Genomic DNA, 56699 nt, shown 5'->3' on the forward strand with positions numbered 1-56699 from the left:
GGGCGTTCCAATGGCGGACAGCCGCTGCCGGCCTGCCGCCCACACGGCGAGATGACCACCAGCCGAGTGACCGAGTGCCACCACTTTGCCGAGTTGGAGGTCATGGTCGCCGGCGATATGGGACAAATGGTCGATGCCGGCCAGGATGTCCTCGAACGTATGGGGCCAACCACCGCCATTGCCGGCGCGCCGGTATTCAAGGTTCCAGGCGGTTATGCCGTGCGCCGCGAGGTCGCGCGCCAAGGGCTCACCGAGCTCAGCGCCGTACTGTGAGCGCCAATATCCGCCATGAATCACAACGGCGATTCCACCGGCCACAGCTGATGCGCCGCGATGGTTTCCGTTGGACGGTTCAGGTATGAAGAGTTCGCCCCATTGACTGGGGTGTTCGCCGTAGCTGTACTTGTGCCGCAACATTGCGCCCTCCTTTGTACTGAGCCTATCGTGACGTTTCGGAAGTTTGGCTAGAGGCACCCCGACGGCGGGTGGGTCAGTTGGGTGTCGGACCCGCCCCGTAAGCTGGGGGCATGGCAAGCAATTGGGACAGCCTTGACCAGGCTCAGCGCGACGCAGTGGATGCGAACGTAGCGCTCTACGAGCGTGTTCGCCCCGCCCTGAAGCGGGTCACGCGCGATGTGCTGCTCACTTTGCGCGACATGTTGAACGACGCCGAGGTCACTCCGCTGTTTGTCACTGGACGGACCAAAACGGTTGAGTCGTTCCGCGAAAAGATTTCCCGCACGGATGATCCTTTGGAGCCGGGCGGGCCGCGCGTGCTCAAGTTCCCGGATCCGTTCCGCACCTTGAACGACATGGTAGGCATCCGCGTCATCACCAAACTACCCGCGGAAAACGCAGCGGTGGCCAACATCATCAAGCGCCAGCGGCAGCTCTTCGATTGCCGTGGCGACCGTGAGAAGGACATCGGCTCCATTGAGTCAGGAACCTATGGCTATTCCAGCCGCCACCTCATTCTGCGCACCATCCAGAACGAGGCCGTGAAGGAATACCAGCACGTCTTCAACCCGGAGATGCCTGCCAATGGCAGCTATTTCTTCGAGTGCCAGATCCGTACCGTCTTTGCGCACGCCTGGAGCGAGATCGAGCATGACATCCGGTTCAAGGCCGAAGACCCGCGCGCTTGGACGCCGCATTTCGACCGCCAGTTCACGGCCACGGCTGCCATGTTGGAAACCGTGGAGAGCGCCTTCGCTGACCTTCACGAGCGCTACGAGGAAGTCCGCGGCTATTGGGATCTCGAGGGCGATGGCGGCATGCCCCTTACCCCCAACAGGGTCCGGGACGTCTGGCGTACGCTTCTCCCGCACGTCGACCGTAAAGTTGATGACGACTGGGGATGGGCTGCCGAACTGCTCGCCGCCCACGGACTCACCAAGACCGTGGAGCTTGCGGGTCTGTTGAGCGCCAACCGGATCACCGAGGTCCGCAAGGCCTTGGACCACCGCTACTCCCCCGGTCCGGACCGCCTCCTGGATGATCTCCTGCTGTGGCAGTACGGAACCGAGCACATTGATCTCACCGCTGAGGCGCCCGACGTCGTCCCGCACCCGCGGCGCGACAGCCTCCAGCGGCGCCTGAAGCAGATTGAGCGCTACCGCCAGACTGCGCTCTAGGACATCGTCTGCCGCGGCTGACTAATTAGCCCTCCGTAGTGCCGCGGCGGTGCAGCTTCCATGGTGAGGCAACCCGGATGCCCTCGGCCGGGGTGATTCCCCCCAACCTGTCCAGCAGCATCCGGACAACTTGCTCGAAGATCGGATCCGGCCCAACAGTCGTCAGAGCCGGATCGTAGTCCTGGCCCTCGGTGGAATTCCCGACGCCGACGATCTGGACGTCCTCGGGGACGCGGAGGCCAAGGCGGTAGGCGGCGCGGATCGTTTGCAGCGCTTCCATGTCATCGGTGCACAGGACGGCCGTGGGTCGGTCCGGAAGCTGGAGCAGCTCGAGGGCGGACTGATACGCAGCGGCCGGGCGGTGATGTGAGGTCCTAACCAAGGACGCGTCCAAGGGAATGCCCGCCTTCTCCAGCCCGGCTGCGTAGGCGGCAAAGCGGCTCTTGGGTCGCCCAGCCGGGTCAGCTCTCCGGATGCAGCCAACTCTGCGGTGCGAGGCCGTGAGGAACTCCATGCACTCCGCGAGGCCGGCGTCGGTTTCAGGGGCCAGGACGTCGAACCCAGCAGGCTTCATGGTGCCCGAGATGACTACTTGGGCAACGCCGCGGCGAGCGAGTTCCGTGACGGTTTCATCCTCGGACTTTGCTTCGGGGAAGTAGCCAATGATGACGCCGTCGGCGCCCCCGGACATGGTGAACTTCCGCCAGTCGTCGCCCAGTAGGATCACCGGTTGGTAGCCGTGCTGCGGCAGAATGTTTGCAGCAGCGGTGGCGAGTGCGCGATCCCAAGGCCAATCAAGGTTTCCAATGGCCACGGCAACCACGTCGGTTTTGCCTCGACGCATCCCGCGGGCGGCTTGATTGGGCACATAGCCCAGTTTTTTGACCGCTGCCAGAACCCGATCCTGCGTGGGCTGGCTGATCCTCGTCGTCCCACCGTGACGACCGGAAAGCACATAAGAGACGGTGGTCAGTGATACGTCCGCGGCCATCGCAACGTCCCGGATGGTGGGCTTGGATCCCTTACTCACGTTGCGGCTCCTGGTTGACAGCGGATTTCTTGAACTTTATCCGCAACCGTGGTGGACTCCCCTTGACGCAATTAGTTATGAACGTTAACAATTGCGGGAGTCTACAAGTACAAGCGGGAGATCATTCGATGAAGAATTGGGCAGGAAATCTTGAGTATTCGTCTGCGGACGTCCAGCGGCCCACCACTGTGGAGCAGCTGCGCGAGCTTGTAGCCCAGGCGACGCGGATCAAGGCCCTGGGTTCCCGGCACTCCTTCAACACGGTGGCCGACACCGACGGCACCCACCTCCTGCTCGATGCCCTCCCCCAGGAAGTTGTGTTGGACGCCGCGAAGGGCACCGTCAAAGTTAGCGGTGGCATCAGCTACGGAGCCCTCGGCCGCGCGCTTGAGGAACAGGGCTACGCCATCCACAACCTCGCTTCCCTCCCACACATCTCAGTCGCGGGTGCCATCCAAACCGGCACGCACGGCAGTGGAGTCAACAACCCCTCCCTGGCTGCCGCCGTCGTTAGCGTTGACCTGGTGCGCGCCTCCGGCGAGCTCGTCACCCTCACGGCGGACGACGACGAATTTCTCGCCAGCGTGGTGGGAATGGGCGCACTTGGCATTGTCACAGGGCTGGAGCTAGCGGTCCGGCCAAGCTACGAGGTCCGGCAGCGAGTGCTCAACAATTTGTCCTGGGAGCGTGCATTGGCGAACTTCCAGGACATCGCTTCGAGTGCTTACAGCGTCAGCTTCTTCACCGATTACACTGGCGACACCATCTCCCAAGTTTGGCTGAAGGCACTGGACACTGAAGCTCCGCTGCCTGAGCTGTTTGGGGCAACCGCTGCAACGACTGCCATGCATCCCTTGCCGGACATGTCCGCGGAGAACTGCACCGAGCAGCTGGATGTGGCTGGCAAGTGGCTTGACCGTTTGCCGCACTTCCGCCACGAATTCACGCCCAGCAACGGCGAGGAGCTGCAAAGCGAGTTCCTCGTGCCCCTGAATCAGGCGACTGCCGCGCTACAGGCTATCCGGGGACTGGCCGACAAGCTCGCACCGCTCCTGTTCGTCTCAGAAATCCGCACCGTGGCCGCTGATGAGTTCTGGCTTAGCCCCTTCTACCAGCAGCAAAGCGTGGCACTCCACTTCACGTGGAAGCCGCTGCAGGCCGAGGTAGAAGCGGTGCTCCCGGAGCTCGAGGAGGCCCTCCGTCCGTTCGGTGCGCGCCCGCACTGGGGCAAACTGTTCACGCCCAGCCAGTACGATTTCGCTTCTCTCTATCCGCGGTTCGGGGATTTCCGAGCTTTGTTTCAGGCCAATGACCCAACAGGGAAGTTCCGCAATGAGCTGCTGGACAGCGTGCTGAGAATCTCCGCGGCGACGCACGCTTAGAGCCGTTGTTGCCCCGCTATCTCGTTGCTGCCCGGCAGCGAAATAGCGGGTTGGCGACGGGCACTGCTAGCTACTCGATGTGAGCCAGCACGGCGCCGGCAGTGACCACACCGCCAGGCTCTGACAACACCTCGGAGAGAGTGCCTGCACGGTGTGCCGAGAGCTGGGTTTCCATCTTCATGGCTTCAAGGACCACCAAAGGATCCCCGGCTGCAACGTCAGCCCCGGGTTCCACCAGCCACTTCACTATGGTCCCGGCCATGCTGGAGACCAAGGCGGATTCTGCTGGCGAATTGCCGGAACCGATCACAGAACCCGGCGTTTCGGTTGGCGTAGTAAAAGCGGGAATACCCTGCCCCGAACGAGCCCAGCCATCCAGAAGGTCCGCGGGAAGTCCTACTGCGAGCCGCTTACCGTCCACATCAACGGTGATGGTTCGTCGCTTCCCCTCCGGGGCAACCACGTTGTACTCGGGATCCACAGGGATCTGGTCTGCGAAGTCTGTCTCGATCCAACGAGTGTGAACCCGCATTCCGGCAACGGACGTGAAATCCTCGGACTCGAGGACCGCGCGGTGGAACGGCAGGACTGTCGCGATGCCGGTGATGTTGATTTCAGCCAAGGCACGCCGCGCGCGACGAAGGGCCTGCTGCCGGTCGGCGCCGGTGACGATCAGCTTGGCCAACAAAGAATCGAATTGCGGCGCGACGAAAGATCCCGAACGTACGCCAGTGTCTACGCGGATTCCCGGCCCTGTGGGTACCTCAAAGAGTTCCACTGTCCCCGGCGAGGGCAGGAAGCCGCGGCCCACATCCTCAGCATTGATGCGGAACTCGAAGGAGTGTCCACGAGCCACGGGATCTTCAGTGATGCTCAACGGAAGGCCGGCAGCAATCCGGAACTGCTCTTGGACCAGGTCAATCCCGGAAGTCTCCTCAGTGATGGGGTGCTCAACCTGAAGGCGGGTGTTGACCTCAAGGAAGGCCACGGCTCCGTCAGCGGAAACCAGGAACTCCACGGTTCCGGCGCCGTAGTAGCCGGCTTCACGCACAATGGCTTTCGCACCGTCGTAAATTTGCTGGCGTTGTGTGTCACTGAGGAAGGGTGCGGGAGCCTCTTCCACGAGCTTCTGGTGGCGACGTTGGAGGGAGCAGTCGCGGGTGCCCACCACAACAACGTTTCCGAGCTTATCCGCGATGATCTGAGCTTCCACATGCCGAGGACGGTCAAGATACTGCTCCACGAAGCACTCGCCACGACCAAAGGCAGCCACAGCTTCCCGGACTGCAGAATCGAAAGCCTCTTCCACTTCTGCGAGTTCTCGAACCACCTTCAGACCCCGGCCGCCGCCGCCGAAAGCAGCCTTGATGGCAAGTGGAAGTCCATGTTCCTCCGCGAAGGCCCGGGCTTGCGCAGCAGAGGAGACGGGACCGTCGCTGCCAGCGACCAACGGTGCTCCGGCGCGGACTGCGATTTCGCGGGCCGTAATCTTGTTTCCCAACTGGCGGATCGATTCCGGTGAGGGACCGATCCACTCAAGTCCGGCGTCGAGCACTGCTTGTGCAAAGTCGGCGTTCTCGGAAAGGAAACCATACCCGGGGTGGACGGCGTCTGCGCCGGACTCCGCCGCAACGGCAAGCAGCTTCCCTATGTTCAAGTAGGTGTCGGCCGGCGAGTTTCCGCCCAGGCTGAAGGCTTCATCAGCAGCACCAACGTGCATTGCGTCGGCATCGATGTCTGCGTAAACGGCGACGGACAGTATGCCGGCATCGTCGCAGGCTCGGGCGACGCGGACAGCAATTTCGCCACGGTTCGCGATCAGGACCTTGCGCATCAAATACTCACTTCTCTGGGGTCTTCGTAAAAGTCGTGGTGAACTCTGGGGAATCCGGGACGAGCCGGAAGCGGATCTTTCCGCCGATGGGGATCTGTGCGGCGAGATCAAGGTGTTCGTCGCGCACCACGCCGATCACCGGATAACCACCTGTGATGGGGTGATCCGCCAAGAAGAGAACGGGCAGTCCCGCAGGTGGGATCTGGAGCGCTCCCGCCATGGTGCCCTCGCTGGGAAGTTCGCCTTCCCGCGTGCGCTTCAGCGGGGTGCCGTCCAGCCGCATGCCTACACGGTTGGATTGGGGAGTGACCAGCCATTCCTGGTAGCAGAGGGAATCGAGCGCTTCCCGATCAAACCAGTCAGCACGGGGTCCGGGAATGACCTCGAGCACCGTTACCCCTACGCCCGGGAAGTCGGGCTGCAATTCGGGACTGCCAACAGCTGTGGACACAGTGGAGTTACCCACCGCGAGGACCTGCCTGGTTACCAAGGGGGCCGGCCCGATCCCGGACATCGTGTCCGCCGAGCGACTGCCCAGAACCTCAGGAACGTCCACTCCGCCGCGGATCGCGACATAGTTCCGGAACCCCGACTCCGGAGCACCCAAGGTGAGTACTTCGCCGTCGAGCAATGCGAAGGGTGCAGCCATGGGGGCCGTTCGCTTCGCACTCGGGTGGATGTCGCCGCCGTCGGACCCGCCGTCGGACCCAAACCACGACGGCGACTCGATAGTCAGCGTCGTCGGCGCCCCCGTCACAGCAATTACTTGGTCGCCCTCGGCCTCCACCGTGAGCCCACCATTGACGGACTCGACGGCCGCGGCCGAAGAAGTATTGCCCACGAGCCGATTGGCCCGCCGCAGCGATGCCCTGTCCAGCGCGCCGGCAGCAGAGACACCCAGTGGACCGAAGCCTCGGCGGCCGAGATCTTGGATCAGGCTCTGCGCGCCCGGATTGAGAATCCTAAGCCCGGACTCGACATGATGGTCCTTTTCGGGTTCACGCGCCGGGGAGTCACCGCTGGATGAAGCTCCAGCAGTCAAGACTTCGCGGACAGCACGGTACTTCACTCGATCTCCTGGACGTACCAAGGCAGGCTGGGATCGATCCAGGTCCCACATGCGAGCCCCGGTCCGGCCGATCAGCTGCCAACCGCCCGGGGAACGCCGAGGGTAGACGGCGGAGTACTGTCCACCGAGAGCTACGGAGCCCGCGGGAACCGCCGTTCGTGGCGATGAGCGGCGTGGCACCGTAAGGGCCTCATTCTCTCCCACCATGTAGCCAAAACCGGGTGCGAAGCCGGCGAAGGCCACTGTCCAGATTTGTCCCGTGTGTGCAGCTACGACGCCGTCTACGCTCAGGCCGGTCAGCTCAGCAACATCGGCGAGGTCGTCGCCGTCGTACACGGTATCGATGACCACCAGCCCGGAGTCGCTGGCGATCAACGGAGCAAGCTCCAGCTCCAAAAGCCGCGAGCCGATGGCTCGTGTCGCTGCGGCTGACTCGCCTACCACCATCACAGTTTCCGCGGCAGCGAGAACATCCACTTGGCCGGGGAGCGGGGACTTGTAGAGCATGTCCTGAAGGGCGAGGACATCCTGCAGGCTGTCCAGTTCGGCCAGGACGGCACGGGTGCCGACGGGCCTGACAGAGCGAACCCTTTGCGCGGTGGTGGTTTGCATCACGGTTTCCATCTTTCGCTACGCCGCCGGCTGAGCGTGCGTTCCCTGCATCAACCGGACATCTTCTTCCGGCTTCGGGTCGCGGCCGAGGAGCATGCCCACGATCGTGACAACAGCTGCGACAAGGATGTAAACGGCGATCAGGTACCAGCCGCCGCCGGCGGCGCCGTAGAGCGCTGTGAAGATGATGGGGGCAACGGCTCCACCAATTACGCCGGCCAAAGTGTAGGCAAGCGAGCTGCCGGCATAACGAAGGCGGGCCGGGAACTGCTCGGTGATGAAGGCGGCCTGCGGGCCATACATAAAGGCGTGGAGCGCCAAGCCGATTACGGTGCCGATAGTCAGCATGGCTACGGACTTGCCTTGGATCATCAGGAAGAACAGCGGGATATAGGCAGCGGTAGCAGCTGCCGCGATGCCATAGACCCAGCGACGGTTGAAGCGGTCCGTTAGCGCACCGGCCGCGGGGATCAGGAACAGCTGGAAAGCCGAACCGATCAGGATGGCCGACAGGACGTTGCCTGTGGTCATACCCAGCTCCTTGGTGGCATACACAGCTACGAACACCGTGAAGAGAGCGTAAAGAATATCCGGGCACACACGTGAGAGCGCTGCGGACACCAATGCCTTGGGCTGGGTGGTGAAGACTTCCTTGATGGGAGCCTCGGGGCGGTCGCCGTGGGCCTGGATTGCCTTGAATACAGGGGTTTCTTCGAGCTTGAGCCGGATGATCAGGCCGAAGACCACCAAGAGGGCGGAGGCCAGGAAGGCTACGCGCCAGCCCCAAGAGAGGAAGGCCTCTTCGCTGAGTGATGCGGCAAGAACAGCCAGAACACCGTTGGCCATGAGGTTTCCGGCGGGCGGACCGATCTGGGCCGCAGAGGACCAGAAGCCGCGCTTGTTGGGGTCGCCGAATTCGCTGGAAAGCAGCACTGCGCCGCCCCATTCGCCGCCAACGCCAATGCCCTGCGCCAATCGCAGCAGCACAAGAATGGTGGGTGCTGCGACTCCAATCACTGAGTAGTCAGGCAGTGCACCGATGAGGACCGTAGCCACGCCGATCAGGACGAGGGTGAAGACCAGAACGTACTTACGGCCGATCTTGTCGCCCAGGCGGCCGAAAATGACGCCACCAATCGGTCGGGCCAGGTAACCAACCGCGAAAGCTGAGAAGGACAGCAGCAAGGCGACGAATTCGTCATTGCCGGGGAAGAAGATCTTTGGGAACACGAGGGCCGAAGCCACCGAATATATAGCGAAGTCATAGTACTCAAGCGACGTACCGGTGAGGCTGGCGATGTACGCCTTGATGGCACCGGGCGGCGGCTTCCTTGTCGCTGCCTTGGGTGCATTGTTGGTGCTGGTCATGATGTCCTCCGGGGGGATGAGGGATGGTGCGGGGAGCCCAGGCGGGCTAGAGGAACGAGCCGACTCCGACGCCGGCGTCGCTCAGTGCAGACTTCACAGCGGTGGCCATCGCGACGGCCCCGGGTGAGTCACCATGCACGCAGATACTCTCTGCACGGATTTTTAGGATGGAACCGTCAATGGTTCTGACGGATTGGTCAGTGGCCATTCGCAGGACGTGCTCTACTACTTCGGCTGGATCGTTCAACACGGCCCCCGCCTGGGAGCGCGAGACGAGCGTTCCGTCCGGGTTGTAAGCACGGTCCGCGAATGCTTCAGAAACGCCCCGAAGGCCGGCTTCCTCAGCGAGGCGCAGGACTTCGGAGCCAGGCAGACCAAGAATCGGAAGGTTGGGGTCCACCGATTTCACAGCCTCCACCACAGCACGGGCCTGGGCTGTGTGCTTGACGATCGCGTTATAGAGACCACCGTGGGGTTTTACGTACTGGACTCTGGCTCCCGTAGTGCCGGCCAATGCCTGCAGCGCTCCGATCTGATAAACCACGTCGTCAGCCAGTTCCATGGGGTCAATGTCCATGAAGCGGCGTCCGAATCCGGCGAGGTCGCGGTAGCCAACATGGGCGCCTATAACGACGCCGACCTTGGTCGCCTTTACGCAGGTGCTGCGGATGACGCTGGGGTCGCCGGCATGGAAGCCGCAAGCAACGTTTGCACTGGAGACTGACTCGAACATGGCTGTGTCATCGCCCAGCGTCCAGCGTCCGAAGGACTCGCCGACGTCGCTGTTCAAATCGATGATTGTCATGATGTGATTCCTGCCTCGTGATGCGCGTTACATCCAGCATGCACCATTTCGCTGGATTGTTCAACGATCCAGCGATCCGGATTTCCGGCAATCGTGTACTTTTGGTGTCATGGCCAATGCAGATCAGGGAAAGAACGAACAAGTTGGCCTTGATAGCGCGCGGGCCCGGGTACGGATGAAAGTTCCGTCGGTAGCCGAGAGGGTCGCCGAAGAACTGCGCTACCAACTGGCCGAAGGTTTCCTTGTCCCGGGCGCCAAGCTGACCGAAGCCACCATTGCCGAGGACCTGGGCGTCTCCCGGAACACGGTCCGCGAAGCATTCGCCGAGCTGGCCGGGGAGCGGCTGCTCCTCCGCCAGCCCAATAAAGGTGTTTTTGTAGCCACCCTTGAAGCAGGCGACATCCACGATGTCTACACGGTTCGTCGGGCAATCGAAGTCAGCTCTATTCGGGCGGGTGGTTCTCCGGACCGTATCGCCGCCGTCAGGGCCGCCGTCGAAGAGGGCAAGCGGGCGGCTGTGGCAAACGACAATGAAGGCCTGGGCAGCGCCAACCAACATTTCCACGGTGCCATCGTCGGCCTCGCCGAGAGCAACCGGCTTAACACGATCATGGCGCAGATCCTGGCCGAGATGCGGCTCTACTTCCACAAAGCCACCATGAACGCCCACTTCTACAGCGACTGGCTTAAGGAGAACGAGCACATCTGCTCAGCTTTGGAAGCGGGCGAGCTGGAGCGTGCCGGGGACTTGCTCCTTGCCTACCTCAACCGTTCCGAGCAGCAGCAAACCGCCATCCACGGCGAATAAGTCAGCGTTTGCCCTTCTTGCGAGAACCCTTGCCGCGGCCCTTGTCCGGATTCGGGGCGTAGCGCTGAGCCACCGCGGGCTTCTTTGGGCCGCCGCCACGACGATCAGGCTTCGGCGCCTTCTTGGGCTTTTCCTGCTGCGCTGAAGGCTGGCGGGAGCTTTGAGCTGTCCGCCCACGCACGATCCCAATGAACTCTTCGATCACCGGGCTGTCGGTACCAACCAGCCAGGCCAAGCCGATCTGCGTCCCGGGAGCACCGGTCAGGCGACGCATGACCGTGTCCTTCACATTCAAGTGCCGCGCAACGGACATTGGCAGGATCGCAAGTCCGGCACCGGATGCCACCACTTGGAGGGCCATATCCGGGCCGCCCATCTCGTCAATATCCAGGAAGTTTTCCTCGGCGAGGTCGTCCAGGGCAACTTCCTCAAACACCGAAATCTCGTGTCCCTTCGGAGCGACCACAACAGGCTGCTCTTCATACAAAGGGATAACGTTCAGTCCTTCGCGGTCCACGGGCAACCGAACGAAGCTAAGGTCAGCGGAACCGTCACGCAGCACTGAGACCTGAGCGTCGTCATCGGACATGAACGAGTGCAAGGGGAAGTTGGGCATCCGTTCTTCCCACCGCCGGATCCATTTCCCAGGAGTCACACCGGCAACATAGGCGAAGCGGAGGCCGGCTAGGGGTTCGGTTGTTTCGGCGGAATCTTCAGCGTCTGGCACACACTCACAGTACCGGCCAGATACCCTTGAAGCATGACGTCCTCGAACTCCCAGTCCATGAAGCCGGCAACAGTTGCCAAGAAACTCGGCATCTACCTGCCCGCAACACCTCAGGAGTTCCAGGATTCGTCCATCTCCCGTGAGGAATTCGCGGAGCTTCAGGCCAACCCGCCGGAATGGCTTGCCGAACTGCGCCGCAACGGCCCGCACCCGCGCCCGGTAGTCGCGCAGAAGCTCAACATCTCAATCAGCGGCCTCGCCCGCGGTGGCGTCGAGGATGCGCTTACGACGGCGGAAATCACCGAACTGCTGCAGGCTCCGCCGCAGTGGCTGGTCACCGAGCGCGCCACGCATGCTGCTGTCCGCTCCGAGGCGCAGCGCGTCAAGGACGAAGCTGCCAAGAAGGCCGCCACCAAGGAAGCAAGGGACAACGCCGCCGCAAAGCGTGATGCTCCGAAGACCTCCAAGCGCGATCACGCGTAGTTTTCACAAACTGTGGCCGGGACCTGCGTCCCGGCCACAGCTATTTAGGCCCGGCTAATCCTGGTGGAGCTGAATGAAGTTGCCACAACCGTCGTCGAAAACTGCACTGACGCCGGAGGGATCCTCTGAGGGCTCACCTTGGAACTTCACGCCGGCGGCAAGCAAACGCTCATACTCAGCCTGGACATCGGGCACGCCGAAGGTGATCGCGGCCAGGCCGGACTCGTGCAGGGCGTTCATGTAGTTCGAGGCGATGGGGTTGTCGCTGGGCTCCAGCAGCAGCCCTGGCGAATTGCTGTTGTCCGCGCCGGGATCCTTGATGATGAAGAGGTTGTACTCGGGCATGGCCATCAAGGTCTCGAAACCCAGTGTTTCTGTATAGAAGACGTGGGCTGCTGCGGGGTCCTTGACGTGGATGCTGCACATTTTCAGTCTCATGCTGCCAAGGCTACGCCCGGGGTCCGACAGTGTCCCGGCAGAGTACACCCGCATCCGGACAATTCACCTGTGCCTGCGGTGATGAATTGTCCCGTGGAAGGTGTCGCCCAAGCAGACACTGGCGCATACTGAATTCATAGCAGCGAATTCGCCTGGAGGTGGTCCGATGCCCGCCATGATGCTCCTGTGGGGTGTAGCTCTGGTTCTCGCAACCGCAGCAACCACCTATGTCCTCCACAGAAAACTGACCTACGGCCGCGGTCCGGAACCGGACGGGCTCTTCTGGGACATGTTCGGAGGGCTCGTAGTCATAGCGCCCGCCATCCTCGTCCCTGCCGTGCAATGGGCTCCGGCCGGACTCATCATGGTTTTCGTCGGCGTCGCCACCGCGGCAGGAACGCTGGTTAGCATCCGCAAAGTGGAGCGGATCCATGCAGCTGAGCCCCGCCGTCGTGCTGGTTTCCCGGACGACGCTGCCCGCCACGAAAGCATCCTGGAGAAGTGGCGCCAATACGAGCTCGATCCGGCACAGACCATTGACTTTCCGGCCATGACAGACGTCAGGACAGCCGAAACAGCGGCGCTGACCCGAGCCATGCGGGAGGCGGAGTACTGCAGGGTGACAGCAGGAACTGACTACCGTGCCGCCGTCGAACGTCTCGCTGAAGCCCTCACAGCAGCCGAACGGGCAGCGGGCGTCCCAACGGGCGCCGTCCCCTCGCCGAGATGATAGTTACTGACAATCCCACCGAGCAACATTGGCATTAGATGCCACCTCGGCGAAAGAGGGAGAGAACTACAAAACCTTGCCCTTGAAGAACTCGGGACGCAGCCGGTACATCACCAACATGACCGCCACGCCGAGCAGGATCACGCCCATTCCCAACACGAACACCATGCCCACGCCACCTACGGATGAACCCGAGCCGTACTCCGGATCCATGGAGTCCATGGCGGTCTTCACGAACATCACCAGCAGGATCACGCCGCCAAGCAACGGAGCCAGGAACTTGAAGAAGAAGCTCCGCGCATTGCTGAACGCCTCAGCACGGAAGAACCACACACAGGCCAGAGCGGTGATGCCGTAGTAGAAGCAGATCATCATGCCCAGGGCGGTGATGGTGTCCCACAGAGCGTTTTCGGACACCGTCCGGGTGATCACGTAGAAGCCAGCGGCCGCGATGGCTGCTGCGACGGTGGCGACGCTCGGTGACTTGTACGTGGGGCTGATCTTGCCGAACCTGGGTGAAAGCGCACGGTAGTGACCCATGGCCAGCATGGTTCGGGCCGGGGAAACGAACGTCGACTGCAGGGACGCCGCCGAACTGCTCAGGATGGCCAGCGACATGAGGATCGCGAACGGCCCCATCACCGGGCCAGCCAACACGGCGAAGATGCTGGACTGGTTCTCCGGATTTCCCACACCCAGCCCGGTCTCGCCGACACCCGCGAAGGACAGGGTTGCCAGTGCGATGGTCATGTAGATGATCACAATGACCAGCACGGTCACGGTAGCTGCCCGGCCAGGAGTCTTCTCGGGATTCTTGGTCTCCTCGTTCATGGTGAGCGTGACGTCCCAGCCCCAGTAAATGAAGATCGAGAGGGAAACACCTGCCGCGAATGATGAGAAGGAATCCACCGCGAACGGGTTGAACCAGTCGGGCGAAATGGTGGTGGCATCGAACGCCGTGCCGTTTGCCACGTGAATGAATGCGGACACCGCGAACCAGCCAAGCACCAACAACTGGAAGGCCACCAGGACATACTGCACGCCTTTGGTGGTTTCCATGCCGCGGTACGAAATCCAGCAGGCCAGGGCAATGAACACCAGCGTGGTGGCGATGTTCAGGGGCAGGATCTTGCTGAGGTCCGCAAGTTCAGGGTTGCTGAAGATCTGGCCGAGCATCAGGTAGAAGAAGTCCACCGCCACGGCCGCCAGGTTGGACAACACAATGATGGTTGCTGCGATCAGGCCCCACCCACCCATCCAACCGATCCACGGGCCAAAGGCGCGCGTCGCCCACGTGAAGGAGGTACCGGCGTCGGGCATTGCGTTGTTCAACTCGCGGTAGCCAAGCGCTACCAGCAGCATCGGAATGAAGCCCACCAGGAAGATGGCGGGCAGTTGCACGCCTACCTCGGACACGGTGGGGCCAAGCGCCGCTGTAAGGGTGTAGGCGGGTGCGATGCAGGAAACACCAATCACGACGGCGCCGATCAGGCCCACCGATCCGGCTTTCAATCCCTTTTCACTCAGCGATGATGTTTCTTTCGACTGGACCGTCTTTGGTGCAGTTGACATGGGTTTTGCCTCTCAGGCGATTGCTAGGAGCTTTGTCGCGAGTAGTCGCGGGGGACCACGATCATTGGGACGGGGAGGGCACGCAGGATCCGGTTGGCGGTGCTGCCCAGGAAGGTGACCCGATGCTGGGCCAGGCGGCTGGAGCCGATCAGGAGAATTTCGCCGTCTTCCCAGTCGAGTCGGTCAACGGCTTCTTCGATGGTGCGCCCCTGAGCGACCACGATCTCAGGTTCCGGCGTGGCCGCAGCAGAACCTCCGACGGCGGCAAGCTGGTCTGCGGCAAGCCTGTCGGCCGCGTGCACCCAGGCGGCGTCGGCCAACCCGGGCGAGTTACCGCCGTCGAGCGCCAACAGCGAGACGAGCCGCAACGGAAGGCCCCGGTCGCGCGCGGACTCGACCGCGACGTCGAGCAGTTCATCAGCGCCCGGGCGCGTCCCGAAACCGCAGCTCAAGCGTGTGATCGGCTCCGTGCGCTGGTAACCATGTGGCGCCAGAGCTACCGGAACCGGCGACGAATGGAGCAGCGCACTCGCCACGGAGCCGATGGTGAACCGCTTTAGCAGGCCGCCGGTGGTGGCACCAATCACCAAGGCCGCCGCGCCCATCTCCACGGCAACCTCGATCAGTGTCTGAGCTTCGGAGTCACCGCGCCGGATGTGGGCGCGGGCGGTGACATCCGCTGGCACCTGTGCGAGGCCTTCATCCAGCCAACGCTGCGCCTGCTCGTTGAGGATGTCGTTGTAGCCGGTCTCAGGCGGGTAGACGGCGTTGAACGGCGAATCTTCCGGGATCACCAGGACCAGGTCCAGACTGGCATCGTGGTTCCTGGCCAGCGCGACCGCAAGGTGAACGGCGTCGTGCCCCCTCGCGTTGGCGGTGTAGCCCACTACGTAGCGCATGGTGGTCCCTTTCTTGTCTTAAACAGTGGAGCCGGCAGGCCGGGAAATGGTGCTCCCCCAGCCTGCCGGTGCGGTGCTGACTGCCTTAGGCGACCGGTACCGCGGCCAACTTGTTGGCCTCGACGATGCGGGCTGCAGTTGACTGGCCCATGCGGACGGCGCCATCCACGTGCTGGTAGCCCTCGGCCGCGAGGTCGGACGAGGACCAGTAGATCGGTCCCACGTTCGCGTGCTGGTCCTTGCCGTAGCGGTGCAAGCCACCGAGGTCGTAGCTGGATGCGTACGCGCCGCGGGTCCATTCTTCGGAGCCCCAGTCGGACTCGTAGTAGACCTCCGGGGTGAGTGCCTTGTCGCCAAGGAAGCCGGCGATGGACTCGAGGATGGCTTTCTTGCGGTCTTCAGCGCTGAGCTCGAATACGGCGTCGGCCTTTTCGTCGGATACGAAACCCACCAAGGTGCCGCGGGTGTCGCCGTGGTTGGTGTTGTCGTAGACCTCCTGGACCAGCGCGCCTGCGCTGAAGCCCGTGCCGGAGAGTCCTTCTTCGCGCCAGAACGGCGTGTCGTAGACGGCGTGGACCTTGATGACCAGGCCCAGCGACTGGTGCTGGTGCATCTGGTGCTGGCGGCGCGGCAGCGGAGGTTCGAACGAGACGCGGGAGTAGAGGTTCGGCGGCACGGCCATGATGACGTAGCGCGCATTGACGGTTACCTTCTCCGACACGACGGTTACGTTATTGTCGTCCCATTTGATGGTGCGCACCGGGCTGTTAAGTACGACGTCGTCGCCCAACTCTGCTGCCTGCAGCAGCGAAACCTGCTGCATACCGCCGATGACGCGCTTGTCCAGGATGAAGTCTTCGTCCGTCAGGTGAGTGAAGGAGCCAGCCGATGCGGCCATGAGCACTGCCTGCAGTGCCGAGAAGGCGTGGGCGGGCTTGGTCAACATGCCACCGGCGATGAAGAGGCCGATGTTATTGCAGGCTTCCTCATCGTTGGAGTTCTGGCGGAGCCAGTGGTGGAAGGAGATGGTGTCCAGCTCGCGCGCCTTGGGGTGAGCCCAGGGCTCCGTGGGGCCGATCTCGGCAGCAAGTCCGTCCAGGATTGCTACGAGCTTGTCCATCTCGGCCTTGGTGGTTTCGTTCACGGGGAACGTGTCACCTGTGTACTGGGTGCGCTTGCCGTCTTCGCCGATGTACACGGATTCGCCATCGCGGTAGCGCGAGTACATTTTCAGTCCGAGCTCGTCCAGCAACTCCATAAGCACTGTCTGGTCCGGGGATACCCACTGGCCGCCGATCTCCAGCATGGCGCCGTCGATGGTGTCGGTCCAGGTGCGGCCACCCACGCGGTCGCGTGCTTCGAGCACAGCGACGCTGAGTCCGGCCTTCTTCAGTTCGCGTGCCGCCGTCAGCCCTGACGGTCCGGCGCCGACGATCACAACGTCGCGATCAAGATTTTGCATGATGTCCTCTCCGTGGCCGTCCGTGGTGGCTGACCAATAAATGAATGCCATTCATTTATCTCCATAGTAGCGTCGGAGACGCCCCGTGTGAAGGCCCGATGGAATAATGCTGGGGACACAGGCAGCAGAAAGGCCTCCGATGCCCGCACCAACGCCCACCCCTTCCGCCCTCCCGGCTGGCTCCGTGCGCCGCCGCGCCGGTCGACCGACAGCGGCGATCCTCGACCAGGACGGCATCACGACGGCGGCGCTTGAGCTGATCAGCAACAAGGGTTACAACGGACTCACAATGGCGGCCCTGGCACGATCCCTTGGCGTCGCGCCGTCTGCCCTGTACAACCACGTAGCCTCCAAGGATGACGTGTTGCTACTGGTGGAAGACCACCTCGCGGCGATGGTGGACGTCTCCGCCTTCGGCGTAGAGCCATGGGATGTAGCAGTGCGTCGCTGGGCGTGGTCCTACCGCGACGTATTCTCGGAGCATACGCCGCTGATCCCCGTCATTGCAGTACTTCCGGTGGCAAATGCACCCAAAACATTGGCGATGTACGAGGCCGTGACGGCAGGCTTCCGCGATGCAGGGTTCCCCGAAGAGAAGATCATCTCGGCAATCGTCGCTTTGGAGGCGTTCGTCTTCGGGGCTGCTTACGACGTCACCGCGCCGGAGGACATTTTCGACGCCGGCAGCCTCGCCGGGCAGGTCCCCAACTTCACGGCCGCCGTGGACCGGTTGGCACTGGAGAGGCACGCGCGGCCGACAGATGTTGCATTTGAATTGGGGCTTGAGGCGTTGATTACTGGTTTTGGGGCGTTGCGGGGGTAGTTGGGTTCGTCCGCAGGTAAGACTGAGTCACGAACATCTTCTGCTCTTCACAGTGGCCCGGCTATTTCCGTCGCCAAATTTTTCGGCCGGAGCTTTCATCCTTTTCGCCCGACAGCCGGAGACTCCTTACGGGAGTCCTGGCGGCGAGGACTCCGCTGCCCACACCACACAGCGCCACAACAACCGCGATTCCGATCATGTTGGGTGTAAATTCCAACGAAATGGCTCCGTTCTCCGTACCTGGGATGGCCGAGAAAACACCAAGCAAGACGACGCTGTTGTCAGTGAAGATGGCAATGATTGCTGTGGCCGCGCAGATGAGGAATGCCAGCGCAACGCCGCCCGCCGTTCCACCTAGGGCCGCGCCTACAATTTTTGTCGTCTTGTTCACGAATCGGATTCTCTCTCATACCGGGCGGATCTTCGGCGCGTGCCACTAGTACCCCTCTTGTAGCACAAGTCCTAAACTTGTATCCTAAGTGACAGGCAAGGAAGCCGTCCCACTAGGAGAACCATGAGCACCGTAGATCTCATTCGCCACGTCAAACTGTCCACGGCACGTTTGCCCCTCACCGTACCGATCAGCGATGCCAAGGTCTTCACCGGCCGCCAGAAGCCTATGACCGAGGTGGTGTTCCTCTTCGCCGAGATCACCACGGAACAGGGCCACAGCGGCATCGGATTCAGTTACTCCAAGCGCGCCGGCGGGCCTGCGCAGTACGCCCACGCCAAGGAAGTCGCAGAGGGCATCATCGGCGAGGACCCCAACGATATTGGCAAGATCTACACCAAACTCCTCTGGGCCGGTGCCTCGGTGGGCCGGTCCGGCGTGGCAACTCAGGCACTGGCCGCCATCGACATCGCACTCTACGACCTCAAAGCCAAGCGTGCCGGACTCCCCCTGGCCAAACTGCTGGGCTCCTACCGCGACTCAGTGCAGACCTACAACACCTCCGGCGGCTTCCTCAACGCCACACTGGACGAGGTTAAGGAACGCGCCACACAATCCATCAACGATGGCATCGGCGGCATCAAAATCAAGGTGGGCCTGCCGGATTCCAGGGAAGACCTCCGCCGCGTGGCCGGAGTCCGCGAGCACATCGGCTGGGACGTCCCGCTCATGGTGGATGCCAACCAGCAGTGGGACCGGGCAACTGCGCTGCGCATGGGCCGCCAGCTCGAGGAATTCAACCTGATCTGGATCGAAGAACCCCTGGATGCCTACGACTTCGAAGGCCACGCGCACTTGGCCCAGGTCCTGGATACGCCCATCGCGACGGGTGAGATGCTCGCCTCCGTCGCCGAACACAAAGGACTCATCAACGCCAACAGCTGCGACATCATCCAGCCGGACGCACCTCGCGTTGGTGGCATCACCCAGTTCCTGCGGCTTGCGGCGTTGGCGGATGAAAGAGGCTTGGGCCTGGCCCCGCACTTCGCCATGGAAATCCACCTCCACCTGGCCGCCGCCTACCCGCGCGAGCCTTGGGTGGAGCACTTTGACTGGCTGGACCCGCTGTTCGAGGAGCGTCTGGAAACCAAGAATGGCCGCATGATCGTTCCCGACCGCCCCGGACTCGGCGTTACGCTGAGCGAGCAGGCCCGCGCCTGGACCACCGAGTCCGTGGAATTCGGCGCGTAATCTTGAACCCATGAGCCGAAACCTGACCGCGGATCTCGCCGCCGACCTTCGCAACCGCATCGTCGACGGCGTCATCCAGCCAGGCGAGAAGCTCCCCAGCGAAAACACCCTCATCAGTGAGTTCGGTGTGAGCCGGACCGTCGTCCGTTCCGCCCTCACCCGCTTGCAAGCCGAGGGACTCGTGGAGACCGAACGAGGGCGGGGCAGCTTCGCGCTGACCCCGCCCGCGGACGGCCCCACTCCTGCACCAGGAACGCGGGCCGTTGGCAGCATGGAAGAGCGGCTGCAAATGCTCGACTTCCGGATCGGCGTCGAGACCGAAGCCGCAGCACTTGCCGCCCGGAACCACACAGAACACCAGCTGAAGGCTACGCACGGCGCCTTGGAGCAGTTCATTGCGAGCTCAGGCCACCCGGCTCATTCAATGAAGGCCGATTTCGAGTTCCACCGGGCAGTCGCGGCGGCCAGCGGCAACCCCTTCTATACGGACTGCATCTCCGCCCTGGGCCAAACCATGATCACCATGCCCCGACCCCGCCTCGTTTCAGCCGACGAGCAAGATTCCCGTGCACGCTTCGAGCAAGTGGTCCACGAACACTCCTCTATATACGCAGCAATCGCAGAGGGCGACCCAGTGGCCGCCGCGGCCGCCATGCGCCTGCACCTGAGCAACTCACGACGCCGGTTCACGGGTTCCACGGGCAACTGACCTTCCGCCCGTCCCAAGTAGGTCGCATTTGAGGTCGTTCCCAGTGCTGGGAACGACCTCAACTGCGACCTACTTGGGTGCAGGGACAGCAAAAGAGCCCCGGTCCTAAGACCGGGGCTCTTCATATTGCGTGCGCGAGGGGGGATTTGAACCCCCACACCCTTTCGGATACTGGCACCTGAAGCCAGCGCGTCTGCCGTTCCGCCACTCGCGCGCAACTTCTTTTTCCGGACTTTGGCTGGTCTCCCAGCTTCGTTTCCTTCAAAAGCAGCGAGATCAAGCATAACGGACATCCGGAGCAAAACACCAATCGGCCGGTGGCTAGAGCCCCCGAGCAGCCCGAGAGGACCCCAGCAACAGCTGAACCGAAGGAAAATTTCAATCCCCGCCTCCCGCGCCAGCAAGGGCCGGGAATGAACTTTTCCGGGTCGTAAGGCGTTGTGGATTAAGGCCATTCCCAGTCAGTCCCAGTAGTATCGGGGAGTGGAAGGGCCGTCAGGCGCGTACTTCGCCGTGTGCGCAGACGGCGCAATAGGCGGACTATCGACCAGGCACCGCGGGTGCCGCGGCAAGGAAAGGAGAAGGACCATGGGTTTGCTGGACAAAGTCGAGCGCGGCATTGAAAAGGCCGTCCGCAACGTCTTCTCCACGGGGTCGCGGGCACGTGTTGAGCCAGTGGAGATCGCAAGCAAGCTGAGGCGCGAGTTGGACAACAAGTCCATCACCATCGCGGCCGGGCGGACGCTCGCTCCCAATGTTTTCGATGTCCTCCTCAGCGATGAAGACTTCGCCCGGGCTCAGGAATGGGGAACACCGCTCGCCGAGGAACTGTGCGACGTCGTTATCCAGCATGTCCGCAGCCAGGGCTACACACTCCAAGGCGCGGTCCGCATCTCGTTCCGGCGCAATGACGAAGAACGCGCAGGACATTTCGAAATCAATTCCCGGACCGAGAAATCATCCGATAACGCGGCTCCTGCTCCACAAGCTCCCCGCGCCCATGTTCCTGCTGCTCCGGCACGGCAACCCACTCGCCTCCAGCCCGTGCTTGACATTGGTGGCCAGCGGTATTCCCTCAACGCCCACTCCGTGGTGCTGGGCCGCTCATCCGAAGCCGACATCCTTGTCGATGACACGGGTGTCTCACGGAAACACCTTGAGGTCCGCACGGAGAATGGCGGCACCTGGGCCGTTGACCTCGGCTCCACTAATGGCAGTTACGTCAACGGGCATAAAGTGAACGGCAGCGTGGAGCTTACAGACGGCTCAACCATCACGATGGGACGTACCAAGATCATTTTCCGCCTCCTCCCCCAAACCACGGGTGGCCACGCGTGAACGACATCAGCGAACTGACCATCACAGCGCTTCGCTTCGGGTTCCTCCTTTTGTTGTGGGTCCTGATTTTCAGCATTGTGACCACCATGCGCCGCGACTTCCAGATTGGCCGCAAGGCCGTCACTGGCGTTCCCACCGCACGCGAAGTCCGCAAACATCCTGAGCTCGCAGCTTCTCCGCCGCCGGCAATCCAGCATGCGCGCACACTAGTAGTCACGGAGGGCCCCCTCAAGGGCACCACGGTTCCCCTGGCCGCCAGCCCAATCCTGCTCGGCCGCGCACAGGAGGCCACGCTTGTCCTGGAAGATGATTACGCTTCCGGGCGGCACGCACGCCTGTTTCCGCAGGGCAGTCGCTGGTTTATCGAAGACCTCGGCTCCACGAACGGCACCTATCTGGCCGATCAACAGCTCACCCGCGCTTTACCGGTTGAGCTTGGCGTCCCCGTGAGAATCGGCAAGACGGTCATTGAATTGAGGCCGTAGTCCATGGCCTCTCCCGAGACCCCCAAGGGCCAGGAAAAGGCTGCGGAGCGCCCGCTCATCATGCGCTACGCCGCGCGTTCCGACGTCGGACGGATCCGCTCCAAGAATGACGACTCCGCTTATGTGGGCCGCCATCTTGCAGTCGTGGCCGATGGCATGGGCGGTCACGCTGGCGGTGATGTTGCTTCCGCTTCAACGGTCCTGGACATGATCCACCTTGATCAAGACGATTATCCGGAGGGTGCGGACACCGTCCTGGCCGACGAGATCCAAACCGCAAATTCCCTGCTCTCCGAACTTGTCCACCAGAACCCCAAGCTTTCCGGTATGGGCACCACGGTCACTGCACTGCTCTTGGAGGGCCGCAAGCTTCACTTCGCCCACATTGGCGATTCCCGCGCCTATCGGCTGCGTAATAAGAAGTTTGAGCAGGTCAGCATTGACCACACGTTCGTGCAGCGCCTCATCGACGAAGGCCGGCTACGCCCGGAGGAAGCGGAGACGCATCCGCACAAAAACGTCCTCATGCGCGTCCTTGGCGACGTCGATGCCAGCCCTGAGCTGGACTTGGACGTCCTGGACGTCGAACCTGGCGAACGCTGGCTGCTGTGCTCCGACGGACTCAATTATGTGGCTGGCCACGTGGTCGAGCGCATGGTCCGCGAGACCAAGGACTTACGCGAATGCGCTGAGATCCTGGTAGATCTGACGCTGGAAGCCGGCGCCCCGGACAACGTCACCGTGGTGATGCTGGAGATAGCGGAAGAGACCGACGACGACGTCAACACGGCCGCCGTCGACGTCGTTCCGGCAGCGGCACTTGCCGCGGTTGACGAGCCCGAGGCAGTCACGGCCACCAAGTCCGCCGATGACCTGGCTGCGGACAAAGCGGCAGGTGCCAAAGCCGAGTCCCAGGCTAAAGCCGCGCGGGATGCCGATGCTGGCTCATCGTTCAGCGCGGGAAATCCGGGTGACGAAGAGGACGAGCCCGAGACTGCGTTGTCGGACGAGTCCACAGAACCTCCCACCACTACCGACCCCCATCTGGGTGAACATCTGTCGGCTGAAGTACTACGCGAGGAATTGGCCAGTCGCCCCCACGAACTTGTTGGCGCGGCAGCCACGGCTGCTGAAACGGGCTCCATTCCCACCGTCGCCGGCCGCACCGTCGCACGCAGGGCAGCAACGGTCCTCACGCATAAAGCTGAGCAAGACCGAGTTGAGATCGAAGAACCGGCACGTCGCCGTGTGCGTTGGCTGATGCCTGCTGTCGCGGCCGTCGTTGTGCTGGGCGTGGTAGTTGGCCTGTGGCTTGGCTATGCCTGGACTCAGACGCGCTATTACGTAGGCGAATACGATCAGCGGGTCGCCATCTTCAACGGGATCTCTCAGAGGCTCGGACCCATTCAGCTTTCCCGGCTTGAGGCCGTTACCGATATCAGGGTGGATTCATTGCCGGAATACGGCCAGCAGAGCGTACGCCAGACAGTTCCGGCGGGTGACCTCGACAGTGCACAGGGCATTGTGGAGAACCTGAGGAACACTGGCAGCGCTTCAGCCAACTGCCCGAGCACCCCGCCCACGGGTTCGGCAACGACGACGCCGACCCCGTCAGCCACTGTGCCCATACCCAGCACGGCTGCTGTTGCCAGCCCCACTCCTTCACCCGTCCCGACTCCCTGTGAGGCGGCCAAATGATCCAGACTGAGATAGCACCAAAGCCCCGCCGGAATATTGAGCTGGTTCTCATCGTCCTGGCCCTTGCCGTCGGCATCGGCGCAAGTGCGTTGGTGAGCATCAACTCGGAATCCGGGCTGGATAGCGACTTTTGGTTCCAGTCGAGCCTCCTTGCGGTTGCAGCCTTTGCTTTCCACGTGGTGCTCAGGCTCCGGGCAAAATATGCCGATCCAGTAATACTTCCGATCGTTGTAGCTCTCAATGGCCTCGGGCTTGCGTTGATTCACCGCATGGACGGCCCTGCGGACGATACGGGCAACAATCAGCTTCGCTGGACACTCATTGCCATGGCGGTCTCGATTGCTGTGATCTGGTTCCTCAAGGATCACCGCATCCTTCGCCGCTTTACGTATATTTCCTTGGCGGCGAGTGCTTTCCTCCTAGTCCTTCCCCTGATTCCGGGAATCTCCGCTGGCGAAATCCTGGGTGCACGCGTGTGGATTCGAGTTGGTCCCATGACGTTCCAGCCGGGTGAAATCGCCAAGATCACCCTCGCTATATTCTTTGCCGGGTATCTATCCTCCAACCGGGACCTGATTCTGTTGGCCGGCCGGAAGATTGGCCCCATGCAGTTCCCGCGGTTCAAGGACCTTGGCCCCATGATTACAGCCTGGCTTGTGAGCATTGGTGTTCTCGTCTTCCAGCGCGACCTTGGATCCTCCATCCTCTTCTTCGGCCTCTTCATCGTGATGATCTACGTGGCCACAAGCCGGATCTCGTGGGTGGTCATCGGACTGCTGCTGATTCTGGGCGGCGGCTTCATTGCCTCCCAGATCTTCTCCCACGTTGCATTCCGCATCGACAGCTGGATCAATGCCTTCACGCCTGAGGTGTTCGGCAGGTCCCCCGGAGGTAGCGGTCAGATCGTAGAAGGTTTGTTCGGGATGGCCGATGGCGGACTGGTTGGCACAGGCCTTGGCCAGGGCAGGCCGGATCTGGTGCCCTTCGCCAACAGCGACATGATCGTTGCCCTCATCGGTGAGGAGCTGGGCCTGATTGGCCTCTTCGCCGTGGTGATGCTTTATCTGTTGCTCTTCACCCGCGGCTTTCGTGCAGCCTTGGGAACCCGCGACGCGTTCGGAAAACTGCTCGCCTGCGGATTGTCCTTTGCGATTGCCCTGCAGTGCTTCGTTGTCATCGGCGGAGTTACCCGGCTCATCCCATTGACGGGCCTCACCACTCCGTTCCTTGCCGCTGGTGGTTCCTCACTGCTGGCCAACTGGATAATCGTTGGCCTGCTGCTCATGATTTCCAATACAGCCCGCGGCCCGGTGGACACCACACCCATGGTCAACAAGCCCCCTGCAAGCAGTAGCACCCCGGGAACACGTAAACCGGCCACAGGCCAGACACCAAGCGCACCAACAGAGGCGGTGAAGCAACAATGAACCAGGCTATTCGCAGTAGCTGGATGGCTGCCGTCGCCATGTTCGCGTTGATCTTCGGCGCCATCAGTTACGTTCAGGTCATTGGCGCTGATGACCTCAACGCCAATCCTTGGAACCAGCGCGCCGTTCTGGCGTCATTCTGTAATGAACGTGGCTCCATCATTGTGGGCGGAAAGCCTGTAGCTGAGTCAGTCACCGGAACAGAATCCTGTGCGTTCCAGCGTCAGTACAACCAGCCGGAGCTCTATGCCGGCATCACCGGATACTTCTCCAAGTTCTTTGGTTCCACCGGCCTGGAACAGTCAATGGGGGAAACCTTGGCTGGAAACTCCGATCAGTTGTTCCTGGACCGCATGAGCCAGATGTTCCTGGGCAAGGAGCCCAAGGGCGCATCAGTGGAGCTGACCCTGGACCCTGCCCTCCAGCAACTGGCTTTCGACCTCATTCCTGAGGGGCAGCGCGGTTCCATTGTGGTCACCAACCCCAAGACCGGCGCCATCCTCGCGATGGTTTCCAAGCCGTCATATAACCCCAACTTGATTGCCTCACATGACCGCACCACGGCAGAGGCCAACTACGCTCAACTGAACCAGATTCCCGGCATCAACCTGAACCAGAACGTCAGCGGCCCTACGGGTAACCTGCTCTCGCCCGGATCAGTCTTTAAACTCATTGATACGGCGGCTGCGCTGAACTCGGGCAAGTACAACAAGGACAGCGAACTGCCGAACCCCAGCAGCCTTCCCCTGCCAGGTAGCAGCGCCAGCCTGCCCAACTACGCTGGCGGTAACTGCAACGTTCGCGAAACAGCGTCCTTCGCCTTTGCCCTGGAACAGTCGTGTAATACTCCGTTTGCCAGCATCGCATTGGACCTTGGCCAGGATGCCATCCGGGAGCAAGCCCAGAAGTTTGGCTTTGGCGAAACATTTGGCGATCAGCTCAAGCTCCAGCAAGCCGTCAGTGTCTTCCCGGAGGACCTCGATCAGGCCCAGTTGGCCCAGTCATCGGTGGGTCAACGCGACGTGAAGGCCACACCGCTCCAGATCAACCTGATGACGGCGGCAATCGCCAACGGCGGCGTGCAAATGAAGCCCAATTTGGTTGGAGCCATCCGTGCGCCCGATCTCCGCGTCATCAACGAACCCAAGCCTGAGGCGCTCCGCACCAGCACCACGCAGCCCATAGCGAGCCAGATCACCGAGTGGATGACAAGCGCCGTGGATAACGGCATCGCCAGGGGAGCAGCCGTTCCCGGGGTCAAGGTAGCCGGCAAAACCGGCACGGCCGAACTCGGTGATTCAGGTTTGAACAACTCATGGTTTACCGGGTTCGCCCCGGCAAACGACCCGCAAGTAGCCGTCACCATTGTCATGGAGAGTGTGGACGTGCAAACCGGGGCCCAGCTAACCAGTCCGAACGCAAAGAAGATTTTTGAGGCGGTGTTGAATAAGTGAGGCCTACTTCGGGAATCACACTCGGCGGCAGGTTCCAGCTGACCAGTCGCATTGCGATTGGCGGCATGGGCGAGGTCTGGAAGGCCAAGGACCAGATCCTCGGCCGGATCGTTGCCATCAAGGTGCTCAAGGAGGAATACACGGGTGACCCCGGGTTCCTTCAGCGCTTTCGTGCCGAGGCGCGTCACACCGCCCTTCTCAACCACGTGGGCATCGCCAACGTTTTCGATTACGGCGAGGAAGCCGGTTCGGCCTACCTGGTCATGGAGCTCGTGCCCGGACACCCGTTGAGCGGCATCCTCGAACGTGAGCAGGTGCTCTCTCCGGACATGACGCTCTCCATCATCTCGCAGACCGCACGTGCCTTGGCCGTTGCGCACGCTCAGGGCCTCGTCCACCGCGACATCAAGCCGGGCAACCTGCTGATCACGCCTGACAACCGCGTCAAAGTCACCGACTTCGGCATTGCCAGGTTGGCAGACCAAGTACCGCTCACACAGACCGGGCAGGTCATGGGCACCGCCCAGTATCTGGCTCCTGAGCAAGCAACTGGCCAGACCGCAACGGGTTCTTCGGACATCTATTCGCTCGGCGTCATCGGCTACGAGTGCCTCACCGGCCACCGTCCGTTCTCCGGTGAATCCCAGATTGCCATTGCCCTGGCCCAGGTGAATGACGCACCGCCGCCCCTTCCTGAGACGCTGCCCACCCCCGTGCGGGCACTGCTGATGTCCATGCTGGCCAAAGACCCCAAGAACCGCCCGGCCAACGCCATTAAGCTGGCCGAGGCCGCGGAAGCCATCCGCAACGGCGATATCGCCACGGCGCACGCCGCCGTGCCCGGCATGCTGTTGTTTGAATCCAATACCGGCCCCATCACGGCGCCGGTCGACACCGCAACAGCACCCACCGGCGTCGTCACCTCGCCTTACGGCAAGGAACAGTCGACGACGGCGACGTCCGCACTGCCGGTGCTCGGCGCCGGGGCTGCGGGAGCTGCTCTTGGGGCGGCCGCCGCGTCTTCTGATAACCCCCTGACGCGTGCAAACGCACTCGAGGCCGAGCGTCAGCTCAATGACGACGACGGAGAAGTGGTCTACACCGAAGAAGATAACTTCGACGATCCTGAGCCGGAACGCAAGAAACGCAGCCCGTGGACCTGGCCCCTTGTTGCCCTGATCCTGCTGGTCCTGTTTGCCTTGGTTGGTTTCCTGATTTCGCAGTCGGGTTTCTTCTCGCCGAGCCCCGCACCCACTGAATCAACCACCACGAGCCCCAGCCGGAGCGCGAGTCCTACTTCCACCTCAGCTACGCCATCGCCACGACCCACGGAGACCTCTGAGGCGCCGCAGCCCACGCAGTCGGTTCCCCAGAAGATCAACATCATCCCCGAGGAGTACGTGGGTCAACAGTTCGAGACAGTCAGCGCGCAACTTCGTGCATTGGGCTTCGGAGTCGACGGCCAGGAGGTCTTCGACGACACAGCTGAGGCAGGAATTGTGACGACTCTGAATCCCACCGGACCTCGTGACCCTGGCGAAACCATCACCGTCACCTACTCAAAGGGCCCCCAGTTGGTCGCTGTACCCACTATCGGAGTCGGAGTGGATGAGGCGCGGATTCAGCAGGCCATCGAAGGAGCCGGTCTTTTGTGGGTTGCAGGAGAACCCGTCAATGGTGCCATCGGCCAGCAGCCGGGAACCTTCGTCCGTTCTTCACCGGCAGCCGGCACCCAGGTCCCTGCCGGGTCAACAGTCACTTACTACCTGTCCAGGGCACTGGTTCCGGTCGATCCCGGATCACCGACCGCCACCCCCACCGGCAGCCCGAGCGACTAAGTAAACCGCCATGTCAACGTCACGCCCAGGTCCTGCGCATCGAGAGGAGAGCACACCTGTGTCCTCCCAGCGCATCCTCAATTCCCGCTATGAACTAGGCGAGCTGATCGGTCGTGGCGGCATGGCGGACGTCTACCGCGGCACCGACACCCTGCTGGGACGGACCATTGCCGTGAAGGTGCTGCGCGCGGACCTCGCCCGGGATCCCCAGTTCCAGGCCCGTTTCAAACGCGAAGCCCAGGCTGTAGCTGCGTTGAACCATCCCTCCATCGTGGCCATCTTCGATACCGGAGAATATTCGGTTCCGGGAGGGCCCGGCGAGGACGTCCGGGTTCCTTACATCGTCATGGAGTACGTGGCGGGACGCACCCTTCGCGACATGATCAAGGCGAATGAGCTTGGGGTCGATGACTCCATCGGTTTCACTTTGGGCGTCCTTGGCGCTCTCGAGTACAGCCACCGCGCAGGCATCGTCCACCGCGACATCAAGCCAGCCAATGTGATGGTCTGTGCCGACACCGGCGATGTGAAGGTCATGGACTTCGGCATCGCGCGTGCCATGGCCGATTCCGCCGCGACCATGACGCAAACACAAGCCGTAGTGGGAACTGCGCAATACCTTTCACCGGAGCAGGCCCGTGGTGAAACGGTGGATGCGCGTAGTGACCTCTACTCCGCCGGTTGCCTCCTTTTCGAACTGCTGACCAGCAGGCCCCCGTTCATCGGCGACAGCCCGGTATCAGTCGCCTACCAGCACGTCCGCGAGACCCCGGACCTGCCCAGTGCCCACAACCCGGAAGTCACCGAAGCCCTGGATTCAGTCCTGGTAAAGGCCCTTCAGAAGAGCCGGACAGATCGATTCCAGGACGCTGCCGCCTTCCGCCGTGCCCTGCGCGCAGCCAGCAACGGCATTCCTGTACCTGCGGTGGCGGCGAGTGAGGCCCCCACGGACCCCAACGACCTCGTGGAACCCGAAGACCCGGCAACAGAGCTTTTGAGCACCACCGCCGTGGGCTTCCTCGATGCAGGTCAGTTCAAGGACGAGCCAGTTGATCAGCCCCAGGAAGAGCCTCTTCCCTTGGGCCTCCCACCCGAACGTGAGCTGCCGGCGCGCCAGAAGTCCCGCCGTCGTGCCTGGGTTGCCACCTTGGTGATTTTCACGATTCTGGTGCTGGCTGGCGGTGGCTTCTGGCTTTACAGCCTCATGAACATGCAACCCCCGCCACCGGCAAAAATAGCCGTACCGCCAGTGACCAACATGTCCGAAAGCCAAGCGATCCAGGAACTCTTCACAGCCAAGCTGAAGCCCAAATCCGTGCGTGAGCCCAGCGACAGCGTGGCCAAGGATATGGCAATCGGCACGACGCCGATTGCTGGTGTCATGTTGGAACAGGATGCTGAAGTGATCCTGAAGGTTTCCAGCGGACCCAGCTCAGTGACCATCCCGGCGGACATCGTGGGTCGCACTGAACCGGACGCGCGCGAAGCCTTGCGCAGGCTCGGCATCACCGGCAACATCGTGACCACCCTGACCCACAGTCCCACCGTCCCCGCAAACGTAGTAATCAGCACGGCTCCCGCGCCGGGCGGCGCCATCGCCGTGGACAGCAAGGTGGAGCTGCAAGTTTCCACGGGCAAGGTCCTCGTGCCCCAGCTGATCGCGTTGCCCTTGGCTGAAGCCGAAGCGGCGCTCAAAGCCAATGGCCTGACCATGTCAGTGGTGGAGCAAGAGAACTCTCAAGTGCCGGCGGGCGTAGTCACAGCTCAAAGCGATGCCTTCAACACGGAGGTAGCCCAAGGCAAGATGGTGACTGTTACGGTGGCCAAGGCCCCGGCTCCACCGCCCACACCCACTCCGACGCCAACCCCTACGGAAACCGAGAAGGCGACGCCGAAGCCCACACCCACCAAGAAGTAAGGGGGCTTCTGCGTCTGTCGCGTCCGCCGACCTCTGCGTGCTGCTCCTTCGTCGCTTTGACGCACGCTTCCGGTCACCGGCCCGCGACAGACGGTCTTTGGGTTATTTACTGCTTGATCAGCGGGCTCAGCTTCGATGCACGTTCGGCTGCCCCGGTCATGCCCAGGGACTCCAACCAGTTACCCAGCATCTGGTATCCGCCTTCGGTGAGCACCGATTCCGGGTGGAACTGCACCCCGCATAGGGGAGCGGTCTTGTGCTGCAGGCCCATCACCACGCCGTTGGTGGTCTCGGCGGTGATTTCCAGGACGTCCGGGATGGAGTCGCGTACAGCCGCGAGTGAGTGGTAGCGCGTTGCCGTGACAGGCGAGGGCAGGCCGGCGAAAACGCTCTTGCCTTCGTGACTGACGGGGGAAGTCTTGCCGTGCATAAGTTCCGGCGCGTGAGTGACAACTCCGCCATAAGCCTCTGCGAGTGCCTGATGTCCCAAGCAGACACCGAACATAGGCTTGGCGGCCTCGCCACACCACTTGATGAGTTCGATGCAAACGCCCGCTTCGGCAGGGGTGCCAGGCCCCGGGGAGACGAGGACGCCGTCGCGGCTTGCTGCGAGCTCGGTGGCCTCGGCAAGCGTCACGTCGTCGTTGCGGACCACCGTTGTCTCCGCGCCGAGTTCCTGGAGGTATCCCACCAGCGTGTAGACGAAGCTGTCGTAGTTATCCACTACAAGGATTTTTGTTGTGCTCATGGCTGCTGCACTAAACCAATCGTTGAGTCGGTCAAAGTGGTGAATTGGGAGAACCACGGGAAGAGGAACTCGACCATCAGTACCAGGGCTACGCCCACTAGTACCAAGGATGTCAGAATCCGCACCCACAGGGGGCCTGGCAAATTACGGAAGATCCATGCGTACATCCGTTACCCCTTTCCGTGTGCCCGGGCTACTTGGGCGGCGATTTCCGACGGCGGTCCGGCTGAGGCAGGTTGCCAACTATCCAGCATTGAGTAAGCGATGATGCGTTCCTGTGCCCCAAACCGCGGGTTGCAACTCGTCATGGTGAGGATACTTTCCGTGGGCTGGACTCCCGGTTCGGTGGGAACGGGCATCAAGACGTCCGTGCGGTCCGGGAGGACAATCTGGTTATTGCGGAAGACGTAGGTGTAGTAGCCGTCGGCCGTCTGGATATAGATCTTGTCCCCGGGAACCAAGGTGTGAATGTTGTCCAGTACCGCGCCGTGGGTTTGGCGGTGGCCGGCTACTGCGAAGTTCCCCGGAGCGCCGGGCATGGAGGTGCTTCCGTAGTGTCCGAGTCCCAGGGTGTCCAGGACGTCCGAACCGGTGCCTTCGATGATAGGACGCGTGTAGTCGGGACCGAAGCGGGGGATGTACATAATCCCGATCATTCCGGCGTATGCCGGCGCCGGCGCAACCACAGGCGGTCCGTAATCCACAGGTGCGGCAGGTGCTGCCGGAGTTACGGGGCCGGAGAATTCCTGCGCGAAACTCTTAACCGCCTCAGTCTGCTTTGCGTCCGCTTGAACGTTGGTCCACCACAGCTCCCAGCCCACAAAGAGCAGAAGAACGATGCCCGCGGTAATCAGCAGTTCGCCCAGGATCTGGCTGATTTTTCGGAAGACATCCGAGGCCCGAAGACGCTTTCGCGGGCGCAGTTCCTGCCCTTGGCGGGCGGACGGCATAGCTGAAGCCGCCGTCTGCTGCTGATGCGCCACAGGGTCTCCTTGCATAGGGAGCGGGCGGCAACGGGCGGACCCAGGTTTGCGGCTAGACTTGACAGCTAGAACCAACCCGGAACGCCGTGTGGCCGTTAACCGCTGGAAATTTCCTTCCTGCAGGATATCAAGGCTGGCGGAACGGGTATTAACCGAACAGCCAGGAGGATCCGTGCCCGAGTCCAAGCCCCGCAAGCGGCCTGCCCGTCAGGCCCAGCAGACTTCCGCAGCGCAGCAGTACAAGCCGAACCCGGTTTGGTACAAGGCTGTCATGTTCGGCCTGATGATTCTCGGCCTGATCTGGATCATCACGTTCTATATCACCGAGGGACAACTCCCCATCCGCGAGTGGGCCTCGTGGAACATCGTTGCAGGCTTCGGCATCGCGATCATCGGCTTCCTGATGACCACTCGCTGGCGCTCCTAGGAATTCCGCACCTCACATTTCCGTGCCCGTGAACGTCTACAAGATATGAGCAGCCGGCACACCACCTTTGATTCCCCGTTGGGGCAGTTGACGCTTACTGCCCGCGGGGAATTTTTGACGGGCATCTTTTACGAGGGTCATTGGCATATGCCCGCTCCGGACTACTTCGGAATTCCCACTGGAATCGAGGACCCGGTCTTCGCGCGGACCCAAACCGAGCTCGCCGAGTATTTGGGTGGTCATCGGACGGATTTCGATGTCCCGTTCGAAGCCTTGGGCAACCCCTTCCAGGAGAAGGTCTGGGACCGGCTTCAGCATATTCCCTTCGGTGAAACGGTCAGCTACGGGGAGTTGGCATCAGAACTGGGGGACCCTCATCTGGCCCAAGCTGTTGGGTCCGCCGTTGGGCGCAACCCCATAAGCATCATCATTCCTTGCCATCGAGTGGTGGGACGCAACGGACAACTCACCGGCTACGCAGGTGGCCTTCGGAACAAGCGCTTCCTCCTGGAATTGGAAGAGCCGGCAGAAGTGCGGGAGGGCAAGCTTTTCTAATGAAGCCAGGGCAAATAGGCAACAAGAAGCCGTTCGAAGCAGTGGTGCGGGAACAAGGTGCCACCGTGCTTCGGGTGTGCCGTGCAGTTCTCGGTGTGCACGACGCCGATGATGCGTGGTCAGATACATTCCTGGCCGCCCTGCAGGCGTACCCCACCCTCCCGGCAGGGGCGAACGTTGAAGCCTGGCTGGTCACCATCGCCCACCGCAAGTGCATCGACCACGTGCGTGCCGGTACCCGCCGCGCCCTGCCGGTGGACCAACCACCCGAACAACGTTCCAGCCTCGGCATCCCCGGTGACGGGTATGAGGAATTGCTCGACGCCCTAACGGGCCTTCCGCCGAAACAACGACAATCCGTGGCTTACCACTACCTTGCCGGCCTTCCCTATAACGATGTAGCTGCCCTGTTGGGGGGCACAGCCGAGGCTGCCCGTCGCGCCGGAGCTGATGGTGTGAAATCACTGCGCTCCGCTCTTGCGGCACATCAGTCGCTGGCTCACACATCTCCGAAAGGTGATATCTGATGACCCTCGAACTCAGCCACGATCACGCCGAGGTCGTTTCCCTCCTGCACCCCTTGGATGCTGGACTCGAACCAGCCATTGCCAGCCTCCACGCCCGGTTAGCCCGCGATGCTCAACTCACCCACACCTTGGACATCGCTTACAGGGTTGTGGACTCCCCTGTAGGCAAGCTCCTCCTGGCCGCTACAGATCGGGGTATCGTCCGCATCGCGTTCGAACTGGAGGACCATGATTCCGTTCTGCAGCTCCTGGCAGACACTGTGAGCCCGCGGATCCTTCAGGCACCAGCGCGACTGGACGATGCCGCCCGGGAACTCGATGAGTACTTCAAAGGCATCAGGACGGAATTCGATCTCACGCTGGACTTCCGTTTGTGCCGCGGTTTCCGCCTCAACGTCCTGCGCCACCTGCCCCGGATCCCTTACGGCAGCACAGCCAGTTATGCCCAGGTGGCCCAAGCAGCCGGCAGCCCCAATGCAGTACGGGCCGTCGGCACCGCCTGCGCCACCAACCCTTTGCCCCTCATTGTGCCGTGCCACCGGGTTGTGAAGTCTGATGGGAGTTTCGGCGGCTACCTTGGTGGAAGTGAGGCCAAACGCGCACTGCTCCGCCTTGAGGCAACGCCATGAGTGACGACGCCCTGTTTCCGGTGGAACTTCTGCAGCCGGAAGGGCACGACGCCGGTCCCCGCCTGGTAGCGCCCGGCGCCGTCCATGTACCTGGTTGGCTCACGCTTGAGCAACAGCGGTGGATCGTGGCGCGATTTGGTGAGTGGACACAAGGACCGGTTCCCCTGCGTGCCGCCACCCTCCCTGGCGGACAGCAGATGTCAGTAAGGACTGTATGCCTTGGATGGCACTGGCAGCCTTACCGATACACAAGGGAAGCCACGGACGTCAACGGCCGCCCCGTGCTCGAATTTCCGGACTGGATGGTGCGCTTAGGGCGGCGGGCGGTGGAAGCGGCCTACACCTCCGGCGTTGAAGATGATGAAGCCCTGAGCAAACTGGCCAAGGATTACACACCCGATGCCGCGCTGGTGAACTTTTACGATGACCGTGCTGCCATGGGCATGCATCAGGACAAGGACGAACGCTCCAACGCCCCGGTTGTTTCGCTCAGCATCGGGGAGGCCTGCACGTTTCGCTTTGGCAATACGCGGACACGGACCAAGCCATATAGGGATGTTGAACTTCGCTCCGGAGACCTCTTCGTCTTTGGAGGACCATCACGGTTTGCGTATCACGGTATTCCCAAAGTCCTCCCGGGAACGGCACCGGACGGTTGTGGCCTCTCACGAGGACGGATCAACATCACCATGCGGGTTACGGGATTGTCCTGATGCCCCGGTGTCATCAAAAGAATGTCAGAGGCACCGGGCACACTGGCCCTGGAAGCTGAATTACCGTCCCATCGCCTTGGCGGTGTGGCTGCAGAGGAGCGTGCATGAACCCGGATAACGGCACCATCGTTGGCGAGGATGGGCTGGCGCGCCCATTGTGGGCCGCCTCGGATCCCCTCATGCAGTCCTACTACGACCACGAGTGGGGAATGCCAGTCCGCGATGAGCAAGGCATGTATGAGCGCATCAGCCTCGAAGCGTTCCAGGCCGGTCTCTCCTGGGCCACCATTCTTCGGAAACGGGATGCCTTCAGGAAGGCCTTTCTGGACTTCCATCCAGAAAGTGTCGCAGCCTTCACCGAGGCTGACGTGGAGCGGCTCATGCTTGACGCCGGGATCGTGCGCAACAGGCTAAAGATCAATGCCGCGATCACCAACGCCAAGGCCACCATTGCCTTGCGCGAAGAAGGGGGCCTGGTGGATTTCGTGTGGTCGTTCCAACCCGACAGGACGCCAACTCCCAGCTCAATGGCGGACATCCCCACCACCTCCCCTGAATCGATCGCGTTATCCAAGGCACTCAGAAAGAAGGGTTTCGCTTTCGTGGGGCCAACCACCATGTATGCCCTCATGGAAGCGGTGGGCATCATCGATACCCATCTGATGAACAGCCACCGGCGGGGTACCTCAGGAGTTTGGGCCTGAGCTAGTCCACAGCCCTTGTCCACAGAAGTGCGTAACTTTATCCACAGGCGTGGATAACTTCTGTGGACATCCACATACTTATCCCGAAAATCGGCAGCAACCCGGCGATCCCGGCCCCGAGGTCTGAGTCGTGGACTTGTACCCACTGTGTACCGCGCTGTGGATAGTGTCATAAACTTCACCCAGAGTTCAGCGTTCAGGGATTGCCTGATTTGCCCAAGGCCCCTCGAGCGATCCTCGGGCTGGCCTTTCCCCGATTCCAAAGTCTCCGTCATCATCTTGAAGAGTTGATAACTTACCCACTTAACAACAACCCCCAACCCACAAGTTATCCACAGATGGGGAAAAACATGTGGGTTTCCAATCACGGATCACTGGGTTTCCGGGCTCTACAGCGCTTTCCAGGACCTGAACTACACGTATGTAAGTTATTAACACTGTTGATAAGCCTGTTGAAAGGCGGCGTCCTGCAGGGTCATTAACAGGGTTATCCACAGACGTCGGCGACAAGGCGTGCTTTTCCACATATCAGCCCTCGCCGGGGACAAAGTTATCCACAGGTGTGGAGAAATGCATGCCATTCGGGGGATATCTATCATTCTGACGAGCATGCGGACGGTTAATGCGGCTAACTACACGGATGTAAGTTACTCACAGTGTGGATAACGTCTGTGGATAAGCTCCGGGAGTACGGTGTTTCCATGAAAAGCGACTTCAAGAAGCAGATCCCCAGTTACGGGGCCAAGCACGGCGTGTTCTCGGTGGTTACAGTGCCCTCCCTGCAATTTCTGATGATCGACGGTCACGGAGACCCCAACACGGCGCAGTCTTACAGGGACAGCCTGACTACGCTGTACCCCGTTGCTTACAAGCTGAAGTTCTTCAGCAAGAATGAACTCGGCCAGGACTATACGGTGATGCCACTCGAGGCTCTGTGGTGGTCGGATGACATGGAGTCATTCACTAGTACCAGGGACAAGTCACGCTGGGACTGGACGCTGATGAACATGGTCCCCGACTGGATCACCCAGGAGCACCTGGACGTAGCTCGGGAGACGGTCGCCAGGAAGGGGGATGCCCCGCTCTTGAAGGCACTTCGTCTGGAGCCTCTGCATGAAGGTTTGAGCGTGCAAACGCTTCACATAGGTCCGTATGACGATGAAGGGCCCGTGCTTGAGGAGATGCACAACAAATTTATACCGGAGAAGTCGCTGACGATGACCGGCAGGCACCATGAGATCTACCTCGGCGATCCTCGGCGTACCGCACCGCGGAAGCTTAGGACCATCCTGCGACAGCCGGTCAAAGAATGACGGAAGAGGGGTTTGCTAGCCAGCGGTGACGCGGAACCAGGTGGCCACGGCCAAGAGGCCTGCCACCAGAACCAGACCGCCGGTCTGCAGCAGCGCCTGGTTCTTGCCGCGAGGGGCGTAGGCGAGGGCAGCAGCAGCCAGGCCACCTGTGATCAATCCGCCCAAGTGCGCCTGCCAAGCGATGCTGGGCACAAAGAAGCCGATGGCGCCGTTAATGGCGATCAAGACCCAAAGTTGTTTAGTCTCGCCACCCCGGTGCCGCTGCACCACTAACATTGCACCGAACAAGCCGAAGATGGCTCCGGAAGCACCAACAACAGCTACGGGCGGGAGCATCGGCGTCATGACGAGATAGCCCACTGAACCGCCAATGGCGGAAATCAGGTACAAAGCGAGGAAACGGACGCGCCCGAGCAATGGCTCAAGGGCTTGTCCAAAGATCCACAACGTGTACATGTTCAGGACGATGTGAAGCAGGAAACCTTGTGAATGCAGGAACGCGGCCGTGAGCATCCGCCAGGGCTGCGTGTCCGCAAAGATGTTGGCAAAGGCGAAGTTTTGGAAGACGGCATTGCCGGGCGCAATCCACTGAAGGATGTACACCAGCACGCAGAGGCCGATGATCACGTACGTCACCAATGGCCGGCCCACTGCCAAGGCTCCGCCATACGGGGAACGGTATGTCGGCGTCGTACGTTTTTGTTCGTTGACGCAGTCAACGCATTGGAATCCGACGGCGGCCGCCCGCTGGCACTCGGGGCACGCAGGGCGCCCGCAGCGCTGGCACCGCACATAGGAGGGCCTGTCCGGGTGCCTGGGGCACACCGGAATATCAGCGGACGGCTCAGCCGACGGAATTCCGTAACTCATGGGCTCTGGTTCAGCGTGCGACTAGAGCTGTTCGATGTCGATGCTATTGATGACGACGTCCTCGACCGGGCGGTCACCCATGCCGGTGCGAACGGACTCAATGGCATCCACAACCTTGCGGGATTCCTCATCTGTCACCTCGCCGAAGATGCTGTGCTTGCCGAACAGCCAGTCGGTGTTCACGGTGGTGATGAAGAACTGTGAACCGTTGGTCCCCTTACCCATCTGGATGCCAGCATTAGCCATAGCAAGCTTGTACGGAGCGTTGAAGGTAAGTTCCGGGTGGATTTCGTCGTCGAACTGGTAGCCCGGGCCGCCCACGCCGCGTCCCAGGGGATCGCCTGCCTGGATCATGAAGTCCTTGATGATCCGGTGGAAGATAGTGCCGTTGTAAAGGGGGGTGCCGGTCTTGTCTTCGCCGGTTTCCGGGTGGTTCCAAGACTTTTCGCCCGTGGCCAGGCCAACGAAGTTGGCGACGGTCTTGGGGGCGTGGTTGCCGAAGAGGTCAACCTTGATGTCGCCGAGGCTCGTGTGGATCGTTGCTTTTGCGGTTGCGATGGTCATGGGAACATTCTTCCATGCAGGGTCAACGCCCGTCGGGCTGTAAAGCCGGTTCCGCGCTCGGTGAAATCCGGGACGAACTCGATCAGATGAATAGCCGGTGTTCCACAAGCGACGTAGGCTAGCAACAAACGAGCATGTGTATCGGGAGGTAGTTGTGAAGAAATCAGACCGTATTGCCCGCGAACTCGAACAATCAGTAACGGTCGGTGTGGATAACGCCCGCGACTGGGCTGCACCGCGTGTGGAAGCAGCCGTCAATTGGGCTGTTCCGCGTATCCAGCACGGCATTGACACCGCTTCCCCCAAGATCCAAGAGGGGCTGAAGTCCGCTGCGCACAACCTCGCCGACGGCGTTGCAGTTGTTACGCCGCGGATCCAGGACGGATTGGCGCACCTCGCGCCGAAGATCCATGACGTAGTTGAAGATGCGACGCCCAAGATCCAGGATGCGCTCAACAAGGCCACCCCTGCTCTTGGCCACGCACGGGACAAGGTAGTGGAGGAGTACCTGCCCAAGCTTTCGGACCAGTTGGGCCAGGCCTCGGTAGCCGTCCATCACGTCCTCGAGAACGCTCCTGCACAGGTTGACGCCGTGGCGCAGAAGCTGGTTGATTCCGGTGTTGTCCACAGCGTCCAAGAGCAGGCTCAGGCCACCGGCAAGCAGATCAAGGCAGTTACTGACCAGGCCAGCAAGGCCGTTTCCACCGCGCTAGTGAAGGAACAACCCAAGCCCAAGAAGCGCGGTTGGTTGATCGTCACAGTTCTTGCTGCCGCGGCTGCTGCCGGCGTTGCCGCTTGGAAGGCTTCCAAGCCAGTTGAGGATCCGTGGAAGACGCCTTCTCCGGTCACACCCACGCCCGCTCCTGTTCCTGCAACGAGCACCACTCCGGCTCCGGCCGATGCCTCTGCGACGGTCACAGCCACGGTTGCTGAGCCGAAAGCCTCGGACATCACGCCGGAGGAAGCCGAAGCTGAAGTCGAGCAGGCAACCAAGGACGCTTTCAAGAACGTTGAGGATTCCACCGAAAAGGTGGCCACCGATGCCAAGACTGCCGTCAAGAACATTGCGGCCAGCCTGCACAAGGACACTGATGGCAAGGACACTGACGCCAAAGGTGCACAAAACTAGAACCTGACTTACGGCCTCGGACGTGGGCCGTCAAGTCAAATAATGAAGGGACCTCGGCTACTGCCGGGGTCCCTTCAATGTTGGCCGGGTTGTCATCAAAGCCTCCCTCGGAGGCGCCGCCCGAGTGTTAGATTTGAGGGGATGTCAGCCGATAAACCCCTTGCGGGTGCCCTCCAGGATGTCCCGGAACCTCCGGGCGTGTCCATCGTCATCCCGGCGTATAACGAGGAAAGCGTCATTCGCCAGTGCCTCATCGCTGCCATCTACCAGTCTGTTCCCGCCGAAGAGATCATCGTGGTGGACAACCTGTCCACGGATCGTACGGCCAGGATCGTACGCCAGATGCAACAGGAGTATCCCGAGAGCCCCATCATTCTCCTGCGGCAGGAAGCCACCCAGGGCCTGATCCCCACACGTAACCATGGCCTGAACAACGCCACCGGGGAGGTGGTGGGCCGCATTGATGCTGACTCAGTCCTTGAACCGGATTGGGTGGAACAGGTTCAAAAAGCTTTCATGGACCCGTCCATCGCCGCAGCCACGGGTCCAGTGGTCTACTACGACATGCCGATGCGCCGGTTCGGGCTAAAAGCTGACGACAAGATGCGGCAGCTCATGCTCCGCTTGGCCAAGCACCAGTACCACTTCCTCTTTGGCTCCAACATGGCACTTCGCCGCACGGCGTGGGAAACCATACGTCATGAGGCCTGCCTTGATCCCAAGGACGAGATGCACGAGGACATCGATCTTTCCTTACATCTGTTCGAGCACGACCTCAAGGTGCAGTACCTTCCGCAGATGGTGTCCGGCATGTCTGCCCGGCGGCTCGAGGACTCACCGCGGGACTACCGCTACTACGTCCAGCGTTTTGATCGGACGTACAAGGCACATAACGTCAAGAAGATGGCCTTGAAGGCGCCTATGGTGGTGTTCTTCTCGGTGTACTTCCCGGCAAAGTTGCTGCGCGCCATCCACACGGCCAACTCTGCACAAGGGGCCCGCCGCGGCGGTGTATAAACGCCCGACGCCGGTGCCTCAGTCTGTGCCAAGCTCGGCCAGGCGCTGGTCTGGTTCCGGCCGCCCACGCCGTTGACCGGCGACAACTACTGCCAGTCCCACAAGGATCAGTGCCAAACCCGCATACGTGCCGGCAGGCAAGGTTTCACTCAGGAAAACCGCGGCCAGGATTGCCGCACCGGGAATCTCCAGCAGGATGATCATGGACACCAGCAACGGGCTCATGGTGGCCAGCAAATGGTTGAACGCCGTGTGCCCCACCAGCTGCGCACAGACGGTGATGGCAATAATGCCAAGCCAACCGCCGGCGTCGAACCCTATGAGCGGCTGACCGCTGAACAAAGCCAGCACGGCCACTATCGCCGCGCACATTCCGTAACACAGCGTGGTGTACGTTCCCGTGCCCATGGACTGGCGAGCCTTGCCGCCAGCAATTGTGTAGAGCCCAGCTAAGGCACCGCCAGCGAGGGCCAGGAGGTCACCCAGCAGCGCGTCCGGGGATGAACCCATGTCGAAGCCTGTAATGGCCACAACACCGCCGAACGCGATGCCCAAGCCCACGAGGACCGGCCACCTGTGCCGAGTACCGCGGAACAACTGGAAAACGGCGATCCACCCCGACTGCAGGCATACCAACGCGGTGGCAGCGGCCACAGACGTCAGCTGCAGTGCCGTGATGAAGCATGCGAAGTGGAACGCAAGTGCCACGGCGGCGACGGCCGACCACCCAAATTCACGCCGCGTGATCTTCCCGAATACTTTCGGCTCCCGGATGACCGCCGGGGCTGCCATTACTACGGCACCAATAGCGTTGCGCCAGAAGGCGATAGCCAACGCCGTCACTGAGGTGGCACCAAGTGTGCCGGCAATAAGCGGTCCGGAGGACGCCACGCCAAGAACACCGAGCGCGGCAATGAGAAGGGTCACGGATCTACCCTAGTGCGGCGGGGAGGCGCGGCAGTTCCGGGCCAGCAGTGCTTTTCCTGTTGGTCTACAACCCGCAAATGGGTGCGGTCCTTAAAAGCAAAAGTCCCGGTCATTTCTGACCGGGACTTTTCTTATGGTGGAGGCACGGGGACTCGAACCCCGAACCCCCTGCTTGCAAAGCAGGTGCGCTACCAATTGCGCCATGCCCCCATAAGAAGCAACCCGTCAATCATACCCCATGCCCGGACTGGTATTTACCAATCCGCACCGGGCTCCTCGGCTAGTCCACCGTGTCGGTCGACTTGCTCCAGACATCCTTCCGGGCTTCGGATTCCTGGGCTTTTTTATAGACCAGGACACCTGCGATTGCCGCTGCCACTACTACCAGCAACTTCTTCACAAGCACCTCATTCCGGTTCAGTTTTACCTGAACCTCTTTCGGTTCCGTGGGCGTACCAGGACTTGAACCTGGGACCTCTTCGTTATCAGCGAAGCGCTCTAACCGCCTGAGCTATACGCCCCGATGCCTCATCGGGCCGAGATATGACTGTACAGCACATCCCGGCCCGATCTCAAATCGAGGCAATTCCCCGGATGATTTCCGCCAATTTCAGCGTATTTTCGGGGATTTTTGTTAGTCGTCAGTCAGAGTGACACCAACGCCACCAACCAACGTTGCGGAAATGTTATACAGCACGGCCGAAAGCATGGAGAGTGCGGTCAACAGGACCACATTCACCACCGCGATGATGGTGGCAAACGATGCCACCTGGCCCAGTGAAGCAATCTTCTTCAGTTCGAACCCACTGCCTTCGGAACCCGCCAAGGTGCCGAGAAGGCTATCCACCTGATTAAAGATGCCTGTGAGATCCAACACGGTCCAGAGAACAATTGCTGCCACGACGGTGACGATGCCCAGTGCAACGGACAGCAGGAATGCCATCTTCAGCACCGACCAGGGGTCAACCTTGCTGACAAGGAGCCGCGCGCGGCGAACCTTTGCCTTCGGGGCCGGCTTCACGAGTCCCGGTCCACCTTGCGCAGGACGCTGGGCCGCGGTGCCTGCGGGTCGCTGGCCAGGCTGCGCAGGACGCTGGCCGGGAGCACCGGCGGGACGCTGAGCACCAGTGGCAGGACGCTGGCCGGGAGCACCAGCCGGTCGTTGCGCGGAGTTGGTGCCGCCTGCGGGACGTGCTCCTGCTGCTCCGGCACCGGAAGAACCGGCTCCGGGACGCTGCTGTGGCCGTGCAGGTGTTCCTGCCTGTGCGCTGCCCGAGGGCTGCCGGAGTCCGCCGGGGACACCTGTGCTCGGCTTGGGATATGAGTCGGAATTACTCACTCGTTACCTCCGGTATTGTCTTCGTTCAGCTCCGCGCCCGTTTCGATTTCCGGGTCTGCGTCGTTTTCCGTTTCGTCCGTCACGGTCGCCTCGGAGGCGCCGTCGTTTGCAGCCAACGTTACGTCATCGTCGAGTCCGTCCTCGGATTCTTCGACTTCCAAGCCGCGTTCACTGTTGCGCGCAACTTCGATAATGCGGTCGTTCTTGTCCGGCTTGGCGAAGATGACACCCATGGTGTCGCGACCCTTGGCGGGGACGCCCGTCACGGCCGAGCGGACCACCTTGCCACCCTCCATGACCACCAGGACTTCATCCTCTTCCTGCACGATCAGGGCACCAACGAGGTCACCGCGGTCTTCAGCAAGCTTGGCCACCTTGATGCCCAGGCCACCACGGCCCTGCAACCGATACTCGTCCACGGCGGTCCGCTTGGCGTAGCCGCCCTCGGTCACGATGAAAACGAAAGAGCCGTCCTGAACTACGTCTGCGGCGAGCAGTTCGTCGTCTTCACGGAACTTCATACCGGTCACACCGGACGTGGCACGGCCCATGGGACGCAACGCATCGTCAGTGGCCGTGAAGCGGATGGACTGGCCCTTGCGTGACACCAGGAGGAGGTCATCGGTTTCACTGACCAACTGGGCCGAGACAAGCTCGTCCTCATCGCGCAGGTTGATGGCTATGACGCCGGCCGTACGGTTGGTGTCATAGTCCTCCAACCGTGTCTTCTTGACCAAGCCGTTCTTGGTGGCCAGGACCAGGTACGGAGCCTGCTGGTAGTCCCTCAAGTCAAGGACCTGGGCGATGTGCTCATCAGGCTGGAAAGCCAGCAAGTTGGCAACGTGCTGGCCCTTGGCATCGCGGCCGGCTTCTGCCAGTTCGTAAGCCTTAGCCCGGTACACGCGTCCAAGGTTGGTGAAGAACAGCAACCAGTGGTGTGTGGTGGTAACGAAGAAGTGCTCCACCACGTCGTCGCCACGCAACTGCGCACCCTTGATGCCCTTGCCGCCACGCTGCTGCGAACGGTAGTTGTCGCTGCGGGTGCGCTTTACGTAGCCGCCACGGGTGATGGTGACAACCATTTCCTCTTCGGGGATCAGGTCCTCCATGGACATGTCGCCATCGAAGCCCATCAGGATGTGCGTACGGCGGTCATCGCCGTGCTTGGCAACGATCTCCGCGAGTTCCTCGCTGATGATCTGGCGCTGGCGTTCCTCGGACGCAAGGATCGCGTTGTATTCCTGGATCATCGCTTCGAGCTCGGAGTGGCGGTCCTGGATCTTCTGGCGTTCCAGGGCAGCCAAACGGCGCAGCTGCATGTCCAGGATGGCGCGGGCCTGGAGTTCGTCGATCTCCAGGAGCTCCATGAGTCCCTCGCGGGCCGCTTCCGTGGTGTTGGAGGCGCGGATAAGCGCAATGACTTCGTCCAGCATGTCCAGTGCCTTAAGGAGTGCACGCAGAATGTGCGCTTCTTCCTCGGCCTTGCGCAAGCGGTAGCGGGTGCGTCGAGCAATGACGTCCATCTGGTGCGCAACCCAGTGCCGGATGAAGGCATCCAGGCTAAGCGTGCGCGGGACGCCGTCGACGATTGCCAGCATGTTCGCCGAGAAATTGTCCTGCAGCTGCGTGTGCTTGTACAGGTTGTTGAGGACCACCTTGGCCACGGCATCACGCTTGAGCACGATCACAAGGCGCTGGCCGGTGCGGCCCGAGGTTTCATCGCGGAGGTCCGCGATGCCCTGGATCTTGCCGTCCTTGACCAGTTCGGCAATCTTGATGGCCAGGTTGTCCGGGTTGGCCTGGTACGGAAGCTCTGTCACCACCAGGCACGTGCGGCCTTGGAGTTCCTCCACATTGACGACGGCCCGCATGGTGATGGAACCGCGGCCGGTTCGGTAGGCGTCTTCGATGCCCTTGTGGCCCAGAATGGTGGCGCCCGTGGGGAAGTCGGGGCCCTTGATACGCAGCAGTAGTGCTTCGAGAAGCTCTTCGCGCGTGGCGGTGGGGTTTTCGAGCGCCCACTGCACGCCTTCGGCCACCTCACGAAGGTTGTGCGGCGGAATGTTGGTGGCCATGCCGACGGCGATACCCGATGAACCGTTGACCAGCAGGTTGGGGAAACGCGCCGGCAGGATGGTGGGTTCCTGGTTCTTGCCGTCGTAGTTGTCCTGGAAGTCGACGGTTTCCTCGTCGATGTCGCGGACCATTTCCATAGCCAGCTGGGCCATCTTGGTTTCGGTGTAACGCGGTGCAGCCGCGCCGTCGTTACCGGGCGAACCGAAGTTGCCTTGGCCTAGTGCCAGCGGGTAGCGCATGGTCCAGTCCTGGATCAGGCGGACCAGGGCATCATAAATCGCCATGTCGCCGTGGGGGTGGTACGTACCCATGACGTCGCCCACAACGCGGGCGCACTTGTTAAAAGAGCGGTCGGGGCGGTATCCGCCGTCGAACATTGCGTACAAAACGCGGCGGTGCACCGGCTTGAGGCCATCGCGGACATCCGGGAGGGCTCGGCCGACGATAACGGCCATGGCGTAGTCCAGGTAGGACCGCTGCATTTCCGTCTGCAGGTCCACCTGTTCCACACGGTCAGTCAGCACATCGCCCTCAAGGATGACGTCATCGGCGTTGGATTCCGCCGGGACTTCGGGAGTTTCGTCACTCATAATCTAAGGTTTCCGTTTCAGGTATATGTCAGTTCTGGAATATTCAGGTGCCCTTGTGGGCCCCTAGATATCGAGGAACCTGACGTCCTTGGCGTTCTGCTGAATGAAGTTACGGCGCGATTCGACGTCCTCGCCCATCAGGACTGAGAAGGTTTGATCGGCGGCCAGTGCATCATCCATGGTGACCTGCAGCAGCGTGCGACGATCCGGGTCCATGGTGGTATCCCACAGCTCCGTGTAATCCATCTCGCCCAAGCCCTTGTAGCGCTGGATGCCGTTGTCCTTGGGCAGTCGCTTGTTCATCGCGGCACCCTTGCGGATGGTTTCATCGCGTTCGCGGTCGCTGTAAACGTAGTCGTGGGCTGCGTTGGACCACTTGATCCTGTACAGCGGCGGCTGTGCCAGGTACACGTAACCGTTCTCGATAAGCGGGCGCATGTAGCGGAACAACAGCGTCATCAACAGGGTGGTGATGTGTTGGCCATCGACGTCAGCATCGGCCATCAGGACGATCTTGTGATAGCGGAGCTTAGCGATATCGAAGTCCTCACCAATGCCCGTTCCGAAGGCGGTGATCATGGACTGTACTTCGGCGTTGCCCAACGCCTTATCCAAACGGGCACGCTCCACATTCAGGATCTTGCCTCGCAGCGGCAGGATGGCCTGGGTCTCCGGGTTGCGGCCACGCTTGGCCGAACCGCCGGCCGAGTCACCCTCCACGAGGTAAACCTCACAACGAGAGGGATCCTTGGAGGAGCAGTCAGAGAGCTTTCCGGGCATGCCGAAGGACTCCAGCGGGCTCTTCCGGCGGGCATTATCACGGGCCTTGCGGGCTGCCATGCGTGCTTGGGCAGCGGAAATGGCCTTACGGATGACATCGCGGGCCGGGCCGGGATTCCGTTCGAGCCAGTCACCCAGCTGATCCGTGACAACGCGCTGAACGAAGCCCTTGACCTCGGAGTTGCCCAGTTTGGTCTTGGTCTGGCCTTCGAACTGCGGCTCGGAAAGCTTCACGGAAATGACGGCCGTCAAACCTTCGCGAATGTCATCACCGGTAAGGTTGTCTTCCTTTTCCTTGATAATGCTCTTCTCACGCGCATAGCGGTTGATGAGCGAAGTCATCGCGGCACGGAAGCCTTCTTCGTGCGTTCCACCCTCATGGGTGTTGATCGTGTTGGCATACGTGTGGACACTTTCCGAGTAAGCGGTGGTCCACTGCATGGCAACCTCGACGGCGATGTGCCGCTCAGTGTCTTCGGTTTCGAAAGCGATGACGTCCTCGTGGACGATTTCAACCTTCTTACTCGAGTTCAGGTGCTTGACGTAATCCAGCAAGCCGTCCGGGTATTCGTAGACGACTGTGCGGTGCTCGGCTGCGATTTCGCCCTCTGTTGCCACGGCATCCAGATCAAGATCGTCATTCCCGTCGCGGTTAACCGGGCGCTCATCCGTCAGCGTGATCCGCAGGCCCTTGTTGAGGAAGGCCATTTGCTGGAAACGTGCACGCAGAGTCTCGAAATCGAACTCTGTTGACTCGAAGATGGTGCCGTCCGGGTAGAACGTCTGGGACGTCCCGGTCACGTCGGTAGCTTCGCCCTTGACGAGTTCGCCCTGGGGCTTACCGCCGTCGGCGAACGTCATGCGCCAAACATGACCTTGACGGCGGACTTCGGTGTCAACCCGGCGCGACAGCGCGTTCACCACGGAAATACCCACACCGTGAAGGCCACCGGAAACGGCATATCCGCCACCCCCGAACTTGCCGCCGGCGTGCAGGATGGTCATGACCACTTCAACAGTGGGCTTGCCCTCGGTGGGGTGAATGTCCACGGGGATGCCGCGTCCATCGTCCACAACGCGGACTCCACCATCAGCGCGGAGCGTGATTTCGATGTGGCTGCAGTAACCAGCCAACGCCTCGTCAACAGAGTTGTCCACCACTTCATAGACCAAGTGGTGCAGGCCGCGGGGACCGGTTGAACCGATGTACATGCCGGGGCGCTTGCGCACGGCTTCGAGACCTTCCAGCACGGTAATATCGCTGGCACCGTACTCCCTGGGCGCCTCCGCGGGCGTGTCAGGCTTGGGAACAGTCTCCTCTTCGGGCTCTACTGCCAAGGTCTCTGCATTGTCGTTAGCCACAGGCGCTTTCGACTCCTCTGTACTCGATGTCGGCCGTTCCCGGAGCTGCCCACGGCGAACCGCGGCCGCCAACGGGCACGTGACTGATTGCGCCGTTTACTCCGACGAAGGGGTCCCCGATGCCACAAGAATGGATTCAGGATCCGACGACGTTTCACCGGCGCTCAGTGATCTACTCCAATTCTATCGTGGAAAGGCGCGAATCCTTGCAAATACGGGGACAGCCGAGAGCTGAATGTGGCCGTAGGAGACCACTGGCCCTATCTTCAATGGCCCTGCGGTGGTCCCGACGGGGGCCTATACGACCCGGGGGCGTTGAAACGCCCTGCACGCCGTTTAGCCGTATGTGTCTCTCGGTCCGCGACCGTTAACGCTGCGACCGCCTTTTCGCCAACTTGGAGCTGAAGGTCCCAGCACCTGAATACTGGTAACCACTCCTTCGCCCAGTTCATTGCGGAACATCTCCAAGAGGCTGGTGCTCAACAGCCGCAGCTGCGTGGCCCAGGCCGTGGAGTCGCAACGAACGTGAAGGGTGGTGTCGGTGAAACTCTCCGGAGTGCAATGGGCGGAGATATCCGGCCCCACCAAAGTCTCCCACTCCGCCATGACCGAGCCGACCGCCACAGGAGATGTCCAACCGCGTTCGGCCACCAAACGACCTACTACTTTTCCAAGTCCCAAGGGATCACGGCCGCTGCCGTGGAATTGGGTGAAGCCCCTGGTATCCCGCAGCCCTTTACGTTTCGGAGCGGATCCAGGCCTCGGTGCGCGTTGCCGTACTTCGCCGCGGGCAGCTGCCGCTTCGCGCATCCGGTTCAACGCCGCTTGGGCAGCGTCAATTTCATCCGGCTCACGGCCGGGTTGAAGTCCGTCGTGGCTATCCTTCGCCATCGATGCCTCCCGGAACAACGGTTACGCGCCGTCCGGCCAGCTCCTCGGGAATATCGGCATCGACGGCGGCAGTCACCAACACTTGCTCGGCACGGGCGACTATTGCAGCCAGTTTACGCCGACGCTGGACATCGAGTTCGGCGAAAACGTCGTCGAGGATGAGAATCGGCGCGGTGCCACCGGTTCGGGCGTCATCCAACATCACATAGTAGGAAGCCAGGCGCAGAGACAGGCACATGGACCACGTTTCACCGTGAGACGCATAACCCTTGGCAGGGGCCTGTCCCAAAACAAGTTCCAATTCGTCCCGGTGCGGACCTACCAGGGAGATGCCGCGTTCCAGTTCCTTTTTCCTTGACGCTGCAAAGGCCTGGATGTAGCGCTCCGTGAGTTCGTCAACGGATAGCAGCCGGAGGTCATCACCCGACGCCGAAGGCTCTGTTCCCTGGTCGGCCGGCCCGCCGTCGTCGTCCAGTACACCCCGAATGGTTGAGCGATAGACAGCTCCCGCATCCTTTGAGCCATCAGTGAGTTGGGCATAAGCGCTGTTCAGGTGGGGACGCAAGCGCTCCACAAGTTCCAGGCGTGCGTGCAGGAGCTCCGCGCCGGCACGGGCCATGTGCTGATCCCAGACATCCAGGGTTGCCTCGTGCCCGGCGGTGAACTTGCCGGCACGGGCCGATTTCAACAGGGCATTGCGTTGCTTCAACACACGGTCATAGTCGCTGCGGGTTGCGGCGTGCCGTGGAACGAGGCTCACCAGCAGCTCGTCCAGGAAGCGCCTCCGGTTCGAAGGATCGCCCTTGACCAGCGCTAAATCCTCGGGTGCGAACAAGACCGTTTGGCAGATTCCCAAAATGTCCCTGGCCCGGACCGGGTTGCTGCGGTTGATGCGTCCCCGGTTCGCCCGTCCGGAATTGATTTCAAGCTCGATGACCGTTGACTGCTCGCCACGGACGAGCTTCGCCCGGATCATGGCGCGCTCCGTGCCGAAACGAAGAAGCGGAGCGTCCGTGCTGACCCGGTGGGAACTCAACGTGGCCAGATACCCGATGGCTTCCATGAGATTGGTCTTGCCGATTCCGTTGGAACCCACCAAGACCGTCACGCCGGGGCCGAGTTTCAGGTCGACCTGTGCATAGCTTCGGAAATCCGTCAGCGAAAGATGTTCGAGGTACACGCCGTTTGCAGGACTCCTGCGGCCTAGTTGGCCGGACGGGTGGCGTGTCCGCCGAACTGGTGGCGCAATGCGGAAACCATCTTCATGGCAGGTGAATTGTCTTCGCGGGAAGCAAAGCGGGCAAAGAGCGCAGCAGTGATTGCGGGTGCGGGCACAGCGTTGGCGATTGCTTCTTCCACGGTCCAACGGCCTTCGCCGGAGTCCTCGACGTAGTCATCGATCGAAGCCAAGCCCGGATCTTCGTCGAGGGCCTTGACCATGAGATCCAAGAGCCAGGAGCGGACAACCGTGCCCTTTTGCCACGCACGGAAAGTCCCCGGAAGGTCCTTCACGATGTCCTTCGCAGCCAGCAGTTCGTAGCCCTCGGCGTATGCCTGCATGAGGCCGTACTCGATGCCGTTGTGAACCATCTTGGCGTAGTGTCCGGCACCAACTCCACCAACGTGGACGAAGCTGTCTGCCCGTTCACCTTCGGGACGGAGTGCATCGAAAACCGGCATGGCCAGTTCGATGTCCTCGTCGGCACCACCTGCCATGAGGCCGTAACCGTTCTGGAGGCCCCAAACACCGCCTGATACACCGCAATCCGCGAAGCGGATGCTCTTTTCGGCGAGTGCAGCAGCGTGCTTCTGGTCTTCCGTGAACCGTGAGTTTCCGCCGTCGATAACCAAGTCGCCCGGACTCAGCTTCTCTCCTAGCTCCGTCACGACGGCATCAGTAATCTCACCCGACGGGACCATCACCCACACCAGCCGTGGCGTTGGCAAAGCAGCGATGAGTTCATCCACTGACATGACATCCGTGACATCCGGATTGCGATCAAAGCCTGTGACCTCAATGCCGCCGTTTCGCATGCGTTCCCGCATGTTGAAACCCATTTTTCCGAGGCCGATCAGTCCGATGTGCACAGTGTGAACTCTTTTCTGTGGAGGTGGCGGGAGACGGTACCGGGCTGGGGCCAATTGGCTCGCAGCTAGTTGGGAAGGCGGACCGGCATCACTAGGTAGCGGTAGTCATCCTGGTCTTCGCCGTCTGCTTCAGCCTGGGCCGTGATCATGGCCGGTTTCGGGGCGGTGGTAAAGGAGAATCGAACGTATTTGGTTTCGATGACGCTCAAGCCTTCAACCAAGTAGTGCGGGTTGAAGGCAACCGTGATGTCTTCACCGGAAAGCTGGGCTTCCAGCTCCTCGGAAGCCTGAGCATCTTCACCAGTACCGGCGTCGAGATTCAGTAGTCCTTGGGTGAAGGCAAGACGGACCGGGGTGTTTCGCTCGGCCACGAGCGAGACACGGCGAACGGCCTCAACGAGCTCCTGGGTCTGGACTGTTGCGTGGATCGGCGTGGAATCGGGGAAAAGTGAGCGGATCTTGGGGTAGTCGCCGTCAACCAGAAGCGAAGTGGTGGTTCGTCCGCCACTTTCGAAGCCAATGAGACGGCTGTCGTCGTCAGCAAGGGCGAGGTTGATGTCTCCACTGCCACCCAGGGTTTTGGCTACTTCGTTCAGGGTTTTGGACTTGACCAGAGCGCTGGTAGAGATGCCCGGAGTTACAGGCTTCCACGGGACCTCGCGCATGGCGAGGCGGTAGCGGTCCGTGGCAAGGAGTGTGATGAGGTCATCCTCGATCTCCATGCGGACGCCGGTGAGGATCGGCAGGGTGTCATCCTTGCTTGCTGCAATGATCACCTGCGAAACGGCCTGGGCGAAAGCGTCACCCGGCAGGGTACCGCTGATCGCGGGAAGGGCCGGAAGGGCGGGGTACTCAGTCTCCGGCATGGTAGCCAGGTGGAAGCTGCTTCGGCGGCAGGTGAGAGTGACCTTGCTGCCATCTGTCTCGACGTCGACAGGAGCCGACGGAAGGCTGCGGCAGATGTCTGCCAACAAGCGACCGGACACCAGGATGGTGCCTTCAACAGCGATATCCGCGGGGATTTCCAAACGGGCTGAGGTCTCATAGTCAAAGCTGGACAGGCTAACGGTTCCCGCCTCGGCTTTGAGGAGGAGGCCGGAAAGCACAGGTACGGGCGGCCGCGGAGACAACGACCGCGCGGTCCACGTAACGGCTTCTGCCAGGACGTCGCGGTCGACTCTGAACTTCACGGAAGGGTGCCGCCTTTCATTGCTGCTGCCATGTAGTAGCTGCGGCTTCCTGCTTGGAAGTCGCTAAAACTTCGCAGTCCTGCACCGGAACCTGCATGGTCCGCACTTAGCGAACTACAAGAAGGCTTGAGGATGGGAGCGCTGCTGACAGCTTAGCCGGAAGATCTGCGATTAACCCATCCCTGTCGGGCAGGACTCCCCGTATGTGGACAGTGCGGGCCGGCCACGGCCTGGCTGTTGGTCTGCAGTTTTGCGGGACTGGATCGGTGGCAGAACGAGATTGTTATTTGAGGGATTTCAATTTTTTGGGATTCGTAGTGTTAATAACTGCTGTGGAAACTGTGGATAACCCGATCTCACCGCGTCGTTCCGGGGTTAAGCCCTGTTCACGGATTGTGCGTTAACTGGGTTTTAAACAGGGTGTGGATGGGGACAACTCCCAGGACGGTTTTTAACGATCCACAGATGGCTTAAGGGTTTTAAGCCCATTAACCGCGCTTGTCCCCTTAAGTATCCACAGGCTTATCCACATGCACCTGTTAATAAGGTATGTAGTGCGGGGCGCAGTGTGGATTTCAGGAGTCCCGCTGCTGCTGTTTGATGCGGTTGGTCAGCTCGGTGACCTGGTTGTAAATCACACGACGCTCGGCCATCAGCTCGCGGATCTTGCGGTCCGCGTGGATGACAGTGGTATGGTCGCGCCCGCCGAGCTCCTGGCCGATCTTGGGCAGGGACATGTCCGTCAGCTCGCGGCAGAGGTACATGGCGATCTGCCGGGCCGTCACCAGAGTGCGTGTACGGGACTTGCTGCAGAGCTCTTCCATGCTGAGCTTGAAGTAGTCAGCTGTCTGGTCCAGGATCTGCTTCGCCGTGATTTCCTGGGCACCGTCGTCGGTGATGAGGTCCTTCAGAACCATCTCAGCGAGGGCCACGTCCACAGGTTGGCGGTTGAGGCTCGCGAACGCCGTGACGCGGATCAGCGCGCCTTCAAGTTCGCGGATGTTGCTGGAGATCTTGGAAGCGATGTACTCCAAGGCATCGTCCGGCGCGGAGAGACCCTCGCTGAGGCCCTTCTTGCGAAGGATCGCGATACGGGTCTCCAGTTCAGGGGGCTGGATATCCGTCAGGAGGCCCCATTCGAAACGGGATGTCATACGGTCTTCGAAGCCAGCCAGCATTTTAGGCGGCTGATCGGAGGTGATGACAACCTGCTTGTTGGCGTTGTGCAGGGCATTGAACGTGTGGAAGAACTCTTCCTGGGTCCGGTCCTTGCCCGCCAGGAACTGGATGTCATCGATCAGGAGCACGTCCACGTTGCGGTACGTGGTCTTGAAGCTGGTGCCTTCGTCATCGCGGATGGAGTTGATGAAGTCGTTGGTGAACTCTTCCGAGTTGACGTAGCGGACCCGGATGCCGCTGTAGAGCCGGCGGGCATAGTGTCCGATTGCGTGAAGCAGGTGGGTCTTGCCCAAACCTGAATCGCCATAGATGAACAAAGGGTTGTAAGCCTTAGCCGGAGCTTCAGCCACGGCCACTGCGGCCGCGTGGGCAAAGCGGTTCGATGAACCGATCACAAAAGTATCGAAGATGTACTTCGGGTTCAGTCTGCCGAACTCATGCGAGGTACTCGGTGGTGTGGGCTGCGGTTTCGGTTCGGCGAAATCGGATACTGCGGAAAGCTCGACGGCGGGTTCGGGCTCTGAATGGACAGGTACCAGATCGGTGTCCACATCGATTGCACAGCGGATGTCATCCGAGAAGACATTGCGGAGGGCATCGTCCAAGGCATCCTTAACCTGCGTCTGAAGGACCTCGCGGGTAAGTTCATTGGGGACGGCCACCAGCAAGGTTGAACCGATGAGGCCCTGTGCCTGGGCGAGGATGACGAAACCGCGCTGACGGGGTGAGACCCGGTCGTCTTGTTCCATGAGGCTCAGCACCCTGCGCCAGGAACTTCCGACAGTGTTGGCGTGGTTGGCTTCGTCTACTGTCATCAATCAGTTCCTAAATACTTGCTTGCCGGCGTTGCTGGCAGCCGAAGTGTCTCCGGCGGCGCTGTTCTGGGCGATAATCCACAGAGTTATACACAGCGGGTGGACATTGGGCTACTGAGCCACTCTAGGGGATGAATTCCTTAGAAGATAGCTGGGAAGTTGCCTGTGGATAATTACACGGTTGTGGTTCTCAAATGCGCCCTGTGAGCCACTTCATCCACAGGCTGGGAACGTCACTTGGACACAGCTGTGGATAGCTCTGCGGCAGGCTCCCGGTTTGACTGTGGGTGCCTTTTTGCCCTAACGTTGTGAAGTCCTTTGTGTCCGCTTTTGAGATCAGTTGTAAGTCCGTACGTTCAACGTACGGAAGGCAACGGCGGCAGGCACATACAAAACTTAGCGTCGGCCAGTTCTTCCCCTTTTTTGATCGGGTGGGCGCACCTTTGATCCACTGGAGTAACTAACGTGAGCAAGCGGACTTTTCAGCCGAATAACCGCCGTCGGGCCAAGAAGCACGGCTTCCGCCTTCGTATGCGCACCCGTGCCGGCCGCGCCATCCTGGCTGCCCGTCGCGGCAAGGGCCGCGTCGAACTGTCGGCGTAAATAACTGACTTGTCGGTCAGGGTCTTTTCGCGGGTTCGACGGTGCTAGCCACCCCTAACCGTCTGCGGGCGTCTACCGACTTTTCAACAACTGTACGTTCCGGCGTCCGCAATGGACGCCGGAACTTAGTGTTATATACGGCCTCTATCGGGGCCGGGGAGCCGAGTCGAATCGGCTTCATTGTCTCCAAAGCCGTCGGGAACGCCGTGACCAGGAACCTCGTTAAGAGGAGACTGAGAGAAGCAGGCGCACTGTCCTTGCACACGCATGGAACGGGTCTGGCGGTAGTAGTCCGGGCGCTGCCCGCAGCTGCAACAGCCAGCTGGGAGCAGTTGCTCTCGGACTACAACGCCGCACTGGCAGTGACGACGAAGCGATTGGGTGGCTCAGCTCCACGCAACGCTTCGACCGAACACAACGGCACCACAACGGAAGGGACACCGCGTGCATGACATAAGCACCGCCGTCGTTCCTTCCTCAAGCGACCCCTCCGGGAAGGTTCCGCATCGGAGCCTTCCGGCGGCGGTAGGCACGTTCCTCTGGGAGCTGCCCCGCAACATCCTCATTCTCTTGCTGAAGTCGTACCGTAAGGTCGTCTCGCCCCTGTACGGTCAGGTTTGCCGTTTCTTCCCCTCCTGCTCGGCCTACGCCTTGGAAGCAGTCACGGTGCATGGCGCCGTTAAGGGTAGCTGGCTCGCAGCCAAAAGGCTCGCCAAATGTCACCCTTGGAACGCTGGTGGAGTGGACCATGTCCCCGCCGGCCACCGTCATTGGCCTGAAGGCCGGACGCCCACAATTGTTGTACTGAACAATCCGGACCAGTTCCTGGCTGCTCAGGCTGATGAAGAAGGCCGCTCGGCGGCCTAACGAATAGGGATATCGTATGGACTTCTTTGAAACAATCATGTTTCCGTTCCAATGGCTGGTGTCAATCATCATGGTTGGCTTCCACGAGGGACTGAGCTTCCTTGGAATGCCCGGTGCGAACGGCTGGACGTGGACTCTGTCCATCATCGGCCTTGTGTTGGTGATTCGTGCTGCCCTGATTCCCGTCTTCGTCAAGCAGATCAAGGCGCAGCGCGGCATGCAGCTGCTGCAGCCTGACCTGAAGAAGCTGCAGACCAAGTACAAGGGCAAGACTGATCAGCTCTCGCGTCAGGCCATGGCCCAAGAGCAGATGGCCCTGTACAAGAAGCATGGGACCAACCCGTTCTCGGCTTGTTTGCCGATGCTGATCCAGATGCCGTTCTTCTTCGCCCTGTTCCAGGTACTGTCGGGTATTTCAAACCGCGCTGACCAAGGCCAGGGCATCGGTGCAATGAGCCACGAACAAGTGGTTCAGTTCGACCAGTCCAGTATTTTTGGCGCACCGCTGTCTGCGTCGCTGCTGCATGGTGGGGCCGGAGGCAACGAAGCCTCGGTTTGGATCCTCTCCATCATCATGATCATCGCCATGACTGCCTCGCAGTTCATCACGCAGAAGCAGATCATGGCTAAGAACATGTCCGAAGAAGCAATGGCCAGCCCGTTCATGCGCCAGCAGAAGATGATGCTCTACATCCTGCCGCTCGTGTTCGGTATTGGTGGAATCAACTTCCCCATCGGTGTCCTCATCTACTGGACCACCACTAACCTCTGGACCATGGGCCAGCAGTTCTTCGTCATCCGCCGCATGCCTACTCCGGGTTCCCCCGCCGCTAAGGCACTGGAGGAGCGCCGTGCCGCGAAGGGCCTGCCCCCGCTGCTGGGTGGCAAGAAGAATGCTGCCGCGGACGCTGCCGCTGAAGCCGAAGCTGCCGCTGCGGCAGCCGCCGAAATCAGGGCCCAGCGCGTCCAGCCACAACGTAAGAACAGGAAGAAGAAGTAATGTCTGCCGAGAGCACCGAAGAAGCAATTACCGCTGTGACTGAAGACCAAGAGGACGCGCAGGAAGAGACGCAGTCCAAGACGGCCAGCCGATTGGAAGAGGAAGGCGATATCGCCGCCGACTACCTTGAGGAACTCCTGGATATCGCCGACATTGACGGTGACATTGACATTGAGGTCCGCAACGGACGCACGTACATCTCCATCGGTGCTGATGAAGAGTCTGCAGCGTTGGACAGCCTCGTAGGGCGGGACGGTGAAGTGCTGGAAGCCTTGCAGGAACTGGCCCGCCTCTCGGTCCTTTCCGCTACCGAAAGCCGTTCACGCCTCGTCCTGGACATCAACGGTTACCGTAAGGAACGCGCCGGAGTGCTTCAGCAGATCGCCGAGGATGCCGTAGCCAAGGTCAAGGCGGATGGTGGCACGGTTGCCCTTGAGCCGATGAGTGCATACGAGCGCAAGATCGTCCACGACGCCGTTGCTGACCTCGGATTCGTCTCCGAGTCCGAGGGCGAAGGCGCCGGCCGCCACATCGTCGTTTCGGCTGACTAGCAGCCCATGGTTGAAATCACCGCAGCTGAACTGGAAGCGGCCGAGAAGATCTTTGGGGATCGCTTGGATCTTGCCAA

Annotated in this window: 56 protein-coding genes and 3 tRNA genes (2 of these 59 running past the window's edge); 30 read left to right on the forward strand and 29 right to left on the reverse strand. The window is 61.1% G+C overall.

Annotated elements, in window-relative coordinates:
* Positions 1-417: the 5' portion of an alpha/beta hydrolase gene (locus RIF72_RS10160; protein ID WP_309074694.1), read on the reverse strand. The gene continues 405 nt to the left of window position 1, outside the view; 417 of the gene's 822 nt are visible here — the first part of the coding sequence; its start codon is at positions 415-417; the stop codon falls past the left edge of the window.
* A 110-nt stretch (positions 418-527) separates the two neighbouring features.
* Here RIF72_RS10160 and RIF72_RS10165 point away from each other — a divergent pair, with 110 nt between their 5' ends.
* Entirely contained in the window at positions 528-1634 is a 1107-nt protein-coding gene (locus RIF72_RS10165) for a RelA/SpoT domain-containing protein (protein WP_309074695.1), read from the forward strand.
* A 25-nt stretch (positions 1635-1659) separates the two neighbouring features.
* Here RIF72_RS10165 and RIF72_RS10170 read toward each other — a convergent pair whose 3' ends face one another.
* Positions 1660-2664: a LacI family DNA-binding transcriptional regulator gene (locus RIF72_RS10170; protein ID WP_309074696.1), complete on the reverse strand. Its 1005-nt coding sequence runs from the start codon at positions 2662-2664 to the stop codon at positions 1660-1662.
* A gap of 128 nt (positions 2665-2792) precedes the next feature.
* Here RIF72_RS10170 and RIF72_RS10175 point away from each other — a divergent pair, with 128 nt between their 5' ends.
* On the forward strand, positions 2793-4046 hold the full coding sequence (locus RIF72_RS10175) for a D-arabinono-1,4-lactone oxidase (RefSeq protein WP_309074697.1): 1254 nt from the start codon (positions 2793-2795) through the stop codon (positions 4044-4046).
* A gap of 70 nt (positions 4047-4116) precedes the next feature.
* Here the strand turns inward: RIF72_RS10175 and RIF72_RS10180 are convergent, their stop codons facing one another.
* Genes RIF72_RS10180 through RIF72_RS10195 form a run of 4 tightly spaced genes read right to left on the reverse strand, consistent with a single transcriptional unit; the run spans position 4117 to position 9734 of the window.
* Positions 4117-5880, reverse strand: coding sequence for a biotin carboxylase N-terminal domain-containing protein (locus tag RIF72_RS10180; protein WP_309074698.1), 1764 nt, complete (start codon positions 5878-5880; stop codon positions 4117-4119).
* Between the two features lie 7 nt (positions 5881-5887).
* Positions 5888-7573, reverse strand: coding sequence for a carboxyltransferase domain-containing protein (locus RIF72_RS10185; protein WP_309074699.1), 1686 nt, complete (start codon positions 7571-7573; stop codon positions 5888-5890).
* 6 nt (positions 7574-7579) lie between these two features.
* Positions 7580-8929 carry an MFS transporter gene (locus RIF72_RS10190; protein WP_309074700.1) on the reverse strand — a complete coding sequence of 450 codons (1350 nt, stop codon included), beginning with the start codon at positions 8927-8929 and terminating at the stop codon, positions 7580-7582.
* Positions 8930-8975: 46 nt separating this feature from the next.
* On the reverse strand, positions 8976-9734 hold the full coding sequence (locus RIF72_RS10195; RefSeq protein ID WP_309074701.1) for a 5-oxoprolinase subunit PxpA: 759 nt from the start codon (positions 9732-9734) through the stop codon (positions 8976-8978).
* A gap of 109 nt (positions 9735-9843) precedes the next feature.
* On the opposite strand from RIF72_RS10195, the gene RIF72_RS10200 reads away from it, so the two are divergent.
* Positions 9844-10542 carry a GntR family transcriptional regulator gene (locus RIF72_RS10200; protein ID WP_309074702.1) on the forward strand — a complete coding sequence of 233 codons (699 nt, stop codon included), beginning with the start codon at positions 9844-9846 and terminating at the stop codon, positions 10540-10542.
* 1 nt (position 10543) lies between these two features.
* Here RIF72_RS10200 and RIF72_RS10205 read toward each other — a convergent pair whose 3' ends face one another.
* A complete protein-coding gene (locus RIF72_RS10205; RefSeq protein ID WP_309074703.1) occupies positions 10544-11269 on the reverse strand; it encodes a LysR family substrate-binding domain-containing protein in 726 nt (241 codons plus the stop codon).
* 33 nt (positions 11270-11302) lie between these two features.
* On the opposite strand from RIF72_RS10205, the gene RIF72_RS10210 reads away from it, so the two are divergent.
* Positions 11303-11752, forward strand: coding sequence for a DUF5997 family protein (locus RIF72_RS10210; protein ID WP_309074704.1), 450 nt, complete (start codon positions 11303-11305; stop codon positions 11750-11752).
* A 54-nt stretch (positions 11753-11806) separates the two neighbouring features.
* Here RIF72_RS10210 and RIF72_RS10215 read toward each other — a convergent pair whose 3' ends face one another.
* Positions 11807-12190, reverse strand: a complete 384-nt coding sequence (locus tag RIF72_RS10215) for a VOC family protein (RefSeq protein WP_309074705.1) — start codon at positions 12188-12190, stop codon at positions 11807-11809.
* Positions 12191-12356: 166 nt separating this feature from the next.
* On the opposite strand from RIF72_RS10215, the gene RIF72_RS10220 reads away from it, so the two are divergent.
* Positions 12357-12920, forward strand: a complete 564-nt coding sequence (locus RIF72_RS10220) for a hypothetical protein (protein WP_309074706.1) — start codon at positions 12357-12359, stop codon at positions 12918-12920.
* 66 nt (positions 12921-12986) lie between these two features.
* Here the strand turns inward: RIF72_RS10220 and RIF72_RS10225 are convergent, their stop codons facing one another.
* The 3 genes from RIF72_RS10225 to RIF72_RS10235 all read right to left on the reverse strand — a co-directional run bounded on the left by RIF72_RS10225 (position 12987) and on the right by RIF72_RS10235 (position 16904).
* Positions 12987-14492, reverse strand: a complete 1506-nt coding sequence (locus tag RIF72_RS10225; protein ID WP_309074707.1) for an APC family permease — start codon at positions 14490-14492, stop codon at positions 12987-12989.
* A gap of 23 nt (positions 14493-14515) precedes the next feature.
* The gene (locus RIF72_RS10230; protein WP_309074708.1) at positions 14516-15391 is read right to left on the reverse strand and encodes a universal stress protein; all 876 of its coding nucleotides are present in this window, start codon (positions 15389-15391) and stop codon (positions 14516-14518) included.
* Between the two features lie 85 nt (positions 15392-15476).
* Complete coding sequence (locus RIF72_RS10235) at positions 15477-16904, reverse strand: NAD(P)/FAD-dependent oxidoreductase (protein ID WP_309074709.1); 1428 nt, start codon at positions 16902-16904, stop codon at positions 15477-15479.
* A gap of 55 nt (positions 16905-16959) precedes the next feature.
* Here RIF72_RS10235 and RIF72_RS10240 point away from each other — a divergent pair, with 55 nt between their 5' ends.
* A complete protein-coding gene (locus tag RIF72_RS10240; RefSeq protein ID WP_309074710.1) occupies positions 16960-17676 on the forward strand; it encodes a TetR/AcrR family transcriptional regulator in 717 nt (238 codons plus the stop codon).
* A gap of 61 nt (positions 17677-17737) precedes the next feature.
* On the opposite strand, the gene RIF72_RS10245 is transcribed toward RIF72_RS10240, so the two are convergent.
* Positions 17738-18067: a hypothetical protein gene (locus RIF72_RS10245; protein ID WP_309074711.1), complete on the reverse strand. Its 330-nt coding sequence runs from the start codon at positions 18065-18067 to the stop codon at positions 17738-17740.
* Between the two features lie 123 nt (positions 18068-18190).
* Here RIF72_RS10245 and RIF72_RS10250 point away from each other — a divergent pair, with 123 nt between their 5' ends.
* Together RIF72_RS10250 and RIF72_RS10255 are read left to right on the forward strand one after the other, a co-directional pair.
* Positions 18191-19318, forward strand: a complete 1128-nt coding sequence (locus RIF72_RS10250; protein WP_309074712.1) for a mandelate racemase/muconate lactonizing enzyme family protein — start codon at positions 18191-18193, stop codon at positions 19316-19318.
* Positions 19319-19328: 10 nt separating this feature from the next.
* The gene (locus tag RIF72_RS10255) at positions 19329-20027 is read left to right on the forward strand and encodes a FadR/GntR family transcriptional regulator (protein ID WP_309074713.1); all 699 of its coding nucleotides are present in this window, start codon (positions 19329-19331) and stop codon (positions 20025-20027) included.
* Positions 20028-20158: 131 nt separating this feature from the next.
* Here the strand turns inward: RIF72_RS10255 and RIF72_RS10260 are convergent.
* Positions 20159-20241 (reverse strand) — tRNA-Leu (locus tag RIF72_RS10260).
* Between the two features lie 374 nt (positions 20242-20615).
* Between RIF72_RS10260 and RIF72_RS10265 the strand changes: the two genes are divergently transcribed.
* Genes RIF72_RS10265 through pknB form a run of 7 tightly spaced genes read left to right on the forward strand, consistent with a single transcriptional unit; the run spans position 20616 to position 30185 of the window.
* Positions 20616-21365, forward strand: coding sequence for a DUF3662 and FHA domain-containing protein (locus tag RIF72_RS10265; protein WP_309074714.1), 750 nt, complete (start codon positions 20616-20618; stop codon positions 21363-21365).
* 5 nt (positions 21366-21370) lie between these two features.
* Entirely contained in the window at positions 21371-21850 is a 480-nt protein-coding gene (locus RIF72_RS10270; protein WP_024818875.1) for an FHA domain-containing protein, read from the forward strand.
* Positions 21851-21853: 3 nt separating this feature from the next.
* Positions 21854-23548 carry a protein phosphatase 2C domain-containing protein gene (locus tag RIF72_RS10275; RefSeq protein ID WP_309074715.1) on the forward strand — a complete coding sequence of 565 codons (1695 nt, stop codon included), beginning with the start codon at positions 21854-21856 and terminating at the stop codon, positions 23546-23548.
* Positions 23545-24975 carry an FtsW/RodA/SpoVE family cell cycle protein gene (locus RIF72_RS10280; RefSeq protein ID WP_309074716.1) on the forward strand — a complete coding sequence of 477 codons (1431 nt, stop codon included), beginning with the start codon at positions 23545-23547 and terminating at the stop codon, positions 24973-24975. The genes RIF72_RS10275 and RIF72_RS10280 overlap by 4 nt, the downstream gene beginning before the upstream one ends.
* Entirely contained in the window at positions 24972-26429 is a 1458-nt protein-coding gene (locus tag RIF72_RS10285; protein ID WP_309074717.1) for a penicillin-binding transpeptidase domain-containing protein, read from the forward strand. Before RIF72_RS10280 ends, RIF72_RS10285 begins: the two co-directional genes overlap by 4 nt.
* Positions 26426-28267 (forward strand): protein kinase, encoded by a 1842-nt coding sequence (locus RIF72_RS10290; protein WP_309074718.1) that lies wholly within the window; start codon positions 26426-26428, stop codon positions 28265-28267. The genes RIF72_RS10285 and RIF72_RS10290 overlap by 4 nt, the downstream gene beginning before the upstream one ends.
* A gap of 10 nt (positions 28268-28277) precedes the next feature.
* Positions 28278-30185: a Stk1 family PASTA domain-containing Ser/Thr kinase gene (pknB, locus tag RIF72_RS10295; protein ID WP_309074719.1), complete on the forward strand. Its 1908-nt coding sequence runs from the start codon at positions 28278-28280 to the stop codon at positions 30183-30185.
* Positions 30186-30291: 106 nt separating this feature from the next.
* Here pknB and RIF72_RS10300 read toward each other — a convergent pair whose 3' ends face one another.
* Together RIF72_RS10300 and RIF72_RS10305 are read right to left on the reverse strand one after the other, a co-directional pair.
* Positions 30292-30933 carry an aminodeoxychorismate/anthranilate synthase component II gene (locus RIF72_RS10300; RefSeq protein ID WP_017199771.1) on the reverse strand — a complete coding sequence of 214 codons (642 nt, stop codon included), beginning with the start codon at positions 30931-30933 and terminating at the stop codon, positions 30292-30294.
* Between the two features lie 170 nt (positions 30934-31103).
* A complete protein-coding gene (locus RIF72_RS10305; protein WP_309074720.1) occupies positions 31104-31931 on the reverse strand; it encodes a class E sortase in 828 nt (275 codons plus the stop codon).
* 157 nt (positions 31932-32088) lie between these two features.
* On the opposite strand from RIF72_RS10305, the gene RIF72_RS10310 reads away from it, so the two are divergent.
* The 7 genes from RIF72_RS10310 (at position 32089) to RIF72_RS10340 (ending at position 36784) form a co-directional block, all read left to right on the forward strand.
* Entirely contained in the window at positions 32089-32343 is a 255-nt protein-coding gene (locus tag RIF72_RS10310; protein WP_017199768.1) for a cell division protein CrgA, read from the forward strand.
* 45 nt (positions 32344-32388) lie between these two features.
* Positions 32389-32898, forward strand: coding sequence for a methylated-DNA--[protein]-cysteine S-methyltransferase (locus RIF72_RS10315; RefSeq protein ID WP_309074721.1), 510 nt, complete (start codon positions 32389-32391; stop codon positions 32896-32898).
* Complete coding sequence (locus RIF72_RS10320) at positions 32898-33425, forward strand: RNA polymerase sigma factor (RefSeq protein WP_309074722.1); 528 nt, start codon at positions 32898-32900, stop codon at positions 33423-33425. The genes RIF72_RS10315 and RIF72_RS10320 overlap by 1 nt, the downstream gene beginning before the upstream one ends.
* Positions 33425-34054, forward strand: a complete 630-nt coding sequence (locus RIF72_RS10325) for a methylated-DNA--[protein]-cysteine S-methyltransferase (RefSeq protein ID WP_309074723.1) — start codon at positions 33425-33427, stop codon at positions 34052-34054. Before RIF72_RS10320 ends, RIF72_RS10325 begins: the two co-directional genes overlap by 1 nt.
* On the forward strand, positions 34051-34767 hold the full coding sequence (locus RIF72_RS10330) for an alpha-ketoglutarate-dependent dioxygenase AlkB (protein ID WP_309074724.1): 717 nt from the start codon (positions 34051-34053) through the stop codon (positions 34765-34767). Before RIF72_RS10325 ends, RIF72_RS10330 begins: the two co-directional genes overlap by 4 nt.
* A 104-nt stretch (positions 34768-34871) precedes the next feature.
* Entirely contained in the window at positions 34872-35471 is a 600-nt protein-coding gene (locus RIF72_RS10335; protein ID WP_309074725.1) for a DNA-3-methyladenine glycosylase I, read from the forward strand.
* 701 nt (positions 35472-36172) lie between these two features.
* Positions 36173-36784: a GyrI-like domain-containing protein gene (locus tag RIF72_RS10340; RefSeq protein WP_309074726.1), complete on the forward strand. Its 612-nt coding sequence runs from the start codon at positions 36173-36175 to the stop codon at positions 36782-36784.
* Between the two features lie 15 nt (positions 36785-36799).
* Here RIF72_RS10340 and RIF72_RS10345 read toward each other — a convergent pair whose 3' ends face one another.
* Entirely contained in the window at positions 36800-37654 is an 855-nt protein-coding gene (locus tag RIF72_RS10345; protein ID WP_309074727.1) for a rhomboid family intramembrane serine protease, read from the reverse strand.
* Positions 37655-37675: 21 nt separating this feature from the next.
* Positions 37676-38218, reverse strand: coding sequence for a peptidylprolyl isomerase (locus RIF72_RS10350; protein ID WP_011772794.1), 543 nt, complete (start codon positions 38216-38218; stop codon positions 37676-37678).
* Between the two features lie 154 nt (positions 38219-38372).
* On the opposite strand from RIF72_RS10350, the gene RIF72_RS10355 reads away from it, so the two are divergent.
* Entirely contained in the window at positions 38373-39347 is a 975-nt protein-coding gene (locus RIF72_RS10355) for a hypothetical protein (RefSeq protein WP_309074728.1), read from the forward strand.
* A 141-nt stretch (positions 39348-39488) separates the two neighbouring features.
* Positions 39489-40364, forward strand: a complete 876-nt coding sequence (locus tag RIF72_RS10360) for a glycosyltransferase family 2 protein (protein ID WP_309074729.1) — start codon at positions 39489-39491, stop codon at positions 40362-40364.
* Positions 40365-40382: 18 nt separating this feature from the next.
* Here the strand turns inward: RIF72_RS10360 and RIF72_RS10365 are convergent, their stop codons facing one another.
* The 12 genes from RIF72_RS10365 to dnaA form a co-directional block, all read right to left on the reverse strand.
* Complete coding sequence (locus tag RIF72_RS10365) at positions 40383-41291, reverse strand: DMT family transporter (protein WP_309074730.1); 909 nt, start codon at positions 41289-41291, stop codon at positions 40383-40385.
* A 134-nt stretch (positions 41292-41425) separates the two neighbouring features.
* A tRNA-Ala gene (locus RIF72_RS10370) sits at positions 41426-41501 on the reverse strand.
* Between the two features lie 70 nt (positions 41502-41571).
* Positions 41572-41691, reverse strand: a complete 120-nt coding sequence (locus RIF72_RS10375) for a DLW-39 family protein (RefSeq protein ID WP_217639245.1) — start codon at positions 41689-41691, stop codon at positions 41572-41574.
* A gap of 47 nt (positions 41692-41738) precedes the next feature.
* Positions 41739-41812: transfer RNA gene (locus tag RIF72_RS10380), tRNA-Ile, on the reverse strand.
* Positions 41813-41925: 113 nt separating this feature from the next.
* On the reverse strand, positions 41926-42630 hold the full coding sequence (locus tag RIF72_RS10385) for a DUF3566 domain-containing protein (protein WP_309074731.1): 705 nt from the start codon (positions 42628-42630) through the stop codon (positions 41926-41928).
* Complete coding sequence (gene gyrA / locus RIF72_RS10390) at positions 42627-45296, reverse strand: DNA gyrase subunit A (RefSeq protein ID WP_309074732.1); 2670 nt, start codon at positions 45294-45296, stop codon at positions 42627-42629. Before gyrA ends, RIF72_RS10385 begins: the two co-directional genes overlap by 4 nt.
* A gap of 63 nt (positions 45297-45359) precedes the next feature.
* Positions 45360-47438: a DNA topoisomerase (ATP-hydrolyzing) subunit B gene (gyrB, locus tag RIF72_RS10395; protein ID WP_309074733.1), complete on the reverse strand. Its 2079-nt coding sequence runs from the start codon at positions 47436-47438 to the stop codon at positions 45360-45362.
* Positions 47439-47774: 336 nt separating this feature from the next.
* Positions 47775-48329, reverse strand: coding sequence for a DUF721 domain-containing protein (locus RIF72_RS10400; RefSeq protein WP_054808852.1), 555 nt, complete (start codon positions 48327-48329; stop codon positions 47775-47777).
* Positions 48316-49509 (reverse strand): DNA replication/repair protein RecF, encoded by a 1194-nt coding sequence (gene recF / locus RIF72_RS10405; protein ID WP_309074734.1) that lies wholly within the window; start codon positions 49507-49509, stop codon positions 48316-48318. The genes RIF72_RS10400 and recF overlap by 14 nt, the downstream gene beginning before the upstream one ends.
* 23 nt (positions 49510-49532) lie before the next feature.
* A complete protein-coding gene (gnd, locus tag RIF72_RS10410; protein ID WP_375164214.1) occupies positions 49533-50417 on the reverse strand; it encodes a phosphogluconate dehydrogenase (NAD(+)-dependent, decarboxylating) in 885 nt (294 codons plus the stop codon).
* Positions 50418-50482: 65 nt separating this feature from the next.
* Positions 50483-51607, reverse strand: a complete 1125-nt coding sequence (gene dnaN, locus RIF72_RS10415) for a DNA polymerase III subunit beta (protein WP_309074736.1) — start codon at positions 51605-51607, stop codon at positions 50483-50485.
* A 575-nt stretch (positions 51608-52182) separates the two neighbouring features.
* Positions 52183-53601, reverse strand: a complete 1419-nt coding sequence (gene dnaA / locus RIF72_RS10420) for a chromosomal replication initiator protein DnaA (RefSeq protein WP_309074737.1) — start codon at positions 53599-53601, stop codon at positions 52183-52185.
* A gap of 465 nt (positions 53602-54066) precedes the next feature.
* On the opposite strand from dnaA, the gene rpmH reads away from it, so the two are divergent.
* The 6 genes in view from rpmH to rsmG are tightly spaced (at most 41 nt apart) and all read left to right on the forward strand, a layout consistent with a single transcriptional unit that may run on beyond the window.
* Positions 54067-54204, forward strand: coding sequence for a 50S ribosomal protein L34 (gene rpmH / locus RIF72_RS10425; protein WP_011776797.1), 138 nt, complete (start codon positions 54067-54069; stop codon positions 54202-54204).
* A 41-nt stretch (positions 54205-54245) separates the two neighbouring features.
* Positions 54246-54656, forward strand: coding sequence for a ribonuclease P protein component (gene rnpA, locus RIF72_RS10430; RefSeq protein ID WP_309074738.1), 411 nt, complete (start codon positions 54246-54248; stop codon positions 54654-54656).
* Positions 54586-55071: a membrane protein insertion efficiency factor YidD gene (gene yidD / locus RIF72_RS10435; protein WP_309074739.1), complete on the forward strand. Its 486-nt coding sequence runs from the start codon at positions 54586-54588 to the stop codon at positions 55069-55071. Before rnpA ends, yidD begins: the two co-directional genes overlap by 71 nt.
* A 16-nt stretch (positions 55072-55087) precedes the next feature.
* The gene (gene yidC / locus RIF72_RS10440; protein WP_309074740.1) at positions 55088-56071 is read left to right on the forward strand and encodes a membrane protein insertase YidC; all 984 of its coding nucleotides are present in this window, start codon (positions 55088-55090) and stop codon (positions 56069-56071) included.
* Positions 56071-56622 (forward strand): R3H domain-containing nucleic acid-binding protein, encoded by a 552-nt coding sequence (locus RIF72_RS10445; protein ID WP_309074741.1) that lies wholly within the window; start codon positions 56071-56073, stop codon positions 56620-56622. Before yidC ends, RIF72_RS10445 begins: the two co-directional genes overlap by 1 nt.
* A 6-nt stretch (positions 56623-56628) precedes the next feature.
* Positions 56629-56699: the 5' portion of a 16S rRNA (guanine(527)-N(7))-methyltransferase RsmG gene (rsmG, locus tag RIF72_RS10450; protein ID WP_309074742.1), read on the forward strand. It continues 580 nt past the right edge of the window; the window shows 71 of its 651 coding nt (coding positions 1-71); the start codon lies at positions 56629-56631; the stop codon falls past the right edge of the window.

This window comes from Paenarthrobacter sp. (genome assembly GCF_031180005.1).
In the GTDB taxonomy this organism is placed as follows: Bacteria; Actinomycetota; Actinomycetes; order Actinomycetales; family Micrococcaceae; genus Arthrobacter.

Bases quoted from the DNA above. Each gene is read 5' to 3' on its own strand.
- RIF72_RS10325 (WP_309074723.1), top strand. From the start codon at position 33,425: ATGACCCTCGAACTCAGCCACGATCACGCCGAGGTCGTTTCCCTCCTG.
- RIF72_RS10305 (WP_309074720.1), bottom strand. From the start codon at position 31,931: ATGCAAGGAGACCCTGTGGCGCATCAGCAGCAGACGGCGGCTTCAGCT.
- RIF72_RS10445 (WP_309074741.1), top strand. From the start codon at position 56,071: ATGTCTGCCGAGAGCACCGAAGAAGCAATTACCGCTGTGACTGAAGAC.
- RIF72_RS10230 (WP_309074708.1), bottom strand. From the start codon at position 15,391: ATGCGCTACGTAGTGGGCTACACCGCCAACGCGAGGGGGCACGACGCC.
- RIF72_RS10320 (WP_309074722.1), top strand. From the start codon at position 32,898: ATGAAGCCAGGGCAAATAGGCAACAAGAAGCCGTTCGAAGCAGTGGTG.
- RIF72_RS10360 (WP_309074729.1), top strand. From the start codon at position 39,489: ATGTCAGCCGATAAACCCCTTGCGGGTGCCCTCCAGGATGTCCCGGAA.
- RIF72_RS10180 (WP_309074698.1), bottom strand. From the start codon at position 5,880: ATGCGCAAGGTCCTGATCGCGAACCGTGGCGAAATTGCTGTCCGCGTC.
- RIF72_RS10280 (WP_309074716.1), top strand. From the start codon at position 23,545: ATGATCCAGACTGAGATAGCACCAAAGCCCCGCCGGAATATTGAGCTG.
- RIF72_RS10265 (WP_309074714.1), top strand. From the start codon at position 20,616: ATGGGTTTGCTGGACAAAGTCGAGCGCGGCATTGAAAAGGCCGTCCGC.
- pknB (WP_309074719.1), top strand. From the start codon at position 28,278: ATGTCAACGTCACGCCCAGGTCCTGCGCATCGAGAGGAGAGCACACCT.
- RIF72_RS10165 (WP_309074695.1), top strand. From the start codon at position 528: ATGGCAAGCAATTGGGACAGCCTTGACCAGGCTCAGCGCGACGCAGTG.
- gyrA (WP_309074732.1), bottom strand. From the start codon at position 45,296: ATGAGTGACGAAACTCCCGAAGTCCCGGCGGAATCCAACGCCGATGAC.
- RIF72_RS10200 (WP_309074702.1), top strand. From the start codon at position 9,844: ATGGCCAATGCAGATCAGGGAAAGAACGAACAAGTTGGCCTTGATAGC.
- RIF72_RS10240 (WP_309074710.1), top strand. From the start codon at position 16,960: ATGCTGGGGACACAGGCAGCAGAAAGGCCTCCGATGCCCGCACCAACG.
- RIF72_RS10175 (WP_309074697.1), top strand. From the start codon at position 2,793: ATGAAGAATTGGGCAGGAAATCTTGAGTATTCGTCTGCGGACGTCCAG.
- RIF72_RS10345 (WP_309074727.1), bottom strand. From the start codon at position 37,654: ATGAGTTACGGAATTCCGTCGGCTGAGCCGTCCGCTGATATTCCGGTG.
- yidC (WP_309074740.1), top strand. From the start codon at position 55,088: ATGGACTTCTTTGAAACAATCATGTTTCCGTTCCAATGGCTGGTGTCA.
- RIF72_RS10335 (WP_309074725.1), top strand. From the start codon at position 34,872: ATGAACCCGGATAACGGCACCATCGTTGGCGAGGATGGGCTGGCGCGC.
- RIF72_RS10255 (WP_309074713.1), top strand. From the start codon at position 19,329: ATGAGCCGAAACCTGACCGCGGATCTCGCCGCCGACCTTCGCAACCGC.
- RIF72_RS10185 (WP_309074699.1), bottom strand. From the start codon at position 7,573: ATGGAAACCGTGATGCAAACCACCACCGCGCAAAGGGTTCGCTCTGTC.
- RIF72_RS10350 (WP_011772794.1), bottom strand. From the start codon at position 38,218: ATGACCATCGCAACCGCAAAAGCAACGATCCACACGAGCCTCGGCGAC.
- RIF72_RS10190 (WP_309074700.1), bottom strand. From the start codon at position 8,929: ATGACCAGCACCAACAATGCACCCAAGGCAGCGACAAGGAAGCCGCCG.
- RIF72_RS10210 (WP_309074704.1), top strand. From the start codon at position 11,303: ATGACGTCCTCGAACTCCCAGTCCATGAAGCCGGCAACAGTTGCCAAG.
- RIF72_RS10250 (WP_309074712.1), top strand. From the start codon at position 18,191: ATGAGCACCGTAGATCTCATTCGCCACGTCAAACTGTCCACGGCACGT.
- RIF72_RS10220 (WP_309074706.1), top strand. From the start codon at position 12,357: ATGCCCGCCATGATGCTCCTGTGGGGTGTAGCTCTGGTTCTCGCAACC.
- RIF72_RS10300 (WP_017199771.1), bottom strand. From the start codon at position 30,933: ATGAGCACAACAAAAATCCTTGTAGTGGATAACTACGACAGCTTCGTC.
- RIF72_RS10315 (WP_309074721.1), top strand. From the start codon at position 32,389: ATGAGCAGCCGGCACACCACCTTTGATTCCCCGTTGGGGCAGTTGACG.
- dnaA (WP_309074737.1), bottom strand. From the start codon at position 53,601: ATGACAGTAGACGAAGCCAACCACGCCAACACTGTCGGAAGTTCCTGG.
- RIF72_RS10285 (WP_309074717.1), top strand. From the start codon at position 24,972: ATGAACCAGGCTATTCGCAGTAGCTGGATGGCTGCCGTCGCCATGTTC.
- RIF72_RS10330 (WP_309074724.1), top strand. From the start codon at position 34,051: ATGAGTGACGACGCCCTGTTTCCGGTGGAACTTCTGCAGCCGGAAGGG.
- RIF72_RS10195 (WP_309074701.1), bottom strand. From the start codon at position 9,734: ATGACAATCATCGATTTGAACAGCGACGTCGGCGAGTCCTTCGGACGC.
- RIF72_RS10215 (WP_309074705.1), bottom strand. From the start codon at position 12,190: ATGAGACTGAAAATGTGCAGCATCCACGTCAAGGACCCCGCAGCAGCC.
- RIF72_RS10340 (WP_309074726.1), top strand. From the start codon at position 36,173: ATGAAAAGCGACTTCAAGAAGCAGATCCCCAGTTACGGGGCCAAGCAC.
- RIF72_RS10225 (WP_309074707.1), bottom strand. From the start codon at position 14,492: ATGTCAACTGCACCAAAGACGGTCCAGTCGAAAGAAACATCATCGCTG.
- RIF72_RS10275 (WP_309074715.1), top strand. From the start codon at position 21,854: ATGGCCTCTCCCGAGACCCCCAAGGGCCAGGAAAAGGCTGCGGAGCGC.
- RIF72_RS10235 (WP_309074709.1), bottom strand. From the start codon at position 16,904: ATGGCATTCATTTATTGGTCAGCCACCACGGACGGCCACGGAGAGGAC.
- RIF72_RS10400 (WP_054808852.1), bottom strand. From the start codon at position 48,329: ATGGCGAAGGATAGCCACGACGGACTTCAACCCGGCCGTGAGCCGGAT.